This is a genomic window from Roseomonas sp. USHLN139 (assembly GCF_037145735.1).
Taxonomy (GTDB): domain Bacteria; phylum Pseudomonadota; class Alphaproteobacteria; order Acetobacterales; family Acetobacteraceae; genus Pseudoroseomonas.
Genome location: NZ_JBBCWY010000001.1, coordinates 1,330,123 through 1,385,820 on the forward strand (window position 1 = coordinate 1,330,123; position 55,698 = coordinate 1,385,820).

A 55,698-nucleotide genomic window follows, 5' to 3' on the forward strand; every position below is an offset into this window, starting at 1 on the left:
GGCCGCCGGTCGCGCAGCCCGGCGCCGCGCATCGGCGCAGCGGCGGTGAGCGGCGGCATCGGCGGCTGGACGGGCATGGCGGCCCCAGCCTAGCCTTGGCCTGCCGCTGGCGGAAGCGGGCCGATGCAGGCCCGGTGCCGCAGCCTGGCGGACCGGCCGTCCCCCGGGCGGGGAGACAGGCTGCTGCGCATTGAATTTCCCGGCGTAATGAAACGAAGTGCGACGGCGCGCCGGGCGGCAAAAGCCTGTAACATGACGGGCAGGCACCCTTGCCATATCCCCGCTATGGTCGAGCCCATGGAACCGCCTCCGCATATCCTGGTCGTCGATGATGACCGGGAGATCCGCGATCTTCTGTCGAAATTCCTCGAGCGGCAGTCCTGCCGCGTCACCGCCGCGCGCGATGCGCGCGAGGCGCGGCGGCTCTGGCCGCTCGGCCGGTACCATCTGGTGGTGCTGGACCTGATGCTGCCCGGCGAATCCGGCCTGGACTTCGCCCGCTGGCTGCGCAGCCAGTCGGACGTGCCGATCGTCATGCTGACGGCGATGAGCGAGGAGACCGACCGGATCGTCGGGCTCGAGCTCGGCGCCGACGACTATGTGGCGAAGCCGTTCAATCCGCGCGAGCTGCTGGCCCGCATCCGCGCCGTGCTGCGGCGCGCCAATGGCGAGGGGGCGGCCAGCCAGGAGCCGCCGGCCAAGGCGATCCGCTTCGCCGGCTGGACGCTGGAGCCGGCCCGCCGCCGCCTGCTGAACCAGGATGGCGTCGAGGTGCCGCTCACGGGCGGCGAATACGAGCTGCTGATGGTGCTGGTCGAGCGGCCGAACCGGGTGCTGACCCGCGACATGCTGATGGACCTGCTGCGCGGCCGCCAGGCGGGCCCCTTCGACCGGGCGATCGACGTCGCCGTCTCCCGGCTGCGGCGCAAGCTCGAGGATGACGGGCGCAATCCCAGCCTGATCAAGACGGTGCGCGGTGGCGGCTATGTGCTGGCGGCGACCGTCGACCGGCATGCCGGGCCGGGCGCCGGCGACGAGGCGAGCGGCACCGAGGTGGAGGTGGCCGGCAAGGCCGCGGGGTGATCCGCCGCCTGCTGCCGCGCAGCCTCGCCTGGCGGACCGCGCTGTTCCTCAGCCTGGCGCTGATGCTGGTGCAGGCGGCGGGGCTGACCATCCATGCGCTCGACCGCGTCGACCTGCAGCGGCTGGCGATCTCGCGCGAGATCAGCGCCCGGGCCTTCGGCGTCTGGCGCACCGTGCTGCTGGCGCCGCCCGACCGGCGCGAATCCATGCTCTACGACATCGACCTGCCGGCCGGGCTGGTGGTCGACCTGTCGGACATGCCGGCGGTGCGGCCGGGCATGCCGCGCGCGCCGCTGGCCTTGGTCCGGCTGTTCCGGCTCGACCTGATCGGCGGCGGGCTGTCGCGCTTCCGCCCGCGCGAGGCGCTGGTCGCCGGCGGGCCGCATCCCGGCATCCTGGTGGTGGCGATGCAGCTGCCGGACGGGCCCTGGCTGAACATGTGGCTCTCCGTGCCGCCACCGCGCCCCTGGCATTCCGAGACCTTCCTCTTCGCCTTCGTGCTGATGACCGGCGCGGCCTGGGCGCTGATCCTCTGGGCGACGCGGCGGCTGACGCGGCCGGTGGCGGCGCTGGCGCGGGCGGCCGAGCGCCTCGGGCGCGACGTCAACACGCCGCCGCTGCCGGAGAACGGCCCCTCCGAGGTCGCGACCGCGGCGCGCGCCTTCAACACCATGGCCGAGCGCATCCGCCGCTTCGTCGGCGACCGCACGCAGATGCTGGCGGCCATCGGCCATGACCTGCGCACGCCGATCACCCGGCTGCGGCTGCGCGCCGAGTTCCTCGAGGATGACGAGCAGCGGCGGAAGATGCTGGCCGACCTCGACGAGATGGAGGCGATGGTCAATGCGACCCTGGCCTTCGCCCGCGACGATTCGGCGACCGAGCCCTCGGTGCCGCTGGACCTGGCCGCGCTCTGCCGCACCGTGCTGGACGAGGCCGCCGATGCCCGGCCCGACATGGACCCTGAGGCCATCGCCTATGAAGGCCCCGAGCGGCTGCGCATCCGGGCGCGACCGATCGCGTTGAAACGCGCCTTGGCGAACCTGGTGGGGAACGCCCTGAATTACGGTGGATCCGCAAAAATCCGGCTGGAGGATGCCGGCGGCCGGCCCGAGGGGCTGGTGCGGCTGGCGGTCGAGGATGACGGGCCGGGCATCCCGGAGGATTCGCTGGAGGCGGTGTTCCAGCCCTTCCGCCGCCTGGAGACCAGCCGCAACCGCGAGACCGGCGGCACCGGCCTTGGCCTGCCGATCGCCCGCAACATCCTGCGCGCGCATGGCGGCGACGTGGTGCTGCGCAACCGCGGCACGGCCGGGCTGACCGCGCTGGTGACGCTGCCGGCCTGAGGCCGCCGTTCAGCCGGCGGCTGCCGGGGCCGCGCTCAGTTGGTGCAGCGCTTCAGCGGTGCGGGGAAGTCCGCGCAATCCGGGAAGACGATCTCGTCCGGGCCGCGCCGCTCGATGCGCAGCAGGTTGGGATCGCCGCTGCAGCCGAAGCCGGTGCCCGGCGGCAGGTTGCGCGTGCCGGCCGGGGCCACCGGGGCCAGGCGGATGGTCAGGCCGCTGGGATCGGCCTGGGCGGTCTCGATCAGCCGCTGGCGGTAGGCCACGTCCAGCGGGCTCGAGCGCATGATGACGTCACGGGTGAAGATGACGCTGGGCTGGCCGGCGCAGTCGGGGCCGCGGGTCTCGGTGGCCGGGAAGAAGCCGCCGGTCCAGCTGCCGAAGACCCAGGCATGCGGCGGCTGCGGCGCCTGCGCGGCGCCCGGCGTCAGCCCCAGGCCCAGCGCCAATCCCACTCCCAGAAGTCCTGCCGCGATGCGCATGCGCGAAAATCCCTTGGCTGTGGCCGCGGCAGGTAAGCGGGTCTGCGGCTGGACGTCCAGACGCCTGGGCATCCGGACACCCGGACGTCAGCAGGTGGCGTCAGGCGAGCTTCAGCTCTTCCTGCACCAGCGAGACCCAGTAGCCGATGCCATAGGCGATGGCGTCGTCGTTAAAGTTGTAGGTCGGCGTGTGCAGCCCTTCCGAGGTCGCGCCGCCGGCGCCCTGGCCCATGAAGATGAAGGCGCCGGGCTTGGCCTCCAGCATGTAGGCGAAATCCTCGCCGCCGGTGATCTGCGGCGCGCGCGCATCGACGGTGCCGGCGCCGACCAGCGCCGTGGCGGCACGGGCGGCGATGGCGGTCTGCTCCTCGTGGTTCACCACCGGGGTGCCATTGCGGATATAGGTCACCTCGGCGGTGCAGCCGAAGGTGGCGGCCAGGCCCTCGGCCAGTTCCCGCATGCGGCGCTCCATGGTGTCGCGCACCGCGGGGGTGAAGGAGCGGGCGGTGCCGCCGAGCTTGACCTCGGCGGGCATGACATTGGTCGAGCCGAAGGCGCCGCCGGCGATGGCGCCGACGCTGATCACCGCCGGGTCGATCGCCGAGATGTTGCGGCTGACCACGGTCTGCAGCGCCAGGATGAACTGGGCCTGCAGCACGGTGACATCGGTCGCCAGATGCGGCGTGGCGCCGCCATGGCCGCCGGTGCCGCGGAAGGTGACCACCCAGCGGTCGGGGGCGGCCATGAAGGGGCCGGGGCGGATGGCGAACTGGCCGAGCGGCAGGCCGGGCTCGTTGTGCAGGCCATAGACGGCATCGACCGGGAAGCGCTCGAACAGCCCGTCGGCCAGCATGGCCTTGGCGCCGCCGCGGCCTTCCTCGGCCGGCTGGAAGATGAACTGGATGGTGCCGCCGAAGTCGCGGTGCTGCGCCAGGTACTGCGCGGCGCCCAGCAGCATGGTGGTGTGGCCGTCATGGCCGCAGGCATGCATCTTGCCCTCGTTGACCGAGGCATAGGGCAGGGCAGTGGCCTCGTTGATCAGCAGGGCGTCCATGTCGGCGCGCAGGCCGATGGCGCGCTGCCCGGCCAGCCTGCCCTTCAGGGTGCCGACGACGCCGTAGCGGCCGACGCCTTCGGTGACCTCCAGGCCCCAGCCCTTGAGCTTTTCCGCGACGAGGGCGGCGGTGCGCTCCTCTTCCATGCCGATCTCGGGATGGGCGTGGATGTCCTGCCGGATCTTGGCGAGCTCCGGCTGAAGGGACTTCAGGGAATCGAGGAGGGCCTGGTTCATCGGTGCTGCCTGGGAACAGAAATAGAAGGGGGTGCGGGGGGATACTTCCCCCCGCTGCTTGCTTGCTGTTTTTACTCGCCCGCCGCAGCCAGCATCCGCGAGATGGCTTCCCCGCGCCCCAGCGCGAAGAGCACCGCGTCGATCGGCGGCGACTGGGTGCTGCCAGTCAGCGCCGCGCGCAGCGGCTGGGCGACGGCGCCGAGCTTGATCTCCTTCACCTCGGCATAGTCGCGCAGCCACTTGTCGAGGTCGGCGCGCTCCCACGGCGCGTCGGTCAGGAAGATCGCCAGGTCCTTCAGCCGCTCCTTGGCCTCGGGCGTCAGCTGGGCTTCCGCCTTGGGCTCGAAGGCCAGCGGCAGGGTGGCGACCGCGAAGCCGGCCATGTCGGCGGCCTCGTTCAGGGTGCGGGCGCGCGGCATGATGTCGGGCATCAGCAGGCGGACGCGCTCGGCCCCTTCGGCGCCGAAGCTGATGGAGGGGCGCTGCGCCATGATCTCCAGCACGCGGCGGGCCAGCACGTCGGGGTCCATCTGGCGCAGATACTGGGCGTTCAGATGGGTCAGCTTGGCATAGTCCATGCGGCTGGCGGCGCGGCCGACATCCTTCAGGTCGAACAGCTCGATGGCGCGGTCGCGCGGGACGAATTCCTCGTCGCCATGCCCCCAGCCCAGCCGCAGCAGGTAGTTGCAGACGGCTTCAGGGAGAAAACCCTGGTCGCGGAATTCGAGGGCGCCGACGGCGCCGTGGCGCTTCGACAGCTTGGCGCCGTCGGCGCCGTGGATCAGCGGGATATGGGCGAAATGCGGCCGGCGCCAGCCCATGGCGTCATAGACCATCACCTGCCGGAAGGTGTTTGTCAGATGGTCGTCGCCGCGGATCACGTGGGTGATCGCCATGTCGTGGTCGTCGACGACGACGGCGTGCAGGTAGGTCGGCGTGCCGTCCGAGCGCAGGATGATCATGTCATCGAGCTCGGTGTTCTGCACGCGGACCTCGCCCTGGACCAGGTCCTGGATCACGGTCTCGCCCTCGCGCGGCGCCTTGATGCGGATCACCGGCTTGACGCCTTCCGGCGCCTCGGACGGGTCGCGGTCGCGCCAGCGGCCGTCATAGCGCGGCGGGCGGCCTTCCTTCATGGCCGTCTCGCGCATTTCGGTCAGCTCTTCCGGCGTGCAGTAGCAGCGGTAGGCCTTGCCGGCCGCCAGCAGCTCATGCGCCACGGCGGCATGGCGGGCTTCCTGCGCGGTCTGCATCACCGGCGGCTCGTCGGCGTTGAGGCCGAGCCAGGCGAGGCTGTCGAGGATCTGCTGCACCGCTTCCGGCGTCGAGCGCTGGCGGTCGGTGTCCTCAATGCGCAGCAGGTATTGCCCACCATGGTGGCGCGCGAAGAGGAAGTTGAAGAGGGCGGTGCGCGCCCCCCCGATGTGCAGATACCCGGTCGGGGAGGGGGCGAAACGGGTGCGTACGGTCATTGCTCGGCCAATTCCTTCGAGCCGTCGCTTCTACCACCGTGGCGCCCGCCTGTAGAGTGCGCGTATAAGTTGAAGAATGTCGGACCTCCTTGACGCAAGAAACGGGGCCCCGGCTTGGACACTGGCGGCCTGGTGGCGCCGGGCCACGCCGGCAACGATCCCCCTGCTGCTGGCCGAGGAATGGTCGCGCCTGCCGCTGTGGTGGCCGGTCGCCATGGCCTGCGGGGTGCTTCTTTACTTCTCCCGGACCGAGGAGCCGGGGCCCGCCGCGCTCTGGCTGGGCATCGCGCTGGCGGGCCTCGCCCTGCTGCTGGGCTGGCGCGGCCGGGGGCTTGCCGGCTGGGGCGTCAGCCTCGCCGCCTGCGCCTGCCTGGGTTTTGGCTGGTGCGCCTGGCAGGCCGCGCAGCTGCCGGCGCCGCTGGTGCTGCCGCGCACCGCTTTGGAGGTGACCGGCCGGGTGGCGGCGGTGGAGCAGCTGCCGACCGCCCTGCGGGTGACGCTGGAAGGCGCCCGCTGGTCGGAGGAGATGCCGCCGGCCGCCCGGCCGATCCGGCTGCGGCTGCGCGACCAGGATCCGCTCCGCCCGGCGCCCGGCGAGCTGCTGCGGGTGCGGGCCCTGCTGCGGCCGCCCTCGGCGCCGGCCTATCCCGGCGCCTGGGACTTCCAGCGCGATGCCTTCTTCGCGGGCCTGGGCGGCTCGGGCTTCGCCCTGGGGCCGGCGGAACGGCTGGGCGAGGCGGTCGATCCGCCGGCCTTCGCCGCCACCCGCCGCCGCATCGAGGACCGGGTGCGTGCCGTGCTGCCGGGGCCGGAGGGCGCCATCGCCGCCGCGCTGATCACCGGCAGCCAGAACGCCATCCCGGCGCCTGCCATGGCGGCCATGCGCGATTCGGGCCTGGCGCACCTGCTCTCGGTCTCCGGCCTGCACATGGCGATCGTCATCGGGCTGGGCTTCGGGGGCTTGCGCTTCCTGATCGCGCTCTGGCCCTGGCTGGCGCTGCGGGTGGATGGCAAGCGGCTGGCGGCGCCGCTCGGCTTGGCGCTGGGGGCGGGCTATCTGCTGCTGACGGGCATGCAGGTGCCGATGCTGCGCAGCTTCGCCATGGCGGCGCTGGCCGTCGCCGGGCTGCTGCTCGGGCGGCGGGCGCTGTCGCTGCGCGCCTGGGGGCTGGCCGCGCTGGTGGTGATGGCCTGGCAGCCGGCGGCGCTGCTCGGCCCCTCCTTCCAGATGAGCTTCTCCGCCGTGCTGGCGCTGCTGGCCATGGCCGAGGCGCGGCCGGCCTGGCTGGCGGGCTTCCGGTCAGGGGGGGAATGGTGGCGGCGGCCGGCGCTGGTGCTGGGCGGGCTGCTGCTGACCTCGCTGGTCGCCGGGCTGGCAACCATGCCGGCCGGGCTGCATCATTTCGGCCGGCTGCAGCTCTATGGCGTGGCCGCCAATCTGCTGGCGGTGCCGCTGACCAGCTTCTGGGTCATGCCCGCCGGGCTCGTGGCCGTGCTGCTGCTGCCGCTCGGGCTGGAGGCCTGGCCGCTGGCCGCCATGGGCTGGGGCGTCGACGGCATCCTGCTCATCGCCCGGACCGTCGCGGCCTGGCCGGGCGCGGCGCTGCTGGCGCCGCCGATCCCGGGCTGGGGGCTCGCCCTGGCGAGCTTCGGTCTGGTCTGGCTCTGCCTGTGGCGGCTGCCCTGGCGCTGGCTGGGCCTGTTGCCGCTGGCCGCCGGGATGGCGAGCGCTGCCCTGGTCACCCCGCCGGACATCCTGGTGAGCGCGGATGCCCGGCTGATCGCCTTCCGCACCACCGAGGGGCCGGTGCTGGCGCGCGCCGGCGCGGTCACCGCCTTCACCCGCGACAGCTGGCTGCGCGGGCTGGGCGAGGCATCGTTCCGGGAGGCGCCGTCGCGCGGCGCGGTGGGCGGGCTGGACTGCGCGCCGGAGGCCTGCCGCTTCGCCCCGCATGGCGCGGCGGGCCCGGTCGCCGTGCTGCTGCGGGCAGCGCCGGCCCGGCGCGGCCAGGCCGCGCCGCCGGTCTTCGCCGCCGGGCATTGCGAGGGGACGGCCCTCCTGCTCTCGGCCGAGCCGATCCGTGGCCGCTGCGGCGCGGTGCCCCGGCTCGACCGCTTCGCCGTCTGGCGCGACGGGGCGCAGGCCGTCTGGCTCACCCCCGCCGGGGCCGTGGTGGAAAGCGACCGCGACCGCCGCGGCGCGCGGCCCTGGGTGCCGCCGCCGCCGGTGCCGCGCAACGCCGTCAGTAGCGGCGCAGCAGCCCCACCAGACGACCCTGCACCTTGACCCGGTCGGGGCCGAAGATGCGGGTCTCGTAGCGCGGATTGGCGGCTTCCAGGGCGATCGAATTGCCCTTCCGGCGCAGCCGCTTCAGCGTCACCTCGGCATCGTCGACCAGCGCCACCACGACCGAGCCGTTCTCGGCCACGTCGTCACGGCGGATGATCACCGTGTCGCCGTCCAGGATGCCGGCCTCGACCATCGAATCGCCGGCCACTTCCAGCGCGTAGTGGTCGCCACTGCCGAGCAGCGCCATCGGCACCTCGACGCTGGCGCCCTGGTCGCGCAGCGCCTCGATCGGCAGGCCGGCGGCGATGCGGCCATAGAGCGGCAGGTGCACCGCCCCGGCCTCCTGCGCCGGGCGCTGGCCGGGCAGGTTGCTGGCGAAATTGCCGCGGATGACATTGGCCGAGAAGCCGCCGGCCGGCGGCCGGGCCGTCGCCTCGCGGCTCTCCTCGCGCGCCGCCTCGGCCTTGGCCTCGGTCAGGCGCGGGGTGGGGGCGATGCTCTCCGGCAGGCGGATCACCTCCAGCGCGCGGGCGCGGTGGGCGCGGCGGCGCAGGAAGCCCCGCTCCTCCAGCGCGGTGATCAGCCGGTGGATGCCGGATTTGGAGCGCAGCGTCAGCGCGTCCTTCATCTCCTCGAAGGAGGGCGAGAATCCGGTGTCGCGCAGGTGCCGGTCGATGAACATCAGCAACTCGTGCTGCTTGCGGGTCAGCATGCGCGGCTCCCTTGAGGCGCCGGTATCGGAACCGGTGCGCGATGGCTTGGGGCCGCCGCGAACAAAGCGGCAACCATGCCGATGTTCTACGAAAGTTCCAGCGCGCCGGTCAACAGGCGAATGGCGCGTTTTCCGCGACTTGTCCTAGCTAAGCGGCGTCATTTCTTCAGACGCCGAAGTCGCGCAGCAGCAGCACCTCGACCATCTCGCCCGCCGCCAGGGCCGGCGCCAGCGGCGCGCGGCGCAGCAGCGCGTCCGATCCGGCCAGGATGCGCAGCATCGAGCTGTCCTGGCGCGGCGCCGGGGTGACCAGCAGCCGCCCGCCGGCATCGCGGCCGATCGTCGCGCGCAGGTAATCCTCGCGCCGGTCGTTGGCGGGCAGATCGGCGCCCAGCACCGCCGGCTGGAAGGGCGGCGGCGCCGGCGGCCGCCCGGCCAGACGGGCAATGGCAGGGCAGAGGAACAGCACGCCGCAGACCAGGGCGGAGACCGGATTGCCCGGCAGGCCGAGCAGCGGCGTCTGGCCGAGCCGCCCCCAGATCAGCGGCTTGCCCGGCCGCATGGCGATCTTCCAGAAATCCAGCGAGAAGCCCTGCGGGCCGAGCGCCTGCTGCACCAGGTCGTGCTCGCCGACGCTGGCGCCGCCGGTGGTGACCAGCAGGTCGGCGCCGCGCGCGGCGGCGGCGGCCTGGGCGATGGCATCCTCGCTGTCGCCGGCGATGGGCAACACCATGGGATCGGCGCCGGCGGCGCGGACCAGCGCCGAGAGCGCATGGGCATTCGACGAGACGATGCCGCCGGGCGGCAGCGGCTCGCCGGGCAGCACGATCTCGTCGCCGGTGGCCAGGATGGCGATGCGCGGGCGGCGATGCACGGAGAGCCAGGGGTGGTTGCCCGCCGCCGCCAGGCCGATGTCGCGCGCGGTGAGGGTGCGGCCGGGCTCGAGCAGCGGATCGCCGGCCGTGAAGTCGAGGCCACGGCGGCGGATCCAGCGGCCCGCCTGCACCGTCTCGTTCACCGTGACGCGGTCGCCCTCGGCGGTCGCGTCCTCCTGCAGCAGGATGGCATCGGCGCCGTCGGGCAGCAGGCCGCCGGTGAAGATGCGCACCGCCTGGCCCGGCCCGATGGAGCCCGTAAAGGGATGGCCGGCCGGCGCGCTGCCGATCACCGTCAGCACGGCACCCAGCACCCCGTCCACGGCGCGCAGCGCATAGCCGTCCATGGCCGAGAGATCGGCCGGCGGCTGGGTCAGCCGGGCGCTGACGGGGGCGGCCAGGATGCGGCCCCAGGCCTCGGCCAGCGGCACCGTCTCGGCGCCGGTCGGGACCAGGACGTCGAGGATGCGGGCGCGGGCTTCCTCGACCGGGATCATGCTGTCGTTTCCGCTTCCCAGAGGCCCGACTTGCCGCCTTCCTTGCGGGCCAGGCCGATGCCCTCGAGGGTCATGCCGCGGTCGATCGCCTTGCACATGTCATAGACGGTCAGCGCCGCGACCGAGACGGCGGTCAGCGCCTCCATCTCGACGCCGGTCGGGCCGGTGGTCTTGACCCGCGCCTCGATGGCGATGGCCGTCTCGCCCTCCGGCACGAGGTCGAGCTGGACCGAAGACAGGGCGAGCGGGTGGCACAGCGGGATCAAGTCCGACGTCTTCTTGGCGGCCATGATGCCGGCGAGGCGGGCGACGCCCAGCACGTCGCCCTTGCCGATGCCGCCGGCGCGGATGGCGGCCAGCGTCGCCGGCGCCATCACCACCCGGCCGCGGGCGATCGCCAGCCGGGCGGTTGCCGGCTTGGCCGAGACATCGACCATCACCGCCCGGCCCTCGGCGTCGAAATGGGTGAAGCCGCTGGCCTCGGTCCCGCCCGACATGCGGCTCAGCCGGCCTCGACCATGGCGCGGGCGGCCGCCGTCACGTCCGGCTGGCGCAGCAGGTGCTCGCCCACCAGGATGCAGCGGGCGCCGGCGGCGGCCATGCGGCGGACATCGGCCGGGTCGCGCAAGCCGCTCTCGGCCACCGGGATGCGGTCGGCAGGCACCAGCGGCGACAGTGTCTCGGCGGTCTCCAGCTCGGTCTTCAGCGTGCGCAGGTTGCGGTTGTTGATGCCGATCAGCCGCGTGTGCAGGCCCAGCGCGCGGTCCAGCTCGCGCCGGTCGTGCACCTCGGCCAGCACCGCCATGTCCAGGCTGCGGGCGATATCCTCGAGCTCGCGCGCCTGGGCGTCGGAGAGCGCGGCCATGATCAGCAGGATGCAGTCGGCGCCCATCGCCCGGGCCTCGAACACCTGGTAGGGGTCGATCATGAAGTCCTTGCGCAGCACCGGCAGCTTGCAGGCGCTGCGGGCGGTGACCAGGTCGGCCGGGCTGCCCTGGAAATACGGGCCATCGGTCAGAACCGAGAGGCAGGCGGCGCCGGCCGCGGCATAGGCCTGGGCCAGGCCGGCCGGATCGAAGGGATCGCGGATCAGCCCGCCGGAGGGCGAGGCCTTCTTGATCTCGGCGATCAGGCCGATGCGCCCCTCGGCCACGGCGGCGCAGAGCGCGCCGGTGAAGTCGCGCGGCGGCGCCACGTCCTTGGCGCGCTTCTCCATCTCCGCCAGCGGCGTGACGGCGGCCCGCTCGCGCACCTCGACCTCCTTGTCGGCCAGGATGCGCAGCAGGGTGTCGGGCAGGGTGTCAGCGTTCATCATGTCTCTCGGCGCAATCGGGCGCAGGCATCGCGGGACAGGGCAGGGCAGGGAAAGGCGGCCGGTCAGCCGGGCGCGGGCGCGCCGGCGGCCGGGTCGGGCGCGGGCGGGTTGGTCGCCAGCCGCAGCCGCTCCAGCACCGCCAGCGCCGCGCCCTCGTCGATCGCGCGCGCCGCCCGCCGGGCACCCTCCGCCAGATCGGTCGCGACACCGGCCACCACAAGGGCCGCCGCCGCGTTGAGCAGCACGCAGTCGCGATAGGGGCCATGCTCGCCACGCAGCAGCGCCTCGAGCGCGACCGCGTTCTCGGCGGGCGTGCCGCCCTTCAGCGCGGCCAGCGGCGCCCCCGGCAGCCCGGCATCGGCCGGGGTGACGGTGAATTCGCGGATCTGGCCGTCCTTCAGCTCGACCACCTGGCTGGGGCCGGACAGCGTCAGCTCGTCCAGCCCGTCGCCATGCACCAGCCAGGCATGCTCGCTGCCGGTGCGCGCCAGCGTCTCGGCCATCGGCCGCAGCCAGTGCGGGGCGAAGGCGCCGGTCATCTGCCGCTTCACCCGCGCCGGGCTGGTCAGCGGCCCAAGCAGGTTGAAGATGGTGCGGGTGCCGAGCTCAACGCGCGGCCCCGCCGCATGGCGCAGCGCCGCGTGGTGCCGGGGCGCGGCCAGAAAGACCATGCCGGCCTCGCGCAGCACCGCCGCCATCCGCTCGAAGGGGATGTCGAGGTTGATGCCGAGCGCCGACAGCGCGTCGGAGGCGCCGGATTTCGACGACAGCGCCTTGTTGCCATGCTTGGCCACCGGCACGCCGCAGCCGGCCGCGACGAAGGCGGCGGCCGTCGAGATGTTCAGCGTCCCCATCCCGTCGCCGCCGGTGCCGACCAGGTCGATGGCATTGGGGGGGGCCTCGATCGCCGTCATGCGCGCGCGCATGGCGCGGACCGCGCCGGTCATCTCGGCCACCGTCTCGCCGCGCACCCGCATCGCCATCAGCATGCCGGCGATCTGCGCCGGGGTGGCCTCGCCGCTCATGATGACGCCGAAGGCCTGCTCGGCCTCGCTTTCCGCCAGCGTCTCGCCCAAGGCGAGCCGCGCCAGCACCGGCTTCAAGGATATCATCAGGCGGTCTCGGTCGGGGCGGGCAGCTTGACGCCGGCCATGGTCAGGAAGTTGCGCAGCAGGTCGTGGCCATGCGCGCTGGCGATGCTCTCGGGGTGGAACTGCACGCCCCAGATTGGCAGGTCGCGATGCGCCAGGCCCATGATCAGCCCGTCCTCGGTCCAGGCGGTGACCTCGAGCTCGGCCGGCAGCCCCTCCCGCCGCACCACCAGCGAGTGGTAGCGCGTGGCGGCGAAGGGGCTGGGCAGCCCCTTGAACAGGTCGGTGTCGCGATGGCTGACCGGCCAGACCTTGCCGTGCACCGGCACGGGCGCGCGCTCGACGATGCCGCCGAAGGCGTCGCCGATCGCCTGATGCCCCAGGCAGACGCCCATCAGCGGCACCCGCGCCGCGGCGGCGGCCTTGATCAAGGGCAGGCAGATGCCGGCCTCGCGCGGGGTGCAGGGCCCCGGCGACAGCAGGATGGCCTCGGGCTGCAGCGCCAGAGCCTGCTCCGGCGTCAGGGCGTCGTTGCGCCAGACCTGCACCTCCGCCCCCAGATCGCCGAGGAAATGGACGAGGTTGAAGGTGAAGCTGTCGTAGTTGTCGATGAGCAGGATCATGGCGCGTGATCCTTCGCCCGCGGCCGGCGCGTGGTCAAGCTTTGGGGGAGAGACGGAGCGAAGACAGGGGAAAGGTCGGGGGAATGAATTCCCCCGAACCCCCTTCTTTTTTCTGGGGTGACTGCCGTGTCCAGGTGGAGACGGGACGTGAAACGGCCCGGCCGAAGTGCGGCCTGCGGGCGAGCGCTGGTTTTATGAAAACGGCGTCCCGCCGGGATGCCCTGGTGTCCTTGCCGGCCCGGGAGCAGGTCTCGCCATGGCCGATGAACAGAAAAAAGATGGGGTCCAGGGGAATTCATTCCCCTGGCCTTACCCTCGTCTTACTTCCGCCCTGCCGCGAAGCGCACTGCTTCTTCCGCCGCCCGGAACAGCCCCCGCGCCTTCGCCCGGGTCTCTTCGTATTCGGCGACCGGATCGGAATCGGCGACCACGCCGCAGCCGGCCTGGACGTGCATGGTGCCGTCCTTCACCAGCGCCGTGCGCAGCGCGATGCAGGTGTCCATGCCGCCATCGGTGCCGAAATACCCCACGCCGCCGGCATAGAGGCCGCGGCGGGAGGGCTCCAGCTCCTCGATGATCTCCATGGCGCGCACCTTGGGCGCGCCCGAGAGAGTGCCGGCGGGGAAGCCGGCGGCCAGCGCCTCGAGCGCGGTCACCTCCGGTCGGGCCTGGCCGCGCACTTCGCTGGCGATGTGCATGACCTGGCTGTAGCGCTCGATGGTGAAGCTCTGGGTGACCTTCACCGTGCCGATCTTCGAGACCCGGCCGACATCGTTGCGGCCGAGGTCGAGCAGCATCAGGTGCTCGGCGCGCTCCTTCTCGTCGGCCAGCAGCTCCTTCTCCAGCGCCAGGTCCTGCTCGGGGGTGGCGCCACGCGGGCGGGTGCCGGCGAGCGGTCGCACGGTGACCTCGCCCTGGCGCAGGCGCACCAGGATTTCCGGGCTGGCGCCAACGGCCGCATAGCCGCCGAAATCGAAGAAGAACAGGAAGGGCGCCGGGTTGATCCGCCGCAGCGCGCGGTAGAGCGCGAAGGGCGGCAGGCCGAAGGGCACCGAGAAGCGCTGGCTGGGGACGACCTGGAAGACGTCGCCGGCGCGGATGTATTCTTTTGCTTTCTCCACGGCCGACAGGAAATCCGGCCTGGTGAAGTTGCTCGACGGCTCGGGCAAAGCGGGCAGGTTGGCGGGCGGCGCCGGGCGCGGCAACGGACGGTCGAGGGCGGCCTCGGCCTCGTCCAGCCGGGCCTGGGCGGCGTCCCAGGCGGCTTGCGCGTCCTGGCCGGGCCAGACGGGCGCGCAGAGGGTCAGGGTGTCGCGGACATGGTCGAAGACGGCGACCAGCGTCGGCCGCATCATCACCGAATCCGGAATGCCCAGCACATCCGGCTTCAGCGCCGGCAGCTTCTCCATGTGCCGGACCATGTCGTAGCCGACATAGCCGAACAGGCCGACGCCGATCGGCGGCAGGCCGGCCGGCAGCGGCATGCGGCACTCTTCCACCAGCGCGGCCAAGCTCTGCAGCGGCGGCAGCGGCTCGGCCGCGAAGGCGTGCGGGGCGGAGAGGGCGTGGCGGTTGATCTCGGCCTGGCTGTCGCGGCTGCGCCAGATCAGGTCGGGCGCCATGCCGATCGCCGAGTAGCGGCCGCGGGCGGCGCCGCCCTCGACGCTCTCGAACAGGAAGGCGTTGGGCTGGCCCTGCACCAGCTTGAGATAGGCGCCGACCGGAGTGTCCAGATCGGCCACCCGCTCGCGCCACAGCACCTGGCCCTGGCCGGCCCCGAGGCCGGCGGCGAAAGCCTGGAAATCGGGGCTGGCGGCAGGGCTCACGGGTTGGACACCTGGTTCAGCACGGGCTCGTTGACGGTGATCTCGGCGCGGCTGCGCAGCGCGTCGAGATACTGGCTCTCCAGATCGGCCAGCATGGCCTGCTCCACCGCGCTGCGGGTGCGGCCGAGCGCCAGCGGGTCGGAGGCCGGGTCGAAGGCGATGACCTGCGTCACCTGGGCGACGGTGAAGCCCAGCGTGCCCTCGGCCATGGTGGTGGCATTGGGCGCGGTCGCAAAGAGCGGCGCCAGCAGCTCGGGCGGCACGTTCGGGTCCTGGCTGTCGCGGGTCACCGGGCCGATGCGGCGGGCGACCAGCCCGGCCTCGCGCGCGGCGTCGGCCAGCGACTTGCCGTCCTTCACGGCGGCCATCAGGGCGGCAGCGCGCTCCTCCTGGTGGCGGCGGCGCTCGGCGGCGATCCAGGCATCCTGCACCTGCTCGCGCACCTCGGCGAAGGGGCGCAGCGCGGCCGGGATGATCTCCTTCAGCTCGAAGGCGAAGAGGGCGACCTGGCCGGCCTCGGCGAGGCGCGGCATCTCGCCCTGCTGCGCGGCGAAGGCGGCGCGCAGCGCGATCTGCAGCGGCTGGCCCGACAGCGGCAGGGCCACCGAGGCGCCGTCGCGGCCGCGGCCATTGGCGTCGATCGTCACATCGGCGACCTGCAGGCCGAAGCGCGGCGCGACCTCGGAGAGGCTGCCGCCGGCGGCCAGCGCGTCCTCGACCTGGTTGGCGCGCTCGAAGGCGACATCGGTCGCGCGCTCGCGCTTCAGGGCGGTCTCGACCTCGGCGCGGACCGCGTCGAAGCCGCGGGTCTCGCCGGCTTCAATGGCGCTGACATGCACGACATGCCAGCCGAAGGCGGTCTGCACCGGCTCGCTCACCCCGCCCTGCGGCAGGGCGAAGGCGGCCTCGGCCAGCTCCGGCAGCGGCAGGCCGGCGCGGTCGGTCTCGCCGAGCTCGGTCGCCTGGCCGCCCTCGGCCTCGGCCGCGGTCTTGATGGCGGCGAAATCGGCGCCCTCGCGCCAGCGGGCGGCCAGCGCCACCGCCTTGTCGCGGTCGCCGATCAGCACCTGCTCGATGCGCCGGCGCTCCTGCTTCTCGTAATTGCCGAGATGCGCCTGGTAGTAGGCGCGCAGATCCTCGTCCGAGACCTGCACATCGGCCATCACCGTGTCGGGCGACAGCACGCCCAGCACGACATGGCGGTACTCGGGGGCCGAGAAACGGTCCGGATTGTTCTCGTGGAAGCGGACCAGCGCCGCCTCGTCCGGGGCGGCCGGCTCGGGCGCGGCGGGGAAGGGCAGGCTGACGATCTCGGCGGCGCGCTGCTCGCGCTCCCAGGCCAGCAGCGGCCGGGTCAGGGCGTCGGGGCCGGCGGCGCCGGAGCGCACCGCGCCGGCCAGCTGCTGGCGCAGCAGATCGGCCTTCAGCAGGGCCAGGAAGCCCGGCTCGCTCAGGCCGTTGTTGCGCAGGAAGCTGTCGAAGGCCAGCCGGTTGAAGCGGCCGTCGGCGCCCTGGAAGGCGGGGATGGCGAAGACATAGTCGCGCACCGCGGCATCCGGCACCGCCAGGCCCAGCCGCGTCGCCTCCTGCCGCTGCACGCGGTCCATCACCATGCCCTCGACCGCCTGGCGGGCGATGGCGCGCGACATCTCGGCATTGATCTCGAAATTGCCGCCGAGCTGGCGCTGGACGCGCTGCACCTCGCGGCGGGCGGCGTTCTGCGCCTCCGGCAGCTCGATCCGCTCGCCGCCCACCCGGGCGACGGCGGTGTCGTTGCCGAAATTGCGGACGACGTCCTCGATGCCCCAGATGGCGAAGGACAGGACCAGGAGCAGGAAGAGGCCCTTGGCGAACCAGGTACCGGCAAGACGGCGCAGGGCAGTGAGCATTGTGTTCCGCGGGCAATGAAGGCGGGCGGGACCATAGGGAAATCCCGCCCGGTTGCCAAACGCCGCCATGGCCTGTAGCGCCTTTTGCCCGAAGCGGGCCCGCCGCCGGCACCCGCGACCAACCAAAGGAGCCGAGCCATGACCCCGGGTGTGCGCCCCCTGATCGCCGGAAACTGGAAGATGAACGGGACGCTGGCCGAGGCCATCGACCTGGCCCGCTCGGTCGCCGCCACGCCGCCGGCCGGGGTCGACCTGCTGGTCTGCCCGCCCTTCGTCCACCTGGTCCCGGTCGCCGGCACGCTGCTGAAGAGCGAGGTGGCGCTGGGCGCCCAGGACTGCCATGCCGCCGGCAAGGGCGCGCATACCGGCGACGTCTCGGCGCCGATGCTGGCCGATCTGGGCGCCCGCTATGTCATCCTGGGCCATTCCGAGCGCCGCGCCGACCATGGCGAGACCGACGCCACCGTCCGCGCCAAGGCCGAGGCCGCGCTGGCCGCCAGGCTGGTCCCGGTGGTCTGCGTCGGCGAGAGCGAGGCCGAGCGCCTGTCCGGCCAGGCCGAGAGCGTGGTCGCCGCCCAGCTGGCCGGCAGCCTGCCGGAGGGATTCGCCGCCGCCGGCGGCGTGGTGGCCTATGAGCCGGTCTGGGCGATCGGCACCGGCCGCACGCCGACCGAGGAGGACATTGCCGCCATGCACGCCCGCATCCGCGCCGAGCTGGGCGCCGCGGGCGCCAAGCTGCGCATCCTCTATGGCGGCTCGATGAAGCCCTCCAACGCGGCGGCGATCCTGGCGCTGCCCCATGTCGATGGCGGCCTGATCGGCGGGGCGAGCCTGAAGGCGGAAGATTTCCTGGCGATTGCGAAGGCAATCTGAAGAGAAGACAGACAAAGACCAGGGGAATGAATTCCTCTTTTCTTTCGGACTGCCGTGTCCACGTGGAGACGGTCCGTGAAACGGCCCAGCAGCAGCGCGACCTTTGAGGTCGCGCTGTTTTGGCATCCGGCATTCCGCCGTGATGCCCTGCTGTCGTTGGCGATGAAGCGGCTGGGCGATCAACGGCCAACAGAACAGAAAAACGGGGGGAATTCATTCCTCCGACCTTGTCCCTGTCTTCCCCTGATCGCTTCCTGGCCTAACACTCTTTCCTATGAACAGCACCGACACCCTCGAGCGGGTTCTCGCCGCGCTCGATTCCGCCCGGGCCGAGACCGAAGCCAGCCTGATCGAATGGCTGCGCATTCCGAGCATCAGTGCCCAGCCCGCCCATGCCGCCGACTGCCGCAGCGCCGCCGGCTGGCTGCTGAAGGAGCTGGAGGCCATCGGCTTCGCTGCCCGCCTGCGCGAGACGCCGGGGCATCCGGTGGTCATCGCCAGCCATCCCGGCCCGGCCGGCGGCACCGCCCCGCGCGTGCTGATCTATGGCCATTACGACGTGCAGCCGCCGGAGCCGCTGGCGCTCTGGACCAGCCCGCCCTTCGAGCCGGTCGTCACCGAGGGTCCGCGCGGGCCGCGGCTGGTGGCGCGCGGCGCGGTGGACGACAAGGGCCAGGTGCTGACCTGGCTGGCGGCGCTGCGGGCCTGGCACAAGGTGGCCGGCGGCCCGCCGCTGCCGATCACCGTGCTGGTCGAGGGCGAGGAGGAGATCGGCAGCGCCAACCTCGAGGCCGTGCTGGCGGAGGAGAAGGCGGCGCTGTCGGCCGACCTGGCGCTGATCAGCGACACCAACATGTGGGCGCCCGGCGTGCCGGCGCTGACCGTCAGCCTGCGCGGCATGGCCTATGTGCAGATCGACCTGAAGCTCGGCGACCGCGACCTGCATTCCGGGCTGTTCGGCGGCTCGGCCGGCAATGTGCTGAACCTGCTGACCCGCATCCTGGGCGAGCTGCATGACGAGGAAGGCCGCATCCGGATCCCCAATTTCTACGACGGGGTGATCGAGCCGGGCGGCAATGAGCGCGCCGCCTGGGATGCGCTGGGCTTCGACGAGGCGGCCTTCCTCGGCGCCCAGGGCCTGTCGGTGCCCGGCGGCGAGCGCGGCCGCAGCGCGCCGGAGCGGCTCTGGGCGCGGCCGACCGCCGATATCAACGGCATCTGGGGCGGCTACATGGGCGAGGGCTCGAAGACCGTCATCGCCTGCGAGGGCCATGCCAAGCTGTCCTGCCGCCTGGTGCCCGGCCAGGACCCGGCCAAGATCGTCGAGGGCATCCGCGACTTCGTCCAGTCCCGCCTGCCGGCCGATGCGAGGCTGGAACTGCAGGTCTTCAGCCTGGCGCCTGGCGTCTCGATCCCGACCGATTCGCCGGCCGTGCAGGCGGCGGCCGCGGTGCTGGCGGAAGAGTTCGGCAAGCCGGCGGTGCTGGCCGGCGGCGGCGGCTCGATCCCGGTGGTGTCCAGCCTGAAGGGCATCCTCGGCCTCGACAGCCTGCTGATGGGCTTCGGCCTGGATGACGACCAGGTGCACAGCCCGAACGAGAAGTTCGAGCTGGCCTGCCTGCATGCCGGCAGCCGCAGCCATGCCCGGCTGATGGCCCGCCTGGCCGCGCCGAAGGGCTGACGGCCGCCCTCGCGACCGGGTTCAACCACCCGGTCGCAACAGGGAGCCAAGTCTTTGAGACATTCCGCCTTTGCATGGAACGGCCCCCGATGCTTGGCTTGGCGGCGGGGCCGCTGCCCGGCCGTCCGGTTCATGGCGGGCCCCGATGCGCGACCATGACGACGTGAGACGGGGGGAAAGCCATGAGCCTGGGGTTTCGGGTGCCGGGAACGGGCGACCGCAACATCGACGCGGTGCTGTGGGGGGTGCGGTGGAAGGCGACGGAGCTGACCTTCAGCTTCCCGACCGATGCCAGCGGCTATTCCGGGGATGAGCAGGGGATCGACCTCGCCGAGTTCGGCGCGGTGACGCCGCAACTGGCCTCGGCCATCCGCCTGATCCTGCAGTCACAATACGAGGCGGTGACGCCGCTGACCTTTCGCGAGGTGGCGCCGGGCAGCGACAGCCTGCTGACCTTCGGCACCCTGACCAGCGAGGTCTCGGCGCATGCCAATGTAGTGCGCTACGACGCTGACAGCCATGCCGGCGACATCTGGTTCAGCGACGACCTGTTCACCACGGCGCCACGCGGCAGCTATGCCTATTTCAACACGATGCACGAGATCGGCCACGCGCTGGGGCTGAAGCACGGGCATGATGGCGGCGACCCCGACGAGGTCTATGGCGTCAGCCTGCTGCCGATGACCGCCGACCGCGACAGCATGGAATTCTCGATCATGACCTACCGCGCCTATCTGGCGGGCAGCGTCGAGGGTCCCTCGCTGGTGACGAACGGCCACTATCCGCAGTCGCTGATGATGTATGACATCGCGGCGCTGCAATATCTCTACGGCGCCAATTTCCAGACCAATGCCGGCGACACGGTCTATCGCTTCGATCCGCTGACCGGCGAGATGTCGATCAACGATGTCGGCCAGGGCGCGCCGATGGCGAATGTCGTGCTGCTCACCCTCTGGGATGGCGGCGGCAACGACACCTATGACTTCTCCGCCTATACCGAGGACCTGCAGGTCGACCTGGCGCCGGGCGGCTGGTCGGTGCTGGGCGAGGGGCAGCGCGCCCAGCTGGCCCCCGGCGCCAAGGCCCAGGCCAATCTCTACAATGCCCTGCAGTACCAGGGCGATGACCGCTCACTGATCGAGAATGCGATCGGCGGCAGCGGCAATGACAGCCTGTTCGGCAACGACGCCGACAACCGGCTGTCGGGCGGCGCCGGCGTCAACACGCTGGACGGCCGCGGCGGCTTCGACACGGCGGTGATCTCGGCGGCGCTGACCGAGGTGACCTATGGCTTCGAGGGCCGCTTTCTCACCTTCGAGCGGCCGGACGAGGGCGGCGACCTGGCCATCCGCATCGATGCCTTCGCCTTCAACGACGGCACCGTCATCCGCAGCGACGGCAATGCCCTGGTCGATGACCTGTTCTATTACACGCGCAACCACGATGTCTGGCGCGCCGGGGCGGATGCCGATCTGCACTATGTCGCGACCGGCTGGCGTGAGGGGCGGGATCCGAATGCCCTGTTCTCGACCGACGGCTATCTCGGGCTGAACGCCGACATCGCCGCCGCCGGCATCGATCCGCTGCAGCACTACCACGAGCATGGCTGGAAGGAGTGGCGCGACCCCTCCGCCGGCTTCGACACCTCCTATTACCTGAAGCGCTATGCCGATATCGCTGCGGGCGGCATCGATCCGCTCGAGCACTACCTCGCCTTCGGCCAGGCCGAGGGGCGGCTGATCGCGCCGGTGGTCGGCACGCTGACCTCGGTCGGCTTCGATGCCGAATACTATCTGCTGGTCAATGCGGATATCCGCACCGCCGGCATCGATGCCTGGACGCATTACCGCGAGGCGGGCTGGCGCGAGGGCCGCAATCCCAATGCCTATTTCGACGTCCAGAAATATCTCGCGGAGAATCCGGACATCGCGGCGGGCGGCATCGATCCGCTGGAGCACTACCACGAGCACGGCTGGCGCGAGGGACGCGAGGCCTCGGACGCCTTCGACGGCAATGCCTACCGCGCCGCCTATGCCGATATCGCGGCCGGGCAGATCGATCCGATGATGCACTTCATGCAGTATGGCCGCGACGAGGGGCGGCTGGCCTTCGCCGACATGGTCGCTTGAGGCGGCCGGCGCCGGGCGGGAAGGCCGCCCGGCGCCACGGGCTCACCGCGCCAGCGTGGCGCGCAGCACCTGCAGCGTCTCCTCGACCATCGCCGCCGTCACGTCGAGATGCAGGCAGGCGCGGATGCGGCCGCCCAGCATCGACAGCTGGATTCCCTCCAGGCGCAGCGCATCGACCACGGCGCCGGCGCCGCGGCCGGTGCCGGCGACATCGAAGAAGACCAGGTTGGTGTCCGGCTCCTCCACCGCGATGCCGTCGATCTGCCGCAGGCCGCGCGCCAGGGCCTTGGCATTGGCGTGGTCCTCGGCCAGGCGGTCGACATGGTGGTCGAGCGCATGCAGGCAGGCGGCGGCGCAGATCCCGGCCTGGCGCATCGAGCCGCCCAGCCGCTGCTTCCAGCGCCAGGCCTGGCCGATGAATTCCTCCGACCCGGCCAGCACGGCGCCGAGCGGCGCGCCGAGCCCCTTGGTGAAGTCGAGCCAGACGCTGTCGAAGCCGGCGGTCATCTCGGCGGCCGGGATGCCGCTGGCGACCACCGCGTTCATCAGCCGGGCGCCGTCCATATGGGTGGACCAGCCCTGTTCGCGCGCCACGGCGACCAGGCTGTCGAGCTGCGCCTGCGGCCAGACCGCGCCGCCGCCGATATTGGCGGTCTGCTCGACCTCCAGCAGCCGCTGCGGCGGGGCGTAGCGGCCGCCGCCGCGGATGGCGGCGCGCAGCGTGTCGGCGTCGAACATGCCGCGCGGCCCGCGCAGCGGGTTGATCTGCACCCCGGCCAGCGCCGCATGGGTGCCGCCCTCGCTCGACAGGATATGCGCGGTCTCGTGCGCCAGCACCTCCTCGCCCGGGCGGCAATGGGTCAGGATGGCGATGACGTTGCACATGGTGCCGGAGGGCAGGAACATCGCCGCCTGCTTGCCCAGCAGCGCCGCCATGCGGTCGTTCAGGGCATGCACGGTCGGGTCGTCGCCATGCTGCTCGTCGCCGACCTCGGCCGCCATCATCGCCGCCTTCATCGCGGCGGTCGGGCGGGTCTGGGTGTCGGAATAGAGGTTGATGCGGACGGGCGGCGCACCGGCGGGCGGGCGGGCAGGGGCATGCACCATGGCGGGGCCTTTCGGGCTCAGTCGTTCATGTCGCGGATCGCACCGCGCAGCCTGCGCCAGGCCCGCCACGCGGCCCAGAGGCCGAGCAGCAGGGCAAGGGCGAGCAGGGCGGCGGGAGGAAGGTCCCGGATCGGCGCGGGCAGGCGTGCCTGCCAGATCCAGGCCGCGAGAACGATCAGGAAGAGGATGATTCGCACAGTCATAGCGGGGCACAGACTGGCAGCCCCGCCGGCCTGCGTCAGCCCCTGCCGGCCCGGCGGAAGGGCCAAAACGGCGGCCGGCCGGCCAAACCGGCCCGGCCTGGCCGGCTGCGGCGGGGGATTGCCCCCGCCGCCGCGCTATCCCTTGGCGGGTTCCGGCGTGGCCGGCCGGGTGTTGCGGCCGTAGAGCGCCATCGCCCGGCGCTCGAAGGCGCGGACCATCATGCGGACGGCCTCGTTGAAGACCATGCCGATCACCGCCTGGAGCAGCGCCGAGCGGAACTCGAAATCGACGAAGAAATCGACCTCGGTGCCGGCCTCGACGGGGTGGAACTTCCAGGTGTTGTTCAGGTAGCGGAAGGGGCCGTTCTCGTAGCTGACGCGGACCTCGTGCGGCCGGTCCAGGATGACGCGGGAGCGGAAGGTCTCGCGGAACATCTTGAAGCCGATGGTCAGGTCGGCGGTCAGCTCGGTCTCAGTCTGCGTGATCACCCGGGCGCCGACGCACCAGGGCAGGAATTCCGGATAGCGCCGGACATCGGCGACGAGCGCGAAGAGCTGCTCCGGCGTGTAGCGCAGCACGCGCTTCTCGGCATGGGTCGGCATCAGGCCACGGTCATCTGGGGCTGGGACATCTGCAGCCTGGCGTTGCGGGCGTCGCGCAGCTGCGCGAAGTCGCGGTCGGCATGGTAGGACGACCGGGTCAAGGGCGTGGCCGAAACGAGGAGAAAACCCTTGCCGCGGGCCATGCGGGCGTAATCCTCGAACTCGGCCGGCTCGACGAAGCGGTCGACCGCGGCGTGCTTGACCGTCGGCTGCAGGTACTGGCCGATGGTCAGGAAGTCGATATCGGCGCTGCGCATGTCGTCCATCACCTGCAGCACCTCCAGCCGCGTCTCGCCGAGCCCGACCATGACGCCGGACTTGGTGAAGATCGAGGGGTCGAGCTCCTTCACCCGGTCGAGCAGGCGCAGCGAGTGGAAGTAGCGCGCGCCGGGCCGGATGGTCGGGTAGAGCTTCGGCACCGTCTCCAGATTGTGGTTGAAGACGTCGGGCCGCGCCGCGACCACCATCTCCAGCGCGCCGTCCTTGCGCAGGAAGTCGGGCGTCAGGATCTCGATGGTGGTCTCCGGCGCCGCCAGGCGGATCGCGGCGATGGTCTCGGCGAAGTGGCGGGCGCCGCCATCCTTCAGGTCGTCGCGGTCGACCGAGGTGATCACCACATGGCGCAGCCCGAGCTTGGCCACGGCGTCGCCGACGCGGCGCGGCTCATCGGCGTCGAGCGCCCGCGGCAGGCCGGTGGTGATGTTGCAGAAGGAGCAGGCGCGGGTGCAGATCTCGCCCATGATCATCATGGTGGCGTGGCGCTGCGACCAGCACTCGCCGATATTCGGGCAGGCCGCTTCCTCGCAGACCGTCACCAGCTTGTTGTCGCGCATCAGGTTGCGCGTCTCGTGGTAGATCGGGTGGGTCGGCGCCTTGACGCGGATCCAGTCGGGCTTGCGCTTGATCGGATTGTCCGGCCGGTGCGCCTTCTCGGGGTGGCGCAGCGCGGCGCGGGCGGCCCGCTCCCCGGCGGTGGCCAGGCCCGGGGCCTCCCCGGCAGGGGGAGCATTCGAGACGGCGCCGCCTGCCCGGTGGTCGATCAGAATACGGGTGGCCATGGCTGCTCCTCCGGCGAAGTTGCCGACACGCTCGCCTCTATATGGTGAAGCCCCCCCGCCTGGCGAGGGGGGCGCGGGGCCGGCCGCCCCCCGGCCGGTCAGATGTGGATCACCCGGCCATAGGCGTCGAGCACGCTCTCATGCATCGCTTCCGACACCGTCGGGTGCGGGAAGACGGTGTGCATCAGCTCGGCCTCGGTGGTCTCCAGGGTGCGGGCGATGGTGTAGCCCTGGATCATCTCGGTGACTTCCGGCCCGACCATGTGGGCGCCGAGCAGCGCGCCGGTCTTGGCGTCGAACACCGTCTTCACGAAGCCCTCCGGCTCGCCCATGGCGATGGCCTTGCCATTGCCGATGAAGGGGAAGCGGCCGACGCGGACCTCGTGCCCGGCCTCCTTGGCGCGGGCCTCGGTCAGGCCGACCGAGGCGACCTGCGGGCGGCAATAGGTGCAGCCCGGGATGTTCGAGACATCCATCGGATGCGGGTGCTGCCCGGCGATGGCCTCGACCACGACGATGCCCTCATGGCTGGCCTTGTGCGCCAGCCAGGGGGCGCCGGTCAGGTCGCCGATGGCATAGACGCCCGGCTCGCCGGTGCGGCCGTACTCGTCGGTGACGATATGGGTGCGCTCGACCTTCACCTTGGTGCCTTCGAGGCCGAGATTCTCGACATTGCCGACGATGCCCACCGCCGAGATCAGCCGGTCGGCGACGATCTCCTGCACCTTGCCGTCGATCTCGACCACCACGGCGATGCCGTCGCCGGTCTTGCGCACGCCCTGCACCTTGGCGCCGGTCAGCACCTTCATCTTCTGCTTCTCGAAGGCCTTGCGGACGAAGGCCGAGATCTCGGCATCCTCGACCGGCAGGATGCGGTCCATCGCCTCGATCAGCGTGACCTCGGCGCCCATGTTGAGGAAGAAGGAGGCGAATTCGCTGCCGATGGCGCCGGAGCCGATGACCACCAGCTTCTTCGGCATGATGTCGGGGGCCAGCGCCTCGCGGTAGGACCAGATCAGCTTGCCGTCCGGCTCGATGCCGGGGATGACGCGGGCGCGGGCGCCGGTGGCCAGGATGATGTGCTTGGCGGCGAGTTCCGCGACCGGCTTGCCGTCCTTGCCGGTCACCGCCAGCTTGCCCGGGCCGGCCAGCTTGCCGCTGCCGTCGAAGACGGTGACCTTGTGCTTCTTCAGCAGGCCCTTGACGCCGGCCGAGAGCTGGCCGGCGACCTGGCGGGAGCGCTTGACCACCTTGGCGAAGTCATAGCGGACATTGTCGGCGGCGAAGCCGTACTGGTCCAGGCTGTGCAGCAGGTGGTTGATCTCGGAGGCGCGCAGCAGCGCCTTGGTCGGGATGCAGCCCCAGTTGAGGCAGATGCCGCCGAGGTGCTCGCGCTCGACGAGGGCGACCTTCATCTTCAGCTGCGCGGCGCGGATCGCGGCGACATAGCCGCCCGGGCCACCGCCCACCACCACCAGGTCGAACTGCTCGGCCATTGTCTTGCGCTCCTGTCCGCGCGGGGCGCGGTGCGATGATCTCGGTGATCCCCTGCGGGCAGGGGATGCAGGGGTCAGCCGGCCAGGGCCTTCAGGGCGTCGCCGGACAGGCGCTGGTCGGTCCATTCCACGCGCCCGACCGCGCCGATCCGCCGGTAGAAGGCGATGGCGGGCTCGTTCCAGTCGAGCACGTTCCATTCCATCCAGGCATGGCCCTCGTCGAGCGCCTTGCGCGCCAGCGCCTGGAACAGCGCCCGGCCGATGCCCAGGCGACGGTGCTCGGGCTGGACGAAGACATCCTCGACCCAGAGCCCGGCCTTGCCGGCGAAGGTCGAAAACGTCTCGTAGAACAGGGCGAGGCCGACGATCTCGCCCTCGACCTCGGCCAGCAGGCCCTTGATCCGCTTGGTGGCCAGCGCGCCGTAATAATCCTGCGCGCTGGCGACCACCTCATGGCCCAGCTTCTCGTACTCGCCGAGCGCGCGGACCAGCCGCAGGACATCCTCGGCGTCCCGCGGCTTCGCCTCGCGCAGGAAGAAGCCGGGCGCGCTCATCAGAGCATCAGGCTCAGCGGATCCTCGACCACCTTCTTGAAGGCGGCCATCCACTCGGCGGCCAGCGCGCCATCGACGACGCGGTGATCGACCGAGAGGGTGCAGGTCATGACGGTGGCCACCGCCAGCGCCCCATCCTTCACCACGGCGCGCTGCTGCCCGGCGCCGACCGCCAGGATGCCGCCCTGCGGCGGGTTGATGATGGCCGAGAAGCTGGTGACCCCGAACATCCCCATGTTGGAGATGCTGAAGCTGCCGCCCTGGAACTCCTCCAGCTTGAGCTTGCCGGACTTGGCGCGGGCGGCCAGGTCCTTCATCTCGTTGCTGATGGCGGCCAGGCCCTTCTGGTCGGCCTTCTTGACGATCGGCGTGATCAGCCCGTCCGGGATCGAGACGGCGACCGAGATGTCGACGTCGTGGTACTGGATGATGGCTTCATCGGTCCAGCTGGCGTTGACGTTCGGGTACTGGCGCAGCACCCGCGCGGCGGCCTTGATGATCAGGTCGTTGACCGAGAGCTTGAAGGCGCCCGGCCCGTCCTTCGGCGCGCGGCCGTTGAGGTCGGCGCGCAGCTTCAGCAGCGCATCCAGCTCGATATCCATCGAGACATAGAAATGCGGCACCGTCGCCTTGCTCTCGGCCAAGCGCTTGGCGATGACCTTGCGCATGGAGGAGTTCGGCACCGCCGTGTGCGGCGCAGTGATGGCGGGCGCCGGGGCCTTCGGCGCGGCGGCCGGGGCAGGGGCGGCGGCCGGCGCCGCAGCCTCGGCGGCCTTCGGCGCGGCTTTGGGCTTGCCGGCGGCGGCCTCGACATCGGCCTTGACGATCCGGCCGTTCGGGCCGGAGCCCTCGATGCCGGAGAGGTCCAGCCCGGCCTGCTCCGCCATGCGGCGGGCGAGCGGCGAGGCGAAGACGCGGTCGCCCGAGGCCGGGGCGGCCGCAGGCTTGGCGGCCTCGGCCTTCGGCGCGGCTGGCTTCGCGGCTTCGGCTTTGGGCGCCTCAGCCTTGGCCGGGGTGGCCTCGGCCTTCTGCGCGGCCGGCTTGGCGGCCGGGGCGGCACCATCCGGCACCGCCTCGCCCGCCTCGACCATGATGCCGATCGGGGTGTTCACGGCCACCCCCTCGGTGCCCTCGGCCACCAGGATCTTGCCGAGGACGCCCTCGTCCACGGCCTCGAACTCCATGGTCGCCTTGTCGGTCTCGATCTCGGCAAGGACGTCGCCGGACTTGACCGTGTCGCCCTCCTTCTTCAGCCAGCGGGCGAGCGTCCCCTCCGTCATGGTCGGAGAGAGGGCGGGCATCAGGATGTTGGTGGCCATCGTTCCCGCTTCCTCTTACTTCTTGTAGGTGACGGACTTGGCGGCCTCGACCACGTGCTCGACGGTCGGCAGCGCCAGCTTCTCGAGATTGGCCGCATAAGGCATGGGCACGTCGAGGCCGGCGACACGGGCCGGCGGCGCGTCCAGGTGGTCGAAGGCGTGCTCGATCACCTGCATGGCGACCTCGCCACCGATGCCGGAGAAGGCCCAGCCTTCCTCGACGGTGACCAGGCGGTTGGTCTTCTTCACCGAGGCGACGATGGTGTCGATGTCCAGCGGCCGGATCGAGCGGAGGTTGATCACCTCGGCCTCGATGCCCTCTTCCGCCAGCTTCTCGGCCGCCTTCAGCGCCACGCCCACCTCGATCGAGAAGGCGACGATGGTGACGTCCTTGCCCGGGCGCTCGATCTTCGCCTTGCCGATCGGCAGGATGAAGTCCTCATCGGTCGGGCATTCGAAGCTCTGCCCGTAGAGGATCTCGTTCTCCAGGAAGACCACCGGGTTGGGGTCGCGGATGGCGGCGCGCAGCAGGCCCTTGGCATCGGCCGCCGACCACGGCGCCACGACCTTCAGGCCGGGGACATGCGCGTACCAGGAGGCGTAGCACTGGCTGTGCTGGGCAGCGACGCGGGCGGCGGCGCCGTTCGGGCCGCGGAAGACGATCGGGCAGCCGAGCTGGCCGCCGGACATGTACAGCGTCTTGGCGGCGCTGTTGATGATCTGGTCGATCGCCTGCATCGAGAAGTTGAAGGTCATGAACTCGACGATCGGGCGCAGGCCCGACATCGCCGCGCCCACCGCCATGCCGGTGAAACCGTGCTCGGTGATCGGCGTGTCGATGACGCGCTTCGCCCCGAACTCGTCCAGCAGGCCCTGGCTGATCTTGTAGGCGCCCTGGTACTGGGCGACCTCCTCGCCCAGGAGAAAGACCTTGTCGTCGCGGCGCATCTCGGCGGCCATGGCGTCGCGCAGCGCCTCGCGCACCGTGATCGACTTGGTCGGGCCCCAGTCCTTCTCGGGCTCGGAGGCCGGGCCCTTCGGCGCGGCATGGACCGCGCCACCCACCGGCGCGGCGGCGCCCGGGGTCTCGGCCTTGGCTGCCGGCACTTCCTCGGCCGCCGGCTTCTCGGCCGGCTTGGCGGCCGCGCCGCCCTCGCCGCCATCGAGCTCGGCGATGGCCGAGTTCACCGCGACCGCCTCGGTGCCTTCCGGTACCAGGATCCTGGTCAGGGTGCCTTCATCGACGGCTTCCACTTCCATGGTGGCCTTGTCGGTCTCGATCTCGGCCAGCACGTCGCCGGCCTTGACCGCGTCGCCTTCCTTCTTCAGCCAGCGCGCCAGCTTCCCCTCGGTCATGGTGGGGGAGAGGGCGGGCATCAGGATCGTGGCACCCATGATCAGCGGGCCTCCAGCAGGATGTCGGTCCACAGCTCGCTCTCATCCGGCTCGGGCGAGGTCTGGGCGAATTCGGCACTGTCGGCGACGATCGCCTTGACGTCGTCGTCGACGGTCTTCAGCTCGCTCTCGGGCAGGCCGCCTTCCAGCAGCAGCTTGCGGGCGGTCTCGATGCAGTCATGCTGCTCGCGCATCTTCTGCACCTCCTCCCGCGTGCGGTACTTCGCCGGGTCGGACATGGAGTGGCCGCGGTAGCGGTAGGTCTGCATCTCGAGGATGTAGGGGCCCTTGCCGGCGCGGCAGTGGGCCACGGCGCGCTCGCCGGCGGCCTTCACCGCGGCGACGTCCATGCCGTCCACCTGCTCGCCCGGGATGCCCCAGGGGCTGCCGTCCTGCGAGCGGTTCTTCGAGGCCGAGGCACGGTCGGCGCTGGTGCCCATGCCGTACTTGTTGTTCTCGATGATGAAGACGACCGGCAGCTTGAACAGGGCGGCGAGGTTGTAGCTCTCGAAGACCTGGCCCTGGTTGGCAGCGCCGTCGCCGTAATAGGTCAGGCAGACGGTGCCGTCGTCGCGGTACATGTTGGCGAAGGCCAGGCCGATGCCCAGGCTGACCTGGGCGCCGACGATGCCATGGCCGCCATAGAAGCCCTTCTCGCGCGAGAACATGTGCATGCTCCCGCCCTTGCCCTTGGAGTAGCCGCCCGAGCGGCCGGTCAGCTCGGCCATGACGCCGCGCGCCTCCATGCCGGTGGCCAGCATGTGGCCATGGTCACGGTAGGAGGTGATGACCTGGTCGCCCGGCTGCAGGCACATCTGCATGCCGACCACGACCGCTTCCTGGCCGATATACAAATGGCAGAAGCCGCCGATCAGGCCCATGCCGTAGAGCTGGCCGGCCTTCTCCTCGAAGCGCCGGATCAGCAGCATGTCGCGGTAGGCCTGGAGCATCTGCTCCTGCGTCAGCCCCTGGGTGTTCGCGGGGGGGGCCTTCGCCTTGCCGCGACGCTTGGTGGTGCCTGCATCGGCGCCTTGGACCATCCGGCTGCTCCATTCTGCCCGCCGCCGCTCGGAATTGGCGGAGGCGCCCGCCGGAAATACGTGGCCGAAGGCCCGTCTGCAAGCGCCAGGCGATAGCCAAGCCCTTGATGCTGCACTGCAATAGGGTGATTAACCGGTTTCTGGTTAAGCACTTGTTGGCAAAGGCGGGCGAGCAACAGGACGGGCGCGGTCATACCCAGAAAAGACGGAAGCTTGCGTTCGAGGTGGGGCGCGCGACAGGAATGCAAATGCCGGGCACCCCGCTCGTCATTCTTGCTGCGTGGCGCTGCTGAATCGAGCCCCGGCGATTTTTCCTGAGACGGGCGGCGGGACTCCGCCAGGAACCGGCCGTGCCCCCTCGCTGCCATGCAGCCACGGGGCAGGGGCATGCGGTCCGGACAGGGCCTGAGGCCCCCGCCGCCCCCTGGCCCCGCCCGCTGGCTCAGCGGCCGGCGACGACCCGCCCGGTGCAGGGATTGCCGCCGATCCAGTAGCAGAGCTCCGCCGGGCGGGAGACGGCATAGGTGGCGAAATCCGCCCGTAGCCCCACCGCCAGCCGGCCCCGATCCGCCAGGCCCAGCGCTGCCGCGGCATGGGCGGTGACGCCGAGCAGCGCCTCCTCCACCGTCAGGCGGAACAGGGTGCAGCCCAGGTTGAGCATCAGCAGCAGCGACCGCGCCGGCGAGGAGCCCGGGTTCATGTCGGTCGACAGCGCCAGGCGCAGCCCGGCCGCCCGCATCGCCGCGATATCCGGATGGCGGGCTTCCCGGATGAAATAGGTGGCGCCGGGCAGCAGCACGGCGACCGTCCCGGCCGCCGCCATGGCCGCCAGCCCTGCGGCATTGGCATGTTCCAGATGGTCGGCGGACAGGGCGGAAAACCCCGCCGCCAGGGCCGCGCCGCCGAGATCGGACAGCTGGTCGGCATGCAGCTTGACGGGCAGGCCATGCGCCCGGGCGGCCTCGAAGACGCGGGTCGTCTGGGCGGGGGAGAAGGCGATCCCCTCGCAGAAGGCGTCCACCGCATCGGCCAGGCCGGCGGCGGCGGCGGCCGGGATGGCCTCCTGCACGACCCAGTCGGTGAAGGCCTCCGAGCCGCCCGGATGGCCGGGCGGGATGGCATGGGCGGCCAGCAGGCTGGTCGCCACGCTGACCGGGGCCTCGCGCCCCAGCCGGCGGGCGACGCGCAGCATCTTCAGCTCGGTCTCCAGGTCGAGGCCGTAGCCGGACTTGATTTCGACCGTGGTGACGCCCTCGGCCAGCAGGCCGTCCAGCCGGGGGCGGGCGGCGGCGAAGAGTTCTTCCTCGGAAGCGGCGCGGGTGGCACGGACCGTCGAAAAAATGCCGCCGCCGGCGCGGGCGATCTGCTCGTAGGTGGCGCCGGCCAGGCGCTGCTCGAACTCGCCGGCGCGGTTGCCGCCGAAGACCAGATGGGTGTGGCAGTCGATCAGCCCGGGCAGCAGCCAGGCGCCGGCGCAATCGGTCACCGGCGCGTCGCTGGTGGGGAGCGCCACACGCGGGCCGATCCAGGCAATGCGGCCGTCCTTCACGGCGACGGCCCCCTCCTCGATGACGCCCAAGCCGCCGTCCATGGTGGCGAGATGCGCATTCAGCCAGACGCGGTCGAAGCCGCTCATGGCGCCGGCACCGTGGCGAAGGCGCCGTGCTCGACCAGCCGCTTCACCGCGGCGATGTCGGGGGCCATGAAGCGGTCCTCGTCCCAGGGCGCCGCCACCGTGCGCACCGCGGCCAGGGCGGCCTCCAGCGGGGTGGAGGAGGTCAGCGGCCGGTGGAACTCGACGCCCTGGGCGCCTTCCAGCAGCTCGATCGCCAGGATGGCGGCGACATTGTCGGCCATCTCGGCCAGGCGCAGCGCGGCGCCGGTGGCCATGCTGACATGGTCCTCCTGGTTGGCGCTGGTCGGCAGGCTGTCGACGCTGCGGGGATGGGCCAGCGACTTGTTCTCGCTGGCCAGGGCCGCGGCAGTCACCTGGGCGATCATGAAACCGGAATTCAGCCCGCCCTCGCGCACCAGGAAGGCCGGCAGGCCGGACAGCACCGGGTCGGTCAGCAGGGCGATGCGGCGCTCCGACAGGGCGCCGATCTCGGCCAGGGCGAGCGCGATGGTGTCGGCGGCGAAGGCCACGGGCTCCGCGTGGAAATTGCCGCCGGACAGCACCTCGCCCTCGGCGGTGACCAGGGGGTTGTCGGTCACCGCATTGGCCTCGCGCCCCAGGATGGTGGCGGCATGCTCCAGCAGGTCCAGGCAGGCGCCCATCACCTGCGGCTGGCAGCGCAGGCAATAGGGGTCCTGGACGCGGGTGTCGCCCTGGCGGTGGCTCTCGCGGATGGCGCTGCCATCCAGCAGCTGGCGCAGGGACGCCGCCGCCTGGATCTGGCCGAGCTGCCCGCGCAGCGCATGGATGCGCGGGTCGAAGGGGGTGTCGGAGCCGCGGGCCGCATCGGTGCTCAGCGCGCCGGCGGTCAGCCCGGTGCGCCACAGCCGTTGCGCCGCGAAGAGCCCGGCCAGGGCAAGGGCGGTCGAGACCTGGGTGCCGTTGAGCAGCGCCAGGCCTTCCTTCGGGCCAAGGGTCAGCGGCGCGAGGCCCGCCTCGGCCAGGGCCTCGGCGCCGGAGACGACGCGGCAGCCGACCAGGGCCTCGCCCTCGCCGATCAGCACCAAGGAGAGATGCGCCAGTGGCGCCAGGTCGCCCGAGGCGCCGACCGAGCCCTTGGCCGGGATCGCCGGCAGGATATCGGCGCGCAGCAGGGCCAGCAGCGCCTCGACCACCACGGGCCGCACCGCCGAGGCGCCACGCGCCAGCGACAGCGCCTTCAGCGCCAGGATCAGCCGGACGACGGGGGCGGGCAGGAAGGGGCCGGTGCCGGCGGCATGGCTGCGCAGCAGATTGCCCTGCAGGCGGGCCAGGTCGTCCCGGCCGATGCGCTGGCTGGCCAGCTTGCCGAAGCCGGTGTTGACGCCATAGAGCGCCTCGCCGCTGTCGATGCGGCGGGCCAGGGCATCGACGGCCGCCTGCACCGGCGCCTGCCAGCCTTCCGGCAGGTCGAGGGGCGCGCCCTCGGCGATGGTGCGCAGTTCGTCGAGCGTCGCGGAGCCGGGGGTCATGATCATCGGGCGGCTCCGATCATGGGCAGGTCGAGGCCCTGTTCGCGGGCGCAGTCGATGGCGATCTGGTAGCCGGCATCGGCATGGCGCATGACGCCGGTGGCCGGGTCGTTCCACAGCACGCGCTTCAGCCGCCGCGCCGCGTCCGGCGTGCCATCGGCGACGATGACCATGCCGGCATGCTGCGAATAGCCCATGCCGACGCCGCCGCCATGGTGCAGCGACACCCAGGTGGCGCCGGAGGCGGTGTTCAGCAGCGCGTTCAGCAACGGCCAGTCGGAGACGGCATCCGACCCGTCCTGCATCGCCTCGGTCTCGCGGTTGGGCGAGGCGACCGAGCCGCTGTCCAGGTGGTCGCGTCCGATCACCACGGGGGCGGAGAGTTCTCCCCGTGCCACCATCTCGTTGAAGGCGAGGCCGAGCCGGTGCCGCTGCCCGAGCCCGACCCAGCAGATCCGCGCCGGCAGCCCCTGGAACTGGATCCGCTCCGCGGCCATGTCGAGCCAGCGGTGCAGGTGCGGATCGTCGGGGATGATTTCCTTCACCTTGGCATCGGTCTTGCGGATGTCCTCGGGGTCGCCGGACAGCGCCGCCCAGCGGAAGGGGCCGATGCCGCGGCAGAACAGCGGCCGGATATAGGCGGGGACGAAGCCCGGGAAGTCGAAGGCGTTCGCCAGGCCCTCGTCCTTGGCCATCTGCCGGATGTTGTTGCCGTAGTCGAGCACCTTGCTGCCCAGGCGCTGGAAGTCGAGCATCGCCTGGACATGGGCGACCATGCTGCGCTTGGCGGCGGCGGCGACGCCAGCGGGGTCGCTCTCGCGCTTCGCCTCCCATTCGGCGAGGCTCCAGCCGGCGGGGAGGTAGCCATTGGCCGGGTCATGCGCGCTGGTCTGGTCGGTGACGATGTCGGGCACCACGCCGCGCCGCACCAGCTCGGGGAAGATTTCTGCGGCGTTGCCGAGCAGGCCGATGCTGATGGCTTTCTTCTCGGCGCAGGCGCGCTGGATCATCGCCAGGGCCTCGTCGAGCGTCTCCGCCCGGAGGTCGAGATAGCCCGTCTCCAGCCGCTTCTCGATGCGGCTGGGCTGGCATTCGACCGCCAGCACCGCCGCCCCGGCGAAGACGCCGGCCAGCGGCTGCGCGCCGCCCATGCCGCCCAGCCCCGCCGTCAGGATCCAGCGCCCGCCCAGCTCGCCGCCGAAATGCTGGCGGCCGGCCTCGGCGAAGGTCTCGTAGGTGCCCTGCACGATCCCCTGGCTGCCGATATAGATCCAGGACCCGGCGGTCATCTGGCCGTACATCATCAGGCCCGCACGATCGAGCCTGGAGAAGTGTTCCCAATTGGCCCAGGCGGGGACCAGGTTGGAATTGGCCAGCAGCACGCGCGGCGCGTCGGCATGGGTCTGGAAGACGCCGACCGGCTTGCCCGACTGCACCAGCAGGGTCTGGTCCTGCTCCAGCCGCTTCAGCACGTCCAGGATGCGCTCATAGCTGGCCCAGTCGCGCGCGGCGCGGCCGATGCCGCCATAGACCACCAGTTCGCCGGGCTTCTCGGCGACCTCGTCGTCGAGGTTGTTCATCAGCATCCGCATCGCCGCCTCGGTGGTCCAATGGCGGGCGGTGAGCTCGGGCCCGCGCGGGCTGCGGATCGCGGGGGCGTTGCGGAAACGGGTCTGCGACATGTCTTTTCCCTATGAACGGGTCAGCAGTCAGTCGAGGGCGCTGCCGAGGCGGTAGCGCGTGCCGGGATGGGTCAGAAGGGCGCGGGTGGCGACCACCCGCCAGGACCAGGTGCGGCGATGGATGACGAGGCAGGGCTCTTCCGGCGGCATGGCCAGCGCGGCCGCCGTGGCCGGGTCGGCGCGGCCCGCTTCCACCACATGCTCCACCCGTTCGGCAGGGGCGCAGGAAGTCAGGAAGCGGTAAGGCGTGATCCGCGAGAAATCCTGTTCCAGGAAGCGGGGGGCGATCACCGGGTTGACCCAGCGCTCCTCCAGCTGGACCGGCAGGTCGTTCTCCAGATGCACCAGCCGGGCATGGAACAGCTCGGCGCCGGGCGGCAGGCCGAAGGCGGCGGCCAGCGCGGGATCGGCGCGCAGCCGCTGCTGGGCGAGCACGCGGGCGGCATGGCGGCTGCCGCGCTCGGCCATCTCCTCGGCGATGTCGCGCAGCTCCAGCAGGCTGGATTGCGGCTTGGCGCCGGCGACGAAGGTGCCCACCCCCTGCACCCGGGTCAGCAGCCCGGCATCGGCCAGCTCGCGCAGCGCCCGGTTGACCGTGACGCGGGAGACCCCGGTCATTTTCACCAACTCATTCTCAGACGGGAGCCGCTCTTCGGCGGGCCATTCGCCGCTGGCGACGCGCGACAGGATCAGCGCCTTGATCTGCTGGTAGCGGGGGGTCGCCGGGCTGGGCGTCGGCAGGAGCAGGGGCGCATCGGACATGGGTTGAGCATGGTTGTCTTGACAAGTTTCGTCAACCGCGATGCGATGCGCCTGTCACCGCCTCCGGAGCGCCGCCCGATGACCGCCTTCTTCGCTGCCGCTGCCCTGCTGCCCGAAGGCTGGGCGCGCGACGTCCGGATCGAGACCGATGGGGCAGGGGGTATTCTTTCAGTGATCCCCGGCGGCAGCCCCGCGGGCGCCGAGCGCCTGCCGGGCGTCGTCATCCCCGGCATCCCCAACCTGCATTCGCATGCCTTCCAGCGCGCCATGGCCGGGCTGACCGAGCGCCGCTCGCCCCCCGAGGCGCGCGACGCCGAGGGTGGCACCGACAGCTTCTGGACCTGGCGCCACACCATGTACCGCTTCGTCGGCCGCTTCGCGCCCGAGGATGCCGAGGCGGTGGCGGCGCAGCTTTATGCCGAATGCCTGGAATGGGGCTTCTCCAGCATCACCGAGTTCCACTACCTGCACCACCAGGCCGACGGCACGCCCTATGCCCAGCCGGAAGAGATGGCGCTGCGCCACCTGGCGGCGGCGAAGCGGGCCGGCATCGGCATCACCATGGCGCCCAGCCTCTACCGGCATGGCGGCATCTTCGGCCGCGACCCGGTGCCGGGGCAGCGGCGCTTTCTCAACGACCTACATGGCTTCTGGCGCATCGTCGAAGGGGTGCGCGCGGCGGTGGCGGGCAATCCCCAGGCCGGCCTGGCGCTGGCCCCGCATTCGCTGCGTGCGGTGACGCCCGCCATGCTGGCGGAGGTGGCGAAAAGCTTCCAGGGCCCGATCCACATCCACGCTGCCGAGCAGCAGCGCGAGGTGGCCGAATGCCTGGCCGCCACCGGCGCCCGCCCGGTCGAATGGCTGCTGGCCAACCTGCCGGTCGATGAACGCTGGTGCCTGATCCACTGCACCCACATGACCGAGGCCGAGACGCGGGGGCTTGCGGCAAGCGGCGCGGTGGCGGGCCTCTGCCCCTCGACCGAGGCTTCCCTGGGGGATGGCTTCTTCTCGCTGCCGACCTTCCGGGAAGCGGGCGGGCGCTTCGGCTTCGGCACCGACAGCCATGTCGGCACCTCGCCGCGCGACGAGATGCGCCAGCTGGAGACCAGCCAGCGCCTGGTGCAGCAGCAGCGCTCGGTGGCGACCGATGCCGCCCACCCGCATCCCGGCCGCAACCTGGTCGAGGCGGCGGTCACGGCGGGCGCCCAGGCCAGCGGCCGCCCGATCGCCGGCATCGCCCCGGGCCAGCGCTGCGACCTGGTCTGCCTCGACCCCGAGCACCCTTCGCTCTACGGGCGGGAGGGGGATGCGCTGCTCGATGCCTGGGTCTTCGGCGGCCAGGGCAATCCGGTGACCCAGGTGGTGGCCGGCGGCGCGGTGGTGGTGCGCGACGGACGGCATATCCAGCGCGACGCGATCGCGGCAGAGTTCCGCGCCGCCCTCCGGAGACTGGCCGCGTGACCCTCGAGATTCGCCCCGCCCGATTGGAAGACATGCTGGTCCTGGTCGACTGGGCCGCGGCCGAGGGCTGGAACCCCGGCCTGGCCGATGCCGCCGCCTTCCATGCCGTCGATCCCGAAGGCTTCCTGCTCGGCTTCCTGGACGGCGCGCCGGTGGCCTGCATCTCGGCCGTCCGCCAGGGCGCGAGCCATGGCTTCATCGGCTTCTACATCGTCCGGCCCGAGCATCGCGGGAAGGGTTACGGCATCGCCCTGTGGCGGGCGGCGATGGCGCGGCTGGCGGGCCGCAACGTGGCGCTGGACGGGGTGATGGCGCAGCAGGCGAATTATGCCCGTTCCGGCTTCGCGCCCGCCTGGCGCAACCTGCGCCATGCCGGGCTCGCGTATCCGCTGGCCGGCGCCGAGGGCGAGATCCGGCCGGCCCTGCTGGCGGATGCCCTGGCGTTGGATGTCGCCCCCGTGCCGCGCGAGGACTTCCACCGCGCCTGGCTGGCGGCGCCGGGGCACCGGGCGCTGGCCGTCCCGGGCCGCGGCGTCGGCGTCATCCGCCCCGCCCGCGACGGCCACAAGATCGGCCCGCTGATGGCGCGCGACGAGGGCGCGGCGCGGGCCCTGTTCAACGCGCTGACCGGGGGCGTGACGGGCCCGGTGGTGCTCGACGTGCCCGAGCCCAATGCCGCCGGCCTGGCCCTGGCGCGCGAGGCCGGCCTGGCCGAGACTTTCGAGGCGGCGCGGATGTATACCGGCGCCATCCCGAAGCTCGACCTGGCTGCCTGCTACGGCCTGGCCAGCCTGGAGCTGGGCTAGGGCCTGTGGGGATTCAGCGTGAGTTGATGACGGCAGCGGCGAGATAGATCATGGCCGAGAAGCTCTGGTCTGTTTTGCAAGCGCGCATTGCGATGCGCTTGAACTCTTTGAGTTTGCAGAAGTAGTTTTCGATCAGGTGGCGCCATTCATACATCTTGGCGTCGATCTTGAGTTTCTGGGCGCGCGCGGGGCGCTGTGAGATGATCACTTGCGCGCCGCGCTGATTCAATTCCTCGACGATCCAATTGGAATCGAAAGCTTTATTGCCGAGTAAGGCGCCGAATTGGATGCCTCTAATCAACGGTGCAACGCCGATGGTGTCGAACCGATGGCCCGGCAACAGCTCAAAGCGAACAAGGTTGCCCAAGGCGTCTGTTAGCGCCAAAATCTTGGTCGTCATACCGCCCTTGGAACGGCCAATGGCCTGGCTCTGAGTCCCCCTTTTGCGCCTTGGCCGTGCCGGTGGACCTTGACGATAGTAGCATCGACCATGGCGTATTCCATGTCCGTCTCTTCCGATAACGCATCGAAAATCCGCTTGAAAACATCGGCTTCACGCCAGTCGCGAAAGCGCCGGAATGCGGTGCTCCAGTTGCCAAACGTTGAAGGTAGATCACGCCAGGGACTGCCCGTCCTGACAATCCACAGCACCGCTTCCATGAAAAGCCGGTTGTTCTTTCCACTGCGCCCAGGGTCCGTCAGCTTGCCCAGACAATGCGGCTCGATCTTTGCCCATTGGGCATCAGTCAGTACGAAGCGATCCATCCGACGTGTGAATCATATCTCCACCGTCTTAGGAATCCTGAATCCCCACAGGCCCTAGTCACACCGGCGCACATGGCAGCTGCAACCGCGCTGCCTCCCGCATGATATTGCGAAATGTGACCAATGAATATTGCATGCTGGCATGAACGATCGATGCTTTTCTACCGTTGCGACGTAACGTTTCGAATAGCAGCAAATTTCGCTAAATATCTGATATCCTGAAATTCCCCCGCTGGCCGCCGAGCGCGACCGGCTCGGCTTAGTAAATCGTCTGACAGCGCACTCGCCGCTTGCTCCGATCCCGCATCGCCTTCACAAGCCTCCTATCAGCTATGCGGAGAGAGAAATTGCTGTTCCACACAATGGTAGGCTCCAACGACATTGAGCGCTCGCGGCGGTTCTACAACGCGGTTTTGGGTGTTCTCGGGGTGCCAGAGCCGATGATCAACATCGCGGGAAGCGGACATACGCGCCTTTTCTACCCGAACCAGGGTGGAACCAACTTCATCGTCACCCAGCCGATCAACGATGAGCCCGCCACCGTCGCGAACGGGGCCACCGTCGCATTCTCGTGCAATTCGCCCGAGCAAGTGCAACAATTTCATGACGTCGCGGTGGCCAACGGCGGAACGTCAATCGAAGATGCCCCTGGTCCGCGAGCGTCCGCGATGGGGACTATCCACCTGGCGTATGTGCGCGATCCAGACGGCAACAAGCTTTGCGGGATTCACATCCCCGGATAACGTTTCGCATCCGTATCTGCGCCGGTCCAACGAGCGATTAGGCGCTCCGCAGGGCCGGGCAGCCCTGTCCCGGCCCGCGCGCGAAACGCCGCCATCGGCTTTTCGGCAAGGTGGCATGGCCGGCTCAGACGCATCCAGACGTTCGATCTGGCAATCGTGAACGATTGGTGCTGATCGCAAACTGCCTCCCCGATTACCCGCCGCAGATGATGGCTATTTCGCGCAGACGCGCCAAATCTGACGGCGGCAAGCTAGGGTGTGTGGGGATTCAGGCCAGGGTGGCGCGAGAATGGCTGATTTTCGGGGCCCAGAGCGCAGCGTACTTTTGGTGCGTGAACCGGAAGAGCGAAAAGCGGCCGTTCGCAGCCCGCCATGGGCTGAATCCCCACACACCCTAGGCGGTCATCCCTGCGGCGGCGCGGCGGATACCGCCTCCGCCGCCCGCATGACGCGGAGGAAATTGCCCGACCAGAGCAGGTCCAGCGCCTCGGCATCATAGCCGCGCGCCAGCAGCTCGGCGGTCAGGGTGGCGCTGTCGGCGGCGCTCATCCAGCCTTCCACGCCGCCGCCGCCGTCGAAATCCGACGACAGGCCGACATGGGCGATGCCGATCCGCTGCACGGCGTAATCCACATGGTCGGCGATGTCGGCGACGCTGGCGCGGATGCGCCCCGTGGCATCCGGCCCGCGCAGGAAGCCGGGGACGGCGGTGATCTGCATCAGCCCGCCGCTGGCGCGCAGCGCGTCCATCTGCGCGTCGTCGATGTTGCGCGGATGGTCGCGCAGCGCGCGGACGCAGGTATGGGTGGCGACCACCGGGGCGCGCGACAACTCCACCGCCTGCATCATGCTGGCCTTCGAGGCATGCGAGACATCGACCAGCAGGCCGAGCGCGTTCATCTCGGCGATGGCCTCGCGGCCGAAGCCCGACAGGCCGCCATGCAGCACGGGCCCGTCGCCGAGGTCGGGGCGGGGAATGGCGGAATCGGCCAGAAGATTGTGCCCGTTATGGGTCAGCGTGACGTAGCAGGCGCCGAGCCCCCGCCACAGCGCCAGGCCGGACAGGTCGTCGCCGAGGCCATAGGCATTCTCCACCGCCAGCAGCACGCCGGTGCCGGGGCGGCCGCGCAGCGCTTCCAGCTCGGCGGCGCGGGTGACGATGCGGCGGTCGCCGCCGGCGGCGGTCGCGCGGATCGCGCGCAGCATGGCCTCGCAGCGGGCGGCGGCGGCGGCATGGCCTTCCGGCGTGCGCGGGCCCTGCGGCAGGTAGGCGGCGAAGACCACCGCGCGCAGCCCGCCGGCGGCCATCTTCGGATAGTCGACGCAACGGCCGGTGGCGTCGCGCGGATCGGGCGTCGCCGGCCAGGGGATGTCGACATGGGTGTCGAGGGTCAGCGTCGCCGCATGGATCGCCAGCGCCTCGGCGGAAGGGGTGCCGCCGGCGGCTGCGGGGATGGCGGGGGCGGTGGGGCGGTCGGTCATCAGGGCATCCCGGCGGCGGTGGAGCCCCAGGCTCCGCCCGGCCGCGCGCCCCGTCAACCGGAAGCCGTACCAGGGCAGGCATGCCCTGGCACGGGCCGCGGCGTCAGTCCTTCAGGCTGGCGGTCACCAGGCGCAGCATCTCCGGCATCGCCGCCGGGTCGAGCCAGCGGAAGGTCGCGACCAGCTCATGCGCCGGGTCGATCCAGATGTAGTTGCCGCCGGCGCCCTGGGCCAGGAAGCTCTCGCGGCTGGCGCCCGGGTAGCGGCCATTGCCGTTCAGCCACCAGAGCAGGCCATAATCCTTGTTGAGCGCCGTCGGCGTGGTCGAGGCCGCGACCCAGCCCTCGGGCAGCAGGCGGCGGCCGGCCCAGACGCCGTCCTGCAGCATCAGCTGGCCGATGCGGGCCTGGTCCTCGGCATGGGTGATGACGCCGCCGCCCCAATGGCCGCCGCCGGAGACCGACTGGATCTTCGTGCCGTCGATCTCGACGAAGCTGGTGCGGTAGCCTTCCCAGGAGAAATCGGCGCTGCTGCCGATCGGGCCGGTGATGCGCTCGTGGAAGACCTCGGGCAGCGGGCGGCGGAAGCGCTCCAGCAGGGCCAGCGCCAGGGCGTTCACCCGGACGTCATTGTATTCCCAGTAGGTCCCCGGGGTCTGCAGCGGGCGGTCGATGCCCTTGGGCCCGGCGCCCTCGCGCTTCAGGTCGCGGCCGCGGTCGATCCGGTCGGCCTTGCCAAACAGCGTGCCTTCCCACTCGCTGGTCTGCTCCAGGATCATCCGCCAGGTGATCGGGCGGTTCTGGAGGCTGTGGAAGGCCTCGTGCGTCACGCTGTCGCTGATGCGCGACTCCAGGCTTTCGATCAGCCCGTCGCCCAGCGCGATGCCGGCCAGCAGCGACAGGTAGCTCTTGGCGACGCTGAAGGTCATGTCGGCCTGGCGGGGATTGCCCCAGGACGCCACCTGCCGGCCGCGGCGCAGGATCAGCCCGTTCGGATTGCCGCGCGGCGCGGTGCGGCCCAGCACCTCGTTGTCCGGGGCGGGCTCGAAATAGCCGGCCTCCAGATGCTTCAGGATATCGCGCGGGAAGGGGCTGTCATGCGCCTCGGCGAAGGCGATGGCGGCGGTGAGGGCGGCGGCATCGAAGCCGGCCTCGCCGGGATCTTGCGGCGGGAAGGGGGTGTCGTTCTGCATGGGGCGCGAGCCTCGCCGGAAGCAGGGGCGGGGCGCAAGCCGGCGGGGATGGGCAGAGCGGCCCCGGCACCCCATCTCTGGCGCCTGCAGAGAAAGGAACCCTGCCATGGCCGAGACCCAAGCCCGCGAGACCGCCCTGCTGGGCGGTGGCTGCTTCTGGTGCCTGGACGCCGCCTATCGCCAGCTGAACGGCGTGCTGGAGGTCGAATCCGGCTATGCCGGCGGCCATGTCGAGAATCCGAGCTACGAGGCGGTCTGCGGCAAGAAGACCGGCCATGCCGAGGTGGTGCGCGTCGTCTTCGACCCGGGCGTGATCTCCTATGCCGATCTGCTGCGGGTCTTCTTCACCCTGCACGACCCGACCACCAAGGACCGCCAGGGCGCCGATATCGGCCCGCAATACCGCAGCGTGATCTTCTCCACCTCCGACTCGCAGGCTGAAACGGCCCGGCAGGTCGTTGCCGAGATCGACGCCGAGGGCATCTGGTCCGACCCGATCGTCACCGAGCTGGCGCCCGAGGCGCGCTTCTGGCCGGCCGAGACAGAGCACCAGGATTATTTCGCCCGCAACCCCTGGGCCGGCTATTGCCGCGTCGTGGTGGCGCCCAAGGTCGCCAAGTTCCGGCAGAAATTCGCGGCGCGGCTGAAGAGCGCGGCGGCCTGACCAGGGGGGGCGGGGCGGCCGGCGAGGGCGGGCGGGCGGGCGGGGGAGGGTGCATCCCCCGCATCGCTGAGCGGAAGATGAATTCCCGCTCATGCCGGAACAGGAATGTTCCATTTTGTTTTGATGCGATGCAACATCAGCGGCAGGCGATGCATTGAGCATCGGGGCAGGGAGAGCTGGATCTCCCGGCCCCAGAATCGCGGACGGCGCCCTGGCATTGCCGGGCGCCGTCATCACGCTTTCCGTCCCTTTGCGGGATCGTTCCTCCCCAAACTCGGCCTGCAGAGCAATCCCGAGAGCCCAAGACTAGCAGGTCTTGTATAAGACACAAGTCTATCTTTACGGCTGCCTTGATCCCGCCACGCAGATCGTGAACACAGCCTTTACGCAACGCAGCATTCAACCGATCTCTTCCCCGTCTCCAGGAGGGCCGCCGCAGCCCATGCCCATCACCGATGCCCCGCCGCAACGGCTGGACGCCCGACCGCTCTACCGTCAGGTGGAAGACATCCTGATTGGCCGGATCGTCGGCGGCGAATGGCCGCCGGGGCACCTGCTGCCGGCCGAGCCGGACCTCGCGGCCGAGCTCGGCGTCTCGCAAGGGACGGTCCGCAAGGCGCTGGCCGGGCTGGAGCGGCGCCATTTGATCGACCGCCGCCAGGGGCGCGGCACCACGGTGGCCAAGCACACCAGCGAGACCGCGCGCTTCACCTTCTTCCGCGTCCGCGACCTCAGCGGCCGGGCGGTGGTGTCGCGCATCCTGGTCACCTCCTGCAGCCCGGGCGAGGCGGATGACTGGGAATCGGCCGCGCTGCAGCTGCCGGCCGGCGACCCGGTGGTGCGGCTGCGGCGGATTCGCCTGCTCGACGGCAGCCCGCGAATCTTCGAGCGCTGCGTGCTGCGCGCCGCCTCCTTCCCCGGATTCTCCCTGCCGCTCGGCGAGCTGACCAGCGAGCTCTATGTGCATTTCCAGCGCGCCCATGGGGTGACCATTGCCCGCGCCGAGGAGGAGCTCGCCGCCTGTGGCGCGGATGCCGAGACGGCGGCCGCGCTGGACCGTCCGCCGGGCACGCCGATGCTGATGGTTCAGCGCACCGCCTACGATGTCGCCGACCGACCGGTGGAGGTGCGGCTGTCGATGATCGACACCGCCAGCCACCGCTACGCCGTCCGACTGGACTGAGCCGGCGGCGTCTTTTCCCCCCTGATCCCCGGGCTTGCCCCTGGCGCGGTGCCGTCCGGCCGCGCGCCAAAAGCTTGCACGCCGGGGGGTGGGGTGGTAATGGCGCCGCCTTCCTTGCATTTACCGCTGACTAGCACAGCACGTTGAGAAGAGAGGCCCGGCGCCATGGCCGTTCCGAAGAAGAAGGTTTCGCCCTCCCGCCGCGGGATGCGCCGCAGCCACGAGGCCCTGTCCACCCAGGCCCATCTGGAGTGCAGCAACTGTGGTGAGCTGAAGCGCCCGCACCACATCTGCGCCTCCTGCGGCCATTATGACGGTCGTGAGGTCGTGGCCGCCGGCAAGCCCCTGAAGGCTGCGGTCCGCACCTGAGCGGCCAGACGCGCCAGGCGGAATCAGGAATGTCCCAGGTCACGCTGACCTCGGCGGCCGCCGCCTCGGCGCCCCATGCCCCGGCGCCGGCTGCTGGCTTCTCCCTGGCGATCGACGCCATGGGCGGAGACCACGCGCCGGATTCGGTGCTGGACGGTCTGGAGATCGCCGCCGAGCGGCATCCCCAGGCCCGCTTCCTGCTGGTCGGTGACGAGGCGCGGCTGCAGCCGCTGCTGGCCAAGCGGCCGCGCGCCGCCAAGGCCTGCACGATCCGGCACGCGCCGGCCTCGATTCCCGGCGACATGAAGCCGACGGCCGCGCTGCGCGTCCGCCAGTCCTCGATGCGGGTCGCCATCGACGCGGTGGCCGGCGGCGAGGCGTCGGGCGTGGTCTCGGCCGGCAATACCGGCGCGCTGATGGCGCTCGGCAAGATCGTCGTGAAGACCCTGCCCGAGATCGACCGGCCGGCGCTGGCCGCCATCGGTCCCTCGGCGCGCGGCGACGTGGTGCTGCTCGACCTCGGCGCCAATATCGTCTGCGACGCGCGCAACCTGCTCGAATTCGCGGTGATGGGCGATGCCTTCGCCCGCGCCGTGCTCGGCCTGACCGCGCCGAAGATCGGGCTGCTGAATGTCGGCAGCGAGGAGCTGAAGGGCGACGACCGCGTCCGCCTGGCGGCCGAGATGCTGCGCGACTCCATCCTGGCGCCGAATTTCCATGGCTTCGTCGAGGGCCATGACATCACCGCCGGCACCGTCGACGTGGTGGTGACCGACGGCTTCACCGGCAATGTCGCGCTGAAGACCGGCGAGGGCGCCTTCAAGCTGGTCGGCAGCCTGCTGAAGCAGGTCTTCACCTCCTCGCTCGCCGCCAAGCTCGGCTATCTGCTCGCCCGCCCGGCGCTCGACCGGCTGCGCGAATGGATGGACCCGCGCCGCTACAACGGCGCCGTGCTGATCGGGCTGAACGGCGTCGTGGTGAAGAGCCATGGCGGCACAGACGCGCTGGGCTTTGCCCATGCGGTCGACGTGGCCATGGACATGGTGACGCACCGCTTCACCGACCGCATCCGCGAGGGGCTGGCCACGCTGCCGCCGCGCGGCAAGGCGGCCGAGGCCGCGCCCGCCGGGCTCGGCGTGGCGGAGACGGGGGCGACCCCCTAACCCTTCGAGGCTGGCGCACTGGACAGCGGCTGCCGCCGCCGCGACGCTGCGCTCCCGGATATCTGGAATGCACGCCGCATGACCCCTCGCGCCATCATCGCCGGCACCGGCGGCTACCTGCCGGAGCTGGTCCTCGACAATGACAGCCTGGCGGCGAAGTACGGGCTCGACACCTCCGACGCCTGGATCCGCGAGCGCACCGGCATCCGCCAGCGCCACCTCGCCGCGCCGGGCGAGAAGGCGAGCGACATGGCCGCCGCCGCCGCCCGCGCCGCGCTGGCCCAGGCCGGCCTCGAGGCGTCGTCGGTCGATGCGGTGATCGTGGCGACGGCAACGCCGGATTCGGTCTTCCCCTCGACCGCGGTGCGGGTCCAGGCGCTGCTCGGCATCACCCAGGGCTTCGCCTTCGACATCGCCGCCGCCTGCACCGGCTTCGTCTATGCGCTCTCCGTCGCCGATGCGATGGTGCGGGCGGGCCAGTGCCGCTGCGCCCTGGTGATCGGCGCCGAGGTCTTCTCCCGCCTGCTCGACTGGAGCGACCGCGGCACCTGCGTCCTGTTCGGCGACGGCGCCGGCGCCGTGGTGCTGCGCGCCGCCGGGCCCGGCGAGGAAGGGCGCGGCGTGCTCTCCTGCCACCTGCATGCCGATGGCCGGCATGGCGACATCCTGCAGGTCGAGGGCGGTATCCTGCAGATGTCCGGCCGCGAGGTCTTCCGCCACGCCGTCTCCAAGCTGGCCTCGGTGGTCGACGAGGCGCTGGCGGCCAATGGCCTGGCAAAGTCCGACGTCGCCTGGCTGGTGCCGCACCAGGCCAATCTGCGTATCATCGACGCCATGGGTCGCAAGCTCGGCCTGCCGCCGGAGCGGGTGGTGGTGGCGGTCGACCGCCATGCCAATACCTCGGCCGCCTCGATCCCGCTGGCGCTGGCCGAGGCCACCCGCGACGGCCGCATCGCCCGCGGCGATCTGGTGCTGATGGAAGGCATCGGCGGCGGCCTGACCTGGGGTGCGGCGCTGGCCCGCTTCTGACGGCGCCCCCTGCCGCCGGACGCGATCCGGACGGCCAGAACTGATCAGGGCTGCCTCCTTCCGGAGGCGGCTTTTTTTTGGCCCCGGCTGATTCTCTATCGCGAGGGTTGAGAACGGGAACGCCTGACGAGGCAGCCAGACGAGCCGGCCACCATCGGGACCAAACTGTACCAATTTCATCTCGAACGAGAAATTCTTTAAAAACAGCATATTATTAAGGGGTGCTGAGATAGCCTGCCCATTGCGCAAATCCCTCTCATAATTGATAAATTTGGCACTTATTTCAGTTGTCCCCTCGGGCAGCAGGCCATCAGATTCTGGCGGATGGCGCCCTGCAGCAGGCCCGTGGCGCGAGCATGGGAGAATGTCTGATGGCTGACGAACCGCGTCCGGCCGGCATCCAGGCCCCGACCGCCCTCGGTACGGCGCCGGGCCAGCCGCTGCCGGCCGGCGCCGGGGCGGAAGGCACGCTGGAATGGAGCAAGCGGCCGGCCTTCCACCCCGAGGAGGGGGAGGCCGACCGGTCCGACTGGCTGGCCTTCGCCAAGAGCCTGGCGCTGATCATGGGCGTGCTGGCGGTGATCGCTTTCCTGCTGTCCCGCTGAGCGATGCACCGCTGGCTCTGCCCGCGAATCGGCCATCCTGCCGAATATGCCGGCAGAACAGCCGCTTGCTTGGAAATTTCATGAGCTTCGGACGGCCGCGGGCTCTTGGCTTGGCAGGGCCGGCGCCTGTATGGTCCGGCCGCCTTGAGGGGCGGGTCCTGCACCCGGATCTTCTCGGCCGGGGGATCGAACAAACATGCTGATCACAGTGCCGCCGGACTACCGGCCTTCGGATTCCGAAGAGTTCATGAACCCCCTCCAGCAGGAATACTTCCGCCAGAAGCTGTTGCGCTGGCGCCAGGATCTCCTGCGCGAGGCCGGCGATACTCTCGCCAGCCTGAGCGAGGGCGGCATTGCCGAGGCTGATCTGACCGACCGCGCCAGCGTCGAGACCGATCGCGCGCTCGAGCTTCGCACCCGCGACCGTGCCCGTAAGCTGATCTCGAAGATCGACCAGGCGATCGAGCGGATCAACAACGGCACCTATGGCTATTGCGAGGAGACCGGCGAGCCGATCGGCCTGCGCCGCCTCGAAGCCCGGCCGATCGCCACCCTGTCGATCGAGGCGCAGGAACGCCACGAGCGCATGGAACGCGTCCACCGCGACGACTGATCTTCCGGTCTGACGCCCGCCGATGGCGGGCGTCGCCTTCCGCAGGTTGCGGCCCGGGGCTTCAGGCCCGGAGCAGGCCGCTCCTCGGCCCGACCTGACGGCTGTCGGGGAAGGCGGCGTCCAGCGCCGCGGCCGGCAGCCGCAGATGGTCGCGGAGCAGCGTCTTGGCGACCTCCCGCAGGTCCATGCTGGGCTGCAGGTCGCGATCCTCGAACAGCCTGCCCTGGCCGAGCCCGGGCCAATCCGCCATCACCCGCCCGCCGGCCACCGCGCCGCCCAGCAGGAAGGCCGCGCCGCCGGTGCCATGGTCGGTGCCATTGTTGCCGTTGACCCGGACGGTGCGGCCGAACTCGGTCATCACCAGCACGGCGCAGTGCTTCCAGGCCTCGCCCATCTGCTCGCGCAGCGCGCCGAGCCCGGCATCGAGCTGCGCCAGCTGCCCCTTCAGCCGGTTCGGCTGCGCGGCATGGGTGTCCCAGCCGCCCATCTCCAGCGCCGCCACCCGCGGGCCATCCGCCGCCGCCAGCAGCCGCCCCGCCGAGCCGGCCAGGTACAGGAAGCCGCCGCCGCGGGTCTCCTCCTTGTCCAGCACGCCATTGGCGAAGCCGCGGGCGCGCAGCCCTTCCTGCACCGCCGGGCCCAGCAGGGGGTCGTCATGGGTGAGGTCGGCCAGCCGGGCATAGAGCTCCGCCGGCGGCGCCTCGCCGCGCGGCGGCGCGAACATGCTGACCGGCCGCGGCCCGCGCAGCAGCAGCGGCATGTCGAGGCCGAGCGCCAGCGCGGCACGCGCGCCCTGCGCGTCGGCATCCGCCGGCAGGCTCTGCAGCGCGCGGTTCAGCCAGCCGGAGGAGAGCCGGCTGTCGGCGCCGCTCTCCAGCATGTCCTGGGCGTCGAAATGGCTGCGGGTGCGATAGGGGCCGGCGATGGCATGCAGCACCAGCGCCTCGTTGGCGCGGAACATGCCATGCAGATTGGCCATCGAGGGATGCAGGCCGAAAAAGCCGCCAAGGTCGAGCACGCCGCCCTCGGCGCCGGGTTCCGGCAGGGCGAGCGTCTGGCGCAGCTCGCGGAAGGCCGGGTCGCCATAGGCCTGCACCACGGCCAACCCGTCCAGCGCACCGCGCAGCAGCACGACGACCAAGCGGGCCTCGCCGCGGCCTGAGGCGGCGGCGGTGGTGCGGGCGGGGGCGGCGATGGCCAGGCGCGACTGGCCGGCGACGGCCAGCGCCGAGAGGCCCAGCAGCAGCCCGCGGCGGCCAAGCTTCGGCAGATGGGGGGTCGTCTTGCTCATCGGCGCTGGAACTCCGGGCTGGCAAGGACAAGGGTCAGGCCGTCGCGCTGCGACCCGGCGCGGCGGGCGGCCTGCAGCGTCTCGGGCCGGGCGAGCGGGCCGAGGGTGGTCTCGGCCAGCGCCATGGGGTCGAGCCGGCTGAAGCGGCCAGCCATGTCATGCGCCTGCTCCATGCGCTGCAGCACGCCTTCGGGGGTGACCCAGTCCTCGGCCCGGTCGGGCCAGCCGATCGGGTCGGTGGCCAGCCAGATCTGCTGGCCGAGGCTGCCGGCGACGCGCAGGGCGACCGGCGCGTGCCGCGGCTCGGCGCCCAGGCCGCGCAGCGCGGCGAAGGCGAATTCCTGCGGGGTGCGCAGCTTCGCCAGCGGCTTCTGCCAGGTCTCCGGCATGTCCACCAGGGTCCGCGCCGCGGCGCCGAGGTCGCTGCGGCTGTCGCGGAGGGCGGAAAAGACCTTCTGGACGGCGGCGGGGGGCGGGGTGTCGTCGACGAAATGCCGCACCAGCTTGATCGCCAGGTGGCGCTGGGTGGATTCCTGCACGGCCAGCCAGCGCAGGGCGCGCTCGATCTCGCCGGCGCCCTCGCCGAATTCCTCGCCGAACACCCGCTTCGGGCCGGGCTCGTGCCGGTTGGCCACGAAGAGGGTGCCGGTGCCGTTGCGGCGCTGCACGGTCAGCCCGGTCAGCAGGCGGGCAAAATTCGTCACATCGGCCTGGCTGTAGCCGGCGGCGGGCGACAGCGTATGCAGCTCGAGGATCTCGCGGCCGAGATTCTCGTTCAGGCCGAGCTGGGTGCGCCGGCCGGTCGGGCTGTTCGGGCCGACCGAGGAATTCTGGTTCAGATAATAGAGCATCGCCGGATGCCAGGTCGCCGCGACCAGCATGTCGGCAAAGCTGCCGGCGATGTGCGGCCGGATGGCGCGGCGCATGTAGTCGCCGAGGAAGGGCTGGACATTGCTGCTGCGCCGGCTGGCGGTGAAATGGTTGGTCCAGAACAGGACCAGCCGCTCGCGGAAGCCGTCCGGGGTCGCCAGGCCGTGCTCGACCAGCGCCCGCATCTCCTGACGGGCCAGCACGGCGCGCGGCCGCTGGTTGCCCGGCATGGGGGTGTCGCGGGCTGCCAACTCCTCCTCCCACACCGCCATGATGTCCACCATGGTCGGCTGGTGGTCCCAGCCTTCGGGCAGGGGCAGCGGTGCCGGCTCGCGCGCCAGCTCGGCGTGCAGGGCGGCTCTGGGATCCTCCGGCAGCGGCTGGTCCGGCCGGGCGCCGAGCCCGAAGCGGAGGGCGGCATGATGGCGGCTGACATCCATGCGGCCATTTATAGCAGCCGGGCCGGGCGCTCCCTGCAACAAAGGGTGACCTGGGCGGTCCGCCAGCTAAATCCGGCGTCATCGGATTCGTGCCTGTTGCGCAACGGCATTGGCCGGATCGAGGGGGGCGATCTGGCGGCGGGACGGGGTGCTTCTGCCGCGCCGCCGTGTCTTACCGCTTGCAAAGCGGCCCGATCCGGTGCATCTGCGCCCCAACGGTGGGTGCGGTGAATCGGCCCAGGCACAGCCCTGGCCATCAGCCGCCCCGCTCGGTTCAGGAACACCGTGTGCGTTTCCGGCGGCGGCGGAAGGGATGGATTTCCCCTTTCGCAGGCGTCGGACCCGCTTAGGAAACGGTCTTCCCGGACTGGCCGTGAGAGATTTAGGCGAGCGCGCGGGACGGGAAGCCGCGCCTGGCTCGCATCACGATTCCCGCGCGGCTCGCGCCGCGACGCGTATGGAGGCCCCCGTGGCGCGCACCCCGCTCGACAAGATCCGCAATATCGGCATCACGGCGCATATCGACGCCGGCAAGACCACGACGACCGAGCGGATTCTGTATTACACCGGCAAGTCCCACAAGATCGGTGAGGTCCACGAGGGCAACACCACGACCGACTACATGGAGCAGGAGCGTGAGCGTGGCATCACGATCACCTCCGCTGCCGTGACGGCCGAGTGGAAGGGCCACCGGATCAACGTCATCGACACCCCGGGCCACATCGACTTCAACATCGAGGTCAATCGCTCGCTGCGCGTGCTCGACGGCGCGGTCTTCGTGATCGAGGGCGTGGCCGGCGTGCAGCCGCAGTCCGAGACCAACTGGCGCCTGGCCGACCGCTACAACGTGCCGCGCATCATCTACGTCAACAAGCTGGACCGCACCGGCGCCGACTTCTACCGCGCGGCCGAGACGCTGACCGAGAAGCTGGGCATCAACTGGGTGACCCTGCAGCTGCCGATCGGCATCGAGGACACGCTGAAGGGCGTGGTCGACCTGGTCGAGATGAAGGCGCTGATCTGGGAAGGCGACGAACTCGGCGCCAAGTACCATGAGACCGAGATCCCCGCCGACCTGGCCGACAAGGCCGCCGAGTACCGCCAGCTGCTGCTCGACACCGCGCTGTCGGTCGACGACGCGGCGATGGAAGAGTATTTCGACAAGGGCGACGTCTCGGTCGAGACCCTGAAGAAGTGCATCAAGAAGGGCACGATCGCCGGCACCTTCCGCCCGGTCGTCTGCGGCTCCTCCTTCAAGAACAAGGGCGTGCAGCCGCTGCTGGACGCCGTCTGCGACTACCTGCCGAGCCCGGTGGAAGTCGAGGGCATCATGGTCGCCCCCGAGGAAGGCCAGGATGAGGACGCGCCGCGCCGCATCATCGAGGTGAGCGAGACCGCCCCGTTCTCGGCGCTCGCCTTCAAGATGATCAACGACAAGTACGGCAACCTGACCTTCATCCGCGTCTATGCCGGCGTGGTGCGCCAGGGCGATACCGTCCTGAACACCGCGAAGGGCAACAAGGAACGCATCGGCCGCATGTTCCAGATGCATGCCGACAAGCGTGAGGAAGTGAAGGAGGTCTTCGCCGGCGACATCGTGGCGATCGTCGGCCTGAAGGACACCCTGACCGGCGACACCCTGGCCGATCCGGCCGATCCGGTCGTCCTCGAGCGCATGGCCTTCCCGATCCCGGTCATCGATATCTCGGTCGAGCCGAAGACCAAGGACGGCGTCGAGAAGATGACGCTCGGCCTGCAGAAGCTGGCCGGCGAGGATCCCTCGCTGCGCCTGAAGACCGACCAGGAGACCGGCCAGACCATTCTGTCTGGCATGGGCGAGCTGCATCTCGAGATCATCATCGACCGCCTGAAGCGCGAGTATGGCGTCGACGCGAACATCGGCGCCCCGCAGGTCGCCTATCGCGAGACGATCACCAAGGCGCACACCGAGACCTACACCCACAAGAAGCAGTCGGGTGGCTCGGGCCAGTTCGCCGAGGTGAAGATCACCTTCGAGCCGAAGGAGCGGAACGAGGGCATCGAGTTCGTCAATGCCGTCGTCGGCGGTTCGGTGCCGAAGGAATACATCCCGGCGGTTGACAAGGGCATCAAGGTGCAGGCCGACACCGGCGTGCTGGCCGGCTTCCCCACGGTGGACTTCAAGTTCTCCCTGGTGGACGGCAAGTACCACGACGTCGACTCCAGCGCCCTGGCCTTCGAAATCGCTGCCAAGGCCTGCTTCCGCGAAGGCATGAAGAAGGCCGGTCCGGTCATCCTCGAGCCGATCATGGACGTCGAGGTGACCACCCCGCAGGACCATGTCGGTGACGTGGTGGGCGACCTGAACCGCCGCCGTGGCGTGATCCAGAGCCAGGACATGGCCTCGACCTCGGTCATCGTCCGCGCCCATGTGCCGCTGAAGGAGATGTTCGGCTACATTTCCAACCTGCGTGGCATGACGAAGGGCCGTGCGTCCTTCTCCATGCAGTTCCACCACTACGATCCGGTGCCGCGCAACGTCGCCGACGAGATCATGAAGCAGTCGGCCTAAGGGTCGACCGACGGAGGGGCGGGCAAGCAATTGCCCGCCCCTTTCTTTTTGCGCGGGCGGCAGCGCGGACGGGGCGGCGACGGCCCTCGTTGCCCCCGGCCTGGCCTCGCTAGGAGGGCAGGCAGCGGATGATGTCCCGGTGTCCGCGGGCCAGCACCGGCTTGGTTCCCTCGGGGCAGGTATTGGCCGCCTGCCGGGTGGCCGGCTGCAGCCCCTGGTCCCAGGGCGTCCGGTCGATCCCGCGGTCGCAGCGCCCCGGCACCCCCTTCACCGGCGAGCCGCCATTCGGGCAGAGCCAGCGGCGGATCGCCTCCAGCTGGGCGGCGTTCGGCCGGCGGATCGGCTCGGCCAGGGCGGGAGCAAGGCTGCCGGCCAGCAGGGAAGCGGCGAGGGCGAGGCAGGCGAGGGGGCGCATGCCTGCCGATATAGGCCATCCTGCCGGCCCGAGACATCCTGGCACGCTTCGTTGCAGGGTCGTGGCGCCGATTGCCCTTGAACTCCCCCGCATTCAGGGCAACATCGCGTCCATGGACCCGCGACATTCCAACCGCCCCGTGCTGGACATGACCCCGGAGGGCGAGTTCCGTGACCCGGCGCCGCGCCCGGGCACCTGGCTGGACCGCCTGCTGGTCCGGCTGGGGGGTGCCGCCGCGCTGGTGGCGATCTGTGCCGCCGGCATCGTGGTGGCCGGCGTGGCCCTGGCCTTCTTCGCGCTTGCGATCCCGGTGGCCATCGCCGCCGGGCTGGTGGCCTTCGGCAGCCTGTGGTGGCGCGCGCGCCGCAGCGGCGGCCTGCGCGGCTTCGCCACCATGACGCGGCGCTGAAGCCCTCTCCACCTCCCTTCACGATCACCCCCGGCCGCCTCTACGAGGTCCGGGATGACGGCCGTGTTTTCACCGAGGAAGCACCCGAGGCTCCGCCCCAGCGGGAGCGTGGCCGTGTCATCCGGGCCTGCTGGTACCTGGCCGTCGCCGCGAATGCCGTGACCATGGCGGGCGCGGCGCTCGGCTATCTGGTGGCCGGGCGCGCCGTGGCTGCCGGCTTCGGCCTGGCGGTGCTGCTCAGCCTGCCGCTGCTGGCCGTCGCCCCGCTGCTGGACTGGCGGCGGCAGCGTGGCCGCCGCCATTGGCACGACCATCGCCCCACCGGCTTCGGCTGATCCGCATCAGCCCTGGCCGTTGCGCTGGCGATAGCCCAGCGCCTCGGCCAGATGCGCCTTGCCGATCCGCGGGCTGCCTTCCAGATCGGCGATGCTGCGTGCCACCCGGAAGCAGCGGGTGAAGCCGCGATTAGACAGGCCCAGCTGCGCCGCCGCCTTCTCGGCCAGAGCCAGCGCCTCCGGCTCGGCTGCGGCCACCAGCGCGTCGAGCGGCGCCTCGGCATTGCAGGCTTCGGGATCGCCGGTCCGTGCCACTTGGCGGTCGCGCGCCCGCTGCACCCGCGCGGCAACCACGGCGGAGGTCTCGCCCCGCGGCGCCCGGGTCAGGGCGGCGGCCGGGATTGGCGCCATGGCCACATTCATGTCGATACGGTCGAGCAGCGGCCCGGAGAGGCGCCCCTGATAGGCCTCGGCACAGCCCGGCGCGCTGCCGCATTCCCGCCCCGCCTGGCCGAGCTGGCCGCAGCGGCAGGGATTCATCGCCGCCACCAGCTGCACCCGCGCCGGATAGCGCAGATGCGCCGCCGCGCGGCTGACCACGCAATGGCCGGATTCCAGCGGCTGGCGCAGCGCCTCCAACGCCGGGCGGATGAATTCCGGCAGCTCGTCCAGGAACAGCACGCCGTGATGCGCCAGGCTGAGCTCGCCCGGGCGCGCTCGCGGCCCGCCGCCGACCAGGGCCGCCTGGCTGGCCGAGTGATGCGGGTCACGATAGGGCGGCCTGGCCGAGACCCGGCCGCCGTCCAGCAGCCCGGCGATGCTGCGCACCATGCTGACCTCCAGCGCCTGGCGCGGGGTCAGATCCGGCAGCAGCCCGGGCAGCCGCGCCGCCAGCATCGACTTGCCGGCACCGGGCGGCCCCACCAGCAGCAGGCTGTGCCGCCCGGCCGCGGCAATCTCCAGCGCCCGCTTGGCGCTCTCCTGGCCTTTCACCTCGGCGAGGCACAGGCCGCCTTCCTCCCGCTGAGCGGGCGGCGGGGCGAGGGGCTGGCTCAGCGTGGTGCGCCCGGTCAGATGCGCGATCAGCTGCTGCAGGCTTTCCGCCGCCAGGATCTCGAGCTGGCCGGCCAGCGCCGCCTCGCCGCCCTGGCTGGCCGGGCAGATCAGCCCCTGGCCGCGCTGCACCGCGCCGAAGGCCGCCGGCAGGATGCCGCAGACCGGGCCGATGGCGCCGTCCAGCGCCAGTTCCCCCAGGGCGGAGAAGGCGAAGAGCTCCTCGGCCGGGACAATGCCCATTGCCGCCAGCAGGGCGAGCGCGATCGGCAGGTCGAAATGCGACCCCTCCTTCGGCACGCCGGCCGGCGCCAGGTTGATGGTGATGCGCTTCGGCGGCAGCGACAGGCCGAGCCCGGTGAGGGCGGCGCGCACCCGCTCGCGGCTTTCGGCCACCGCCTTGTCGGGCAGGCCGACCAGGGAGAGGGAGGGCAGGCCGGGGCCGATCTGCACCTGCACCTCGACCGGCAGGGCCTCGATGCCGGAAAAGCCGAAGCTGGAG

51 protein-coding genes (2 of these 51 cut by a window edge) are annotated in these 55,698 nt (G+C 71.0%); 19 read left to right on the forward strand and 32 right to left on the reverse strand.

Translation table 11 applies throughout. The features are described 5' to 3' along the window. Window positions 1–77 carry the 5' portion of a hypothetical protein gene (locus WFI16_RS06160; RefSeq protein ID WP_419896906.1) on the reverse strand. Its footprint begins 466 nt before the window's first position, so the window shows 77 of its 543 coding nt (coding positions 1–77); its start codon is at window positions 75–77; its stop codon lies beyond the left edge, outside the window. Between the two features lie 220 nt (window positions 78–297). On the opposite strand from WFI16_RS06160, the gene WFI16_RS06165 reads away from it, so the two are divergent. After that, window positions 298–1,083 (forward strand): response regulator, encoded by a 786-nt coding sequence (locus WFI16_RS06165; protein WP_419896907.1) that lies wholly within the window; start codon window positions 298–300, stop codon window positions 1,081–1,083. Further along, a complete protein-coding gene (locus WFI16_RS06170; protein WP_419896908.1) occupies window positions 1,080–2,429 on the forward strand; it encodes an ATP-binding protein in 1,350 nt (449 codons plus the stop codon). The genes WFI16_RS06165 and WFI16_RS06170 overlap by 4 nt, the downstream gene beginning before the upstream one ends. Before the next feature lie 35 nt (window positions 2,430–2,464). Here the strand turns inward: WFI16_RS06170 and WFI16_RS06175 are convergent, their stop codons facing one another. From WFI16_RS06175 to gltX, 3 genes are all read right to left on the reverse strand, one after another. Beyond that, entirely contained in the window at window positions 2,465–2,908 is a 444-nt protein-coding gene (locus WFI16_RS06175; RefSeq protein WP_419896909.1) for a hypothetical protein, read from the reverse strand. 100 nt (window positions 2,909–3,008) lie between these two features. Further along, window positions 3,009–4,199 (reverse strand): M20 aminoacylase family protein, encoded by a 1,191-nt coding sequence (locus tag WFI16_RS06180; RefSeq protein WP_419896910.1) that lies wholly within the window; start codon window positions 4,197–4,199, stop codon window positions 3,009–3,011. Between the two features lie 71 nt (window positions 4,200–4,270). Beyond that, a complete protein-coding gene (gene gltX / locus WFI16_RS06185) occupies window positions 4,271–5,671 on the reverse strand; it encodes a glutamate--tRNA ligase (RefSeq protein ID WP_419896911.1) in 1,401 nt (466 codons plus the stop codon). 76 nt (window positions 5,672–5,747) lie between these two features. On the opposite strand from gltX, the gene WFI16_RS06190 reads away from it, so the two are divergent. After that, window positions 5,748–7,958 (forward strand): ComEC/Rec2 family competence protein, encoded by a 2,211-nt coding sequence (locus tag WFI16_RS06190; RefSeq protein WP_419896912.1) that lies wholly within the window; start codon window positions 5,748–5,750, stop codon window positions 7,956–7,958. On the opposite strand, the gene lexA is transcribed toward WFI16_RS06190, so the two are convergent. From lexA to WFI16_RS06230, 8 genes are all read right to left on the reverse strand, one after another. Beyond that, window positions 7,915–8,673 carry a transcriptional repressor LexA gene (gene lexA / locus WFI16_RS06195; RefSeq protein WP_419896913.1) on the reverse strand — a complete coding sequence of 253 codons (759 nt, stop codon included), beginning with the start codon at window positions 8,671–8,673 and terminating at the stop codon, window positions 7,915–7,917. The genes WFI16_RS06190 and lexA overlap by 44 nt on opposite strands. Before the next feature lie 166 nt (window positions 8,674–8,839). Beyond that, window positions 8,840–10,045, reverse strand: a complete 1,206-nt coding sequence (locus tag WFI16_RS06200; protein ID WP_419896914.1) for a molybdopterin molybdotransferase MoeA — start codon at window positions 10,043–10,045, stop codon at window positions 8,840–8,842. Further along, window positions 10,042–10,542, reverse strand: a complete 501-nt coding sequence (moaC, locus tag WFI16_RS06205; RefSeq protein ID WP_419896915.1) for a cyclic pyranopterin monophosphate synthase MoaC — start codon at window positions 10,540–10,542, stop codon at window positions 10,042–10,044. Before moaC ends, WFI16_RS06200 begins: the two co-directional genes overlap by 4 nt. A gap of 5 nt (window positions 10,543–10,547) precedes the next feature. Further along, window positions 10,548–11,357 carry an indole-3-glycerol phosphate synthase TrpC gene (trpC, locus tag WFI16_RS06210; RefSeq protein ID WP_419896916.1) on the reverse strand — a complete coding sequence of 270 codons (810 nt, stop codon included), beginning with the start codon at window positions 11,355–11,357 and terminating at the stop codon, window positions 10,548–10,550. Window positions 11,358–11,422: 65 nt separating this feature from the next. Next, on the reverse strand, window positions 11,423–12,472 hold the full coding sequence (gene trpD / locus WFI16_RS06215; RefSeq protein WP_419896917.1) for an anthranilate phosphoribosyltransferase: 1,050 nt from the start codon (window positions 12,470–12,472) through the stop codon (window positions 11,423–11,425). After that, a complete protein-coding gene (locus tag WFI16_RS06220; RefSeq protein ID WP_419896918.1) occupies window positions 12,472–13,074 on the reverse strand; it encodes an anthranilate synthase component II in 603 nt (200 codons plus the stop codon). Before WFI16_RS06220 ends, trpD begins: the two co-directional genes overlap by 1 nt. 320 nt (window positions 13,075–13,394) lie before the next feature. Then, entirely contained in the window at window positions 13,395–14,900 is a 1,506-nt protein-coding gene (gene trpE / locus WFI16_RS06225; protein WP_419896919.1) for an anthranilate synthase component I, read from the reverse strand. Then, complete coding sequence (locus WFI16_RS06230; protein WP_419896920.1) at window positions 14,897–16,789, reverse strand: peptidylprolyl isomerase; 1,893 nt, start codon at window positions 16,787–16,789, stop codon at window positions 14,897–14,899. The genes trpE and WFI16_RS06230 overlap by 4 nt, the downstream gene beginning before the upstream one ends. Window positions 16,790–16,939: 150 nt before the next feature. Between WFI16_RS06230 and tpiA the strand changes: the two genes are divergently transcribed. The 3 genes from tpiA (at window position 16,940) to WFI16_RS06245 (ending at window position 21,472) form a co-directional block, all read left to right on the forward strand. After that, window positions 16,940–17,662, forward strand: a complete 723-nt coding sequence (gene tpiA, locus WFI16_RS06235; RefSeq protein WP_419897154.1) for a triose-phosphate isomerase — start codon at window positions 16,940–16,942, stop codon at window positions 17,660–17,662. 274 nt (window positions 17,663–17,936) lie between these two features. Then, on the forward strand, window positions 17,937–19,343 hold the full coding sequence (locus WFI16_RS06240) for a dipeptidase (protein ID WP_419896921.1): 1,407 nt from the start codon (window positions 17,937–17,939) through the stop codon (window positions 19,341–19,343). A 182-nt stretch (window positions 19,344–19,525) separates the two neighbouring features. Continuing rightward, a complete protein-coding gene (locus tag WFI16_RS06245) occupies window positions 19,526–21,472 on the forward strand; it encodes a M10 family metallopeptidase (RefSeq protein ID WP_419896922.1) in 1,947 nt (648 codons plus the stop codon). 42 nt (window positions 21,473–21,514) lie between these two features. Here the strand turns inward: WFI16_RS06245 and WFI16_RS06250 are convergent, their stop codons facing one another. The 13 genes from WFI16_RS06250 to hutC form a co-directional block, all read right to left on the reverse strand. Beyond that, window positions 21,515–22,579 (reverse strand): threonine aldolase family protein, encoded by a 1,065-nt coding sequence (locus WFI16_RS06250; RefSeq protein WP_419896923.1) that lies wholly within the window; start codon window positions 22,577–22,579, stop codon window positions 21,515–21,517. A gap of 17 nt (window positions 22,580–22,596) precedes the next feature. Then, on the reverse strand, window positions 22,597–22,776 hold the full coding sequence (locus WFI16_RS06255) for a hypothetical protein (RefSeq protein WP_419896924.1): 180 nt from the start codon (window positions 22,774–22,776) through the stop codon (window positions 22,597–22,599). Window positions 22,777–22,917: 141 nt separating this feature from the next. Beyond that, the gene (locus WFI16_RS06260) at window positions 22,918–23,385 is read right to left on the reverse strand and encodes a type II toxin-antitoxin system RatA family toxin (RefSeq protein ID WP_419896925.1); all 468 of its coding nucleotides are present in this window, start codon (window positions 23,383–23,385) and stop codon (window positions 22,918–22,920) included. Continuing rightward, complete coding sequence (lipA, locus tag WFI16_RS06265) at window positions 23,385–24,443, reverse strand: lipoyl synthase (protein ID WP_419896926.1); 1,059 nt, start codon at window positions 24,441–24,443, stop codon at window positions 23,385–23,387. The genes WFI16_RS06260 and lipA overlap by 1 nt, the downstream gene beginning before the upstream one ends. Window positions 24,444–24,541: 98 nt before the next feature. Further along, window positions 24,542–25,939 carry a dihydrolipoyl dehydrogenase gene (gene lpdA, locus WFI16_RS06270; RefSeq protein WP_419896927.1) on the reverse strand — a complete coding sequence of 466 codons (1,398 nt, stop codon included), beginning with the start codon at window positions 25,937–25,939 and terminating at the stop codon, window positions 24,542–24,544. Window positions 25,940–26,013: 74 nt separating this feature from the next. Then, window positions 26,014–26,493 carry a GNAT family N-acetyltransferase gene (locus tag WFI16_RS06275; protein ID WP_419896928.1) on the reverse strand — a complete coding sequence of 160 codons (480 nt, stop codon included), beginning with the start codon at window positions 26,491–26,493 and terminating at the stop codon, window positions 26,014–26,016. After that, a complete protein-coding gene (locus WFI16_RS06280; protein ID WP_419896929.1) occupies window positions 26,493–27,812 on the reverse strand; it encodes a pyruvate dehydrogenase complex dihydrolipoamide acetyltransferase in 1,320 nt (439 codons plus the stop codon). Before WFI16_RS06280 ends, WFI16_RS06275 begins: the two co-directional genes overlap by 1 nt. Before the next feature lie 15 nt (window positions 27,813–27,827). Next, window positions 27,828–29,207, reverse strand: coding sequence for a pyruvate dehydrogenase complex E1 component subunit beta (locus tag WFI16_RS06285; protein WP_419896930.1), 1,380 nt, complete (start codon window positions 29,205–29,207; stop codon window positions 27,828–27,830). A gap of 2 nt (window positions 29,208–29,209) precedes the next feature. Next, complete coding sequence (gene pdhA / locus WFI16_RS06290; RefSeq protein ID WP_419897155.1) at window positions 29,210–30,157, reverse strand: pyruvate dehydrogenase (acetyl-transferring) E1 component subunit alpha; 948 nt, start codon at window positions 30,155–30,157, stop codon at window positions 29,210–29,212. A gap of 532 nt (window positions 30,158–30,689) precedes the next feature. Then, window positions 30,690–31,883: an imidazolonepropionase gene (hutI, locus tag WFI16_RS06295; protein WP_419896931.1), complete on the reverse strand. Its 1,194-nt coding sequence runs from the start codon at window positions 31,881–31,883 to the stop codon at window positions 30,690–30,692. Then, window positions 31,880–33,379 (reverse strand): histidine ammonia-lyase, encoded by a 1,500-nt coding sequence (hutH, locus tag WFI16_RS06300; RefSeq protein ID WP_419896932.1) that lies wholly within the window; start codon window positions 33,377–33,379, stop codon window positions 31,880–31,882. The genes hutI and hutH overlap by 4 nt, the downstream gene beginning before the upstream one ends. Further along, a complete protein-coding gene (hutU, locus tag WFI16_RS06305) occupies window positions 33,376–35,055 on the reverse strand; it encodes a urocanate hydratase (RefSeq protein ID WP_419896933.1) in 1,680 nt (559 codons plus the stop codon). The genes hutH and hutU overlap by 4 nt, the downstream gene beginning before the upstream one ends. Before the next feature lie 27 nt (window positions 35,056–35,082). Then, entirely contained in the window at window positions 35,083–35,817 is a 735-nt protein-coding gene (hutC, locus tag WFI16_RS06310; RefSeq protein WP_419896934.1) for a histidine utilization repressor, read from the reverse strand. 78 nt (window positions 35,818–35,895) lie between these two features. Here hutC and WFI16_RS06315 point away from each other — a divergent pair, with 78 nt between their 5' ends. Together WFI16_RS06315 and WFI16_RS06320 are read left to right on the forward strand one after the other, a co-directional pair. Continuing rightward, window positions 35,896–37,278, forward strand: coding sequence for a formimidoylglutamate deiminase (locus tag WFI16_RS06315; protein ID WP_419896935.1), 1,383 nt, complete (start codon window positions 35,896–35,898; stop codon window positions 37,276–37,278). Then, entirely contained in the window at window positions 37,275–38,084 is an 810-nt protein-coding gene (locus WFI16_RS06320) for a GNAT family N-acetyltransferase (protein WP_419896936.1), read from the forward strand. Before WFI16_RS06315 ends, WFI16_RS06320 begins: the two co-directional genes overlap by 4 nt. A gap of 13 nt (window positions 38,085–38,097) precedes the next feature. On the opposite strand, the gene WFI16_RS06325 is transcribed toward WFI16_RS06320, so the two are convergent. Continuing rightward, window positions 38,098–38,849 (reverse strand): IS5 family transposase gene (locus tag WFI16_RS06325; protein ID WP_419896937.1). Its coding sequence is split into 2 segments (ribosomal slippage): window positions 38,098–38,519 and window positions 38,519–38,849, totalling 753 coding nucleotides; the frame shifts between segments, so codons are not numbered across the junction. Between the two features lie 347 nt (window positions 38,850–39,196). Here WFI16_RS06325 and WFI16_RS06330 point away from each other — a divergent pair. Further along, window positions 39,197–39,592 (forward strand): VOC family protein, encoded by a 396-nt coding sequence (locus WFI16_RS06330; protein ID WP_419896938.1) that lies wholly within the window; start codon window positions 39,197–39,199, stop codon window positions 39,590–39,592. A 402-nt stretch (window positions 39,593–39,994) separates the two neighbouring features. Here WFI16_RS06330 and WFI16_RS06335 read toward each other — a convergent pair whose 3' ends face one another. Both WFI16_RS06335 and WFI16_RS06340 read right to left on the reverse strand, forming a co-directional pair. Next, window positions 39,995–41,074: a dipeptidase gene (locus WFI16_RS06335; protein WP_419896939.1), complete on the reverse strand. Its 1,080-nt coding sequence runs from the start codon at window positions 41,072–41,074 to the stop codon at window positions 39,995–39,997. A 103-nt stretch (window positions 41,075–41,177) separates the two neighbouring features. Further along, a complete protein-coding gene (locus WFI16_RS06340) occupies window positions 41,178–42,266 on the reverse strand; it encodes a serine hydrolase domain-containing protein (protein WP_419896940.1) in 1,089 nt (362 codons plus the stop codon). A 106-nt stretch (window positions 42,267–42,372) separates the two neighbouring features. Here WFI16_RS06340 and msrA point away from each other — a divergent pair, with 106 nt between their 5' ends. From msrA to dksA, 7 genes are all read left to right on the forward strand, one after another. Next, complete coding sequence (gene msrA / locus WFI16_RS06345) at window positions 42,373–42,930, forward strand: peptide-methionine (S)-S-oxide reductase MsrA (protein WP_419896941.1); 558 nt, start codon at window positions 42,373–42,375, stop codon at window positions 42,928–42,930. Between the two features lie 442 nt (window positions 42,931–43,372). Continuing rightward, on the forward strand, window positions 43,373–44,113 hold the full coding sequence (locus tag WFI16_RS06350) for a GntR family transcriptional regulator (protein ID WP_419896942.1): 741 nt from the start codon (window positions 43,373–43,375) through the stop codon (window positions 44,111–44,113). Between the two features lie 165 nt (window positions 44,114–44,278). After that, window positions 44,279–44,482 carry a 50S ribosomal protein L32 gene (gene rpmF / locus WFI16_RS06355; RefSeq protein ID WP_076956175.1) on the forward strand — a complete coding sequence of 68 codons (204 nt, stop codon included), beginning with the start codon at window positions 44,279–44,281 and terminating at the stop codon, window positions 44,480–44,482. Window positions 44,483–44,511: 29 nt separating this feature from the next. Further along, window positions 44,512–45,645: a phosphate acyltransferase PlsX gene (gene plsX / locus WFI16_RS06360; RefSeq protein WP_419896943.1), complete on the forward strand. Its 1,134-nt coding sequence runs from the start codon at window positions 44,512–44,514 to the stop codon at window positions 45,643–45,645. A 78-nt stretch (window positions 45,646–45,723) separates the two neighbouring features. Further along, the gene (locus tag WFI16_RS06365) at window positions 45,724–46,674 is read left to right on the forward strand and encodes a beta-ketoacyl-ACP synthase III (RefSeq protein WP_419896944.1); all 951 of its coding nucleotides are present in this window, start codon (window positions 45,724–45,726) and stop codon (window positions 46,672–46,674) included. A 371-nt stretch (window positions 46,675–47,045) separates the two neighbouring features. After that, window positions 47,046–47,279, forward strand: a complete 234-nt coding sequence (locus tag WFI16_RS06370; protein ID WP_419896945.1) for a hypothetical protein — start codon at window positions 47,046–47,048, stop codon at window positions 47,277–47,279. 196 nt (window positions 47,280–47,475) lie between these two features. Next, on the forward strand, window positions 47,476–47,892 hold the full coding sequence (gene dksA, locus WFI16_RS06375) for an RNA polymerase-binding protein DksA (protein ID WP_419896946.1): 417 nt from the start codon (window positions 47,476–47,478) through the stop codon (window positions 47,890–47,892). A 61-nt stretch (window positions 47,893–47,953) separates the two neighbouring features. Here the strand turns inward: dksA and WFI16_RS06380 are convergent, their stop codons facing one another. Then, window positions 47,954–49,183 (reverse strand): DUF1501 domain-containing protein, encoded by a 1,230-nt coding sequence (locus tag WFI16_RS06380; protein WP_419896947.1) that lies wholly within the window; start codon window positions 49,181–49,183, stop codon window positions 47,954–47,956. After that, complete coding sequence (locus WFI16_RS06385) at window positions 49,180–50,493, reverse strand: DUF1800 domain-containing protein (protein ID WP_419896948.1); 1,314 nt, start codon at window positions 50,491–50,493, stop codon at window positions 49,180–49,182. Before WFI16_RS06385 ends, WFI16_RS06380 begins: the two co-directional genes overlap by 4 nt. A gap of 457 nt (window positions 50,494–50,950) precedes the next feature. Here WFI16_RS06385 and fusA point away from each other — a divergent pair, with 457 nt between their 5' ends. Continuing rightward, entirely contained in the window at window positions 50,951–53,044 is a 2,094-nt protein-coding gene (fusA, locus tag WFI16_RS06390) for an elongation factor G (protein ID WP_442970646.1), read from the forward strand. 109 nt (window positions 53,045–53,153) lie between these two features. Here fusA and WFI16_RS06395 read toward each other — a convergent pair whose 3' ends face one another. Continuing rightward, complete coding sequence (locus WFI16_RS06395) at window positions 53,154–53,459, reverse strand: hypothetical protein (RefSeq protein ID WP_419896950.1); 306 nt, start codon at window positions 53,457–53,459, stop codon at window positions 53,154–53,156. A gap of 112 nt (window positions 53,460–53,571) precedes the next feature. Between WFI16_RS06395 and WFI16_RS06400 the strand changes: the two genes are divergently transcribed. Both WFI16_RS06400 and WFI16_RS06405 read left to right on the forward strand, forming a co-directional pair. Continuing rightward, window positions 53,572–53,868 carry a hypothetical protein gene (locus tag WFI16_RS06400; protein WP_419896951.1) on the forward strand — a complete coding sequence of 99 codons (297 nt, stop codon included), beginning with the start codon at window positions 53,572–53,574 and terminating at the stop codon, window positions 53,866–53,868. Beyond that, window positions 53,811–54,203 carry a hypothetical protein gene (locus WFI16_RS06405; RefSeq protein WP_419896952.1) on the forward strand — a complete coding sequence of 131 codons (393 nt, stop codon included), beginning with the start codon at window positions 53,811–53,813 and terminating at the stop codon, window positions 54,201–54,203. Before WFI16_RS06400 ends, WFI16_RS06405 begins: the two co-directional genes overlap by 58 nt. A gap of 6 nt (window positions 54,204–54,209) precedes the next feature. Here the strand turns inward: WFI16_RS06405 and WFI16_RS06410 are convergent, their stop codons facing one another. Beyond that, on the reverse strand, window positions 54,210–55,698 hold the 3' portion of the coding sequence (locus WFI16_RS06410; protein WP_419896953.1) for a YifB family Mg chelatase-like AAA ATPase. It continues 17 nt past the right edge of the window; 1,489 of the gene's 1,506 nt are visible here — the last part of the coding sequence; its start codon lies off the right edge, out of view; its stop codon occupies window positions 54,210–54,212.

What these genes read in the sequence shown, in the direction of transcription:
- WFI16_RS06165 (WP_419896907.1), top strand. Translation starts at nt 298, where the DNA reads ATGGAACCGCCTCCGCATATCCTGGTCGTCGATGATGACCGGGAGATC.
- WFI16_RS06175 (WP_419896909.1), bottom strand. Translation starts at nt 2,908, where the DNA reads ATGCGCATCGCGGCAGGACTTCTGGGAGTGGGATTGGCGCTGGGCCTG.
- WFI16_RS06180 (WP_419896910.1), bottom strand. Translation starts at nt 4,199, where the DNA reads ATGAACCAGGCCCTCCTCGATTCCCTGAAGTCCCTTCAGCCGGAGCTC.
- gltX (WP_419896911.1), bottom strand. Translation starts at nt 5,671, where the DNA reads ATGACCGTACGCACCCGTTTCGCCCCCTCCCCGACCGGGTATCTGCAC.
- WFI16_RS06190 (WP_419896912.1), top strand. Translation starts at nt 5,748, where the DNA reads ATGTCGGACCTCCTTGACGCAAGAAACGGGGCCCCGGCTTGGACACTG.
- lexA (WP_419896913.1), bottom strand. Translation starts at nt 8,673, where the DNA reads ATGCTGACCCGCAAGCAGCACGAGTTGCTGATGTTCATCGACCGGCAC.
- WFI16_RS06200 (WP_419896914.1), bottom strand. Translation starts at nt 10,045, where the DNA reads ATGATCCCGGTCGAGGAAGCCCGCGCCCGCATCCTCGACGTCCTGGTC.
- moaC (WP_419896915.1), bottom strand. Translation starts at nt 10,542, where the DNA reads ATGTCGGGCGGGACCGAGGCCAGCGGCTTCACCCATTTCGACGCCGAG.
- trpC (WP_419896916.1), bottom strand. Translation starts at nt 11,357, where the DNA reads ATGAACGCTGACACCCTGCCCGACACCCTGCTGCGCATCCTGGCCGAC.
- trpD (WP_419896917.1), bottom strand. Translation starts at nt 12,472, where the DNA reads ATGATATCCTTGAAGCCGGTGCTGGCGCGGCTCGCCTTGGGCGAGACG.
- WFI16_RS06220 (WP_419896918.1), bottom strand. Translation starts at nt 13,074, where the DNA reads ATGATCCTGCTCATCGACAACTACGACAGCTTCACCTTCAACCTCGTC.
- WFI16_RS06230 (WP_419896920.1), bottom strand. Translation starts at nt 16,789, where the DNA reads ATGCTCACTGCCCTGCGCCGTCTTGCCGGTACCTGGTTCGCCAAGGGC.
- WFI16_RS06240 (WP_419896921.1), top strand. Translation starts at nt 17,937, where the DNA reads ATGAACAGCACCGACACCCTCGAGCGGGTTCTCGCCGCGCTCGATTCC.
- WFI16_RS06245 (WP_419896922.1), top strand. Translation starts at nt 19,526, where the DNA reads ATGAGCCTGGGGTTTCGGGTGCCGGGAACGGGCGACCGCAACATCGAC.
- WFI16_RS06250 (WP_419896923.1), bottom strand. Translation starts at nt 22,579, where the DNA reads ATGGTGCATGCCCCTGCCCGCCCGCCCGCCGGTGCGCCGCCCGTCCGC.
- WFI16_RS06260 (WP_419896925.1), bottom strand. Translation starts at nt 23,385, where the DNA reads ATGCCGACCCATGCCGAGAAGCGCGTGCTGCGCTACACGCCGGAGCAG.
- lipA (WP_419896926.1), bottom strand. Translation starts at nt 24,443, where the DNA reads ATGGCCACCCGTATTCTGATCGACCACCGGGCAGGCGGCGCCGTCTCG.
- lpdA (WP_419896927.1), bottom strand. Translation starts at nt 25,939, where the DNA reads ATGGCCGAGCAGTTCGACCTGGTGGTGGTGGGCGGTGGCCCGGGCGGC.
- WFI16_RS06275 (WP_419896928.1), bottom strand. Translation starts at nt 26,493, where the DNA reads ATGAGCGCGCCCGGCTTCTTCCTGCGCGAGGCGAAGCCGCGGGACGCC.
- WFI16_RS06280 (WP_419896929.1), bottom strand. Translation starts at nt 27,812, where the DNA reads ATGGCCACCAACATCCTGATGCCCGCCCTCTCTCCGACCATGACGGAG.
- WFI16_RS06285 (WP_419896930.1), bottom strand. Translation starts at nt 29,207, where the DNA reads ATGGGTGCCACGATCCTGATGCCCGCCCTCTCCCCCACCATGACCGAG.
- pdhA (WP_419897155.1), bottom strand. Translation starts at nt 30,157, where the DNA reads ATGCTCCAGGCCTACCGCGACATGCTGCTGATCCGGCGCTTCGAGGAG.
- hutI (WP_419896931.1), bottom strand. Translation starts at nt 31,883, where the DNA reads ATGAGCGGCTTCGACCGCGTCTGGCTGAATGCGCATCTCGCCACCATG.
- hutH (WP_419896932.1), bottom strand. Translation starts at nt 33,379, where the DNA reads ATGATCATGACCCCCGGCTCCGCGACGCTCGACGAACTGCGCACCATC.
- hutU (WP_419896933.1), bottom strand. Translation starts at nt 35,055, where the DNA reads ATGTCGCAGACCCGTTTCCGCAACGCCCCCGCGATCCGCAGCCCGCGC.
- hutC (WP_419896934.1), bottom strand. Translation starts at nt 35,817, where the DNA reads ATGTCCGATGCGCCCCTGCTCCTGCCGACGCCCAGCCCGGCGACCCCC.
- WFI16_RS06315 (WP_419896935.1), top strand. Translation starts at nt 35,896, where the DNA reads ATGACCGCCTTCTTCGCTGCCGCTGCCCTGCTGCCCGAAGGCTGGGCG.
- WFI16_RS06335 (WP_419896939.1), bottom strand. Translation starts at nt 41,074, where the DNA reads ATGACCGACCGCCCCACCGCCCCCGCCATCCCCGCAGCCGCCGGCGGC.
- WFI16_RS06340 (WP_419896940.1), bottom strand. Translation starts at nt 42,266, where the DNA reads ATGCAGAACGACACCCCCTTCCCGCCGCAAGATCCCGGCGAGGCCGGC.
- msrA (WP_419896941.1), top strand. Translation starts at nt 42,373, where the DNA reads ATGGCCGAGACCCAAGCCCGCGAGACCGCCCTGCTGGGCGGTGGCTGC.
- WFI16_RS06350 (WP_419896942.1), top strand. Translation starts at nt 43,373, where the DNA reads ATGCCCATCACCGATGCCCCGCCGCAACGGCTGGACGCCCGACCGCTC.
- rpmF (WP_076956175.1), top strand. Translation starts at nt 44,279, where the DNA reads ATGGCCGTTCCGAAGAAGAAGGTTTCGCCCTCCCGCCGCGGGATGCGC.
- plsX (WP_419896943.1), top strand. Translation starts at nt 44,512, where the DNA reads ATGTCCCAGGTCACGCTGACCTCGGCGGCCGCCGCCTCGGCGCCCCAT.
- WFI16_RS06365 (WP_419896944.1), top strand. Translation starts at nt 45,724, where the DNA reads ATGACCCCTCGCGCCATCATCGCCGGCACCGGCGGCTACCTGCCGGAG.
- WFI16_RS06370 (WP_419896945.1), top strand. Translation starts at nt 47,046, where the DNA reads ATGGCTGACGAACCGCGTCCGGCCGGCATCCAGGCCCCGACCGCCCTC.
- dksA (WP_419896946.1), top strand. Translation starts at nt 47,476, where the DNA reads ATGCTGATCACAGTGCCGCCGGACTACCGGCCTTCGGATTCCGAAGAG.
- WFI16_RS06380 (WP_419896947.1), bottom strand. Translation starts at nt 49,183, where the DNA reads ATGAGCAAGACGACCCCCCATCTGCCGAAGCTTGGCCGCCGCGGGCTG.
- WFI16_RS06385 (WP_419896948.1), bottom strand. Translation starts at nt 50,493, where the DNA reads ATGGATGTCAGCCGCCATCATGCCGCCCTCCGCTTCGGGCTCGGCGCC.
- fusA (WP_442970646.1), top strand. Translation starts at nt 50,951, where the DNA reads ATGGAGGCCCCCGTGGCGCGCACCCCGCTCGACAAGATCCGCAATATC.
- WFI16_RS06395 (WP_419896950.1), bottom strand. Translation starts at nt 53,459, where the DNA reads ATGCGCCCCCTCGCCTGCCTCGCCCTCGCCGCTTCCCTGCTGGCCGGC.
- WFI16_RS06400 (WP_419896951.1), top strand. Translation starts at nt 53,572, where the DNA reads ATGGACCCGCGACATTCCAACCGCCCCGTGCTGGACATGACCCCGGAG.